The sequence below is a fragment of the Flavobacterium sp. MEB061 genome, assembly GCF_000834715.1.
Taxonomy (GTDB): Bacteria; Bacteroidota; Bacteroidia; order Flavobacteriales; family Flavobacteriaceae; genus Flavobacterium; species Flavobacterium pectinovorum.
Map to the genome: position 1 here is coordinate 57,672 of NZ_JXQR01000057.1, position 57,671 is coordinate 115,342.

The 57,671-nt window shown below is 34.9% G+C and carries 35 protein-coding genes (2 of these 35 cut by a window edge); 7 read left to right on the forward strand and 28 right to left on the reverse strand.

The window, feature by feature from the left end; genetic code table 11:
* The 9 genes from RT99_RS19870 to rhaT all read right to left on the reverse strand — a co-directional run.
* On the reverse strand, positions 1-750 hold the 5' portion of the coding sequence (locus tag RT99_RS19870; RefSeq protein WP_042566496.1) for a carbohydrate kinase. The gene continues 150 nt to the left of window position 1, outside the view; the window shows 750 of its 900 coding nt (coding positions 1-750); the start codon lies at positions 748-750; the stop codon falls past the left edge of the window.
* Positions 751-1,041: 291 nt separating this feature from the next.
* On the reverse strand, positions 1,042-1,581 hold the full coding sequence (locus RT99_RS19875) for a hypothetical protein (RefSeq protein WP_042566497.1): 540 nt from the start codon (positions 1,579-1,581) through the stop codon (positions 1,042-1,044).
* Positions 1,582-1,629: 48 nt separating this feature from the next.
* A complete protein-coding gene (locus tag RT99_RS19880; RefSeq protein ID WP_042566498.1) occupies positions 1,630-2,217 on the reverse strand; it encodes an LUD domain-containing protein in 588 nt (195 codons plus the stop codon).
* Positions 2,207-3,610 carry a lactate utilization protein B gene (locus RT99_RS19885; RefSeq protein ID WP_042566538.1) on the reverse strand — a complete coding sequence of 468 codons (1,404 nt, stop codon included), beginning with the start codon at positions 3,608-3,610 and terminating at the stop codon, positions 2,207-2,209. Before RT99_RS19885 ends, RT99_RS19880 begins: the two co-directional genes overlap by 11 nt.
* A 214-nt stretch (positions 3,611-3,824) precedes the next feature.
* Positions 3,825-4,565 carry a (Fe-S)-binding protein gene (locus tag RT99_RS19890; RefSeq protein WP_042566539.1) on the reverse strand — a complete coding sequence of 247 codons (741 nt, stop codon included), beginning with the start codon at positions 4,563-4,565 and terminating at the stop codon, positions 3,825-3,827.
* A 377-nt stretch (positions 4,566-4,942) separates the two neighbouring features.
* Positions 4,943-6,304 (reverse strand): FGGY-family carbohydrate kinase, encoded by a 1,362-nt coding sequence (locus RT99_RS19900; protein WP_042566500.1) that lies wholly within the window; start codon positions 6,302-6,304, stop codon positions 4,943-4,945.
* 93 nt (positions 6,305-6,397) lie between these two features.
* Entirely contained in the window at positions 6,398-7,672 is a 1,275-nt protein-coding gene (locus RT99_RS19905) for a TIM barrel protein (protein WP_042566501.1), read from the reverse strand.
* 187 nt (positions 7,673-7,859) lie between these two features.
* Complete coding sequence (locus RT99_RS19910) at positions 7,860-10,001, reverse strand: bifunctional rhamnulose-1-phosphate aldolase/short-chain dehydrogenase (protein WP_042566502.1); 2,142 nt, start codon at positions 9,999-10,001, stop codon at positions 7,860-7,862.
* Positions 10,002-10,027: 26 nt separating this feature from the next.
* Positions 10,028-11,077, reverse strand: a complete 1,050-nt coding sequence (gene rhaT / locus RT99_RS19915) for an L-rhamnose/proton symporter RhaT (RefSeq protein WP_042566503.1) — start codon at positions 11,075-11,077, stop codon at positions 10,028-10,030.
* A gap of 372 nt (positions 11,078-11,449) precedes the next feature.
* Here rhaT and RT99_RS19920 point away from each other — a divergent pair, with 372 nt between their 5' ends.
* On the forward strand, positions 11,450-12,490 hold the full coding sequence (locus RT99_RS19920; RefSeq protein WP_042566504.1) for a GntR family transcriptional regulator: 1,041 nt from the start codon (positions 11,450-11,452) through the stop codon (positions 12,488-12,490).
* A 194-nt stretch (positions 12,491-12,684) separates the two neighbouring features.
* On the opposite strand, the gene RT99_RS19925 is transcribed toward RT99_RS19920, so the two are convergent.
* Positions 12,685-14,055: a glycoside hydrolase family 28 protein gene (locus RT99_RS19925; RefSeq protein WP_042566505.1), complete on the reverse strand. Its 1,371-nt coding sequence runs from the start codon at positions 14,053-14,055 to the stop codon at positions 12,685-12,687.
* A 269-nt stretch (positions 14,056-14,324) separates the two neighbouring features.
* Between RT99_RS19925 and RT99_RS19930 the strand changes: the two genes are divergently transcribed.
* Both RT99_RS19930 and RT99_RS19935 read left to right on the forward strand, forming a co-directional pair.
* Positions 14,325-15,656, forward strand: a complete 1,332-nt coding sequence (locus tag RT99_RS19930) for a rhamnogalacturonan acetylesterase (RefSeq protein WP_082036990.1) — start codon at positions 14,325-14,327, stop codon at positions 15,654-15,656.
* Between the two features lie 20 nt (positions 15,657-15,676).
* Positions 15,677-18,532: a glycoside hydrolase family 2 TIM barrel-domain containing protein gene (locus tag RT99_RS19935; RefSeq protein WP_042566506.1), complete on the forward strand. Its 2,856-nt coding sequence runs from the start codon at positions 15,677-15,679 to the stop codon at positions 18,530-18,532.
* Between the two features lie 140 nt (positions 18,533-18,672).
* Here the strand turns inward: RT99_RS19935 and RT99_RS19940 are convergent, their stop codons facing one another.
* The 4 genes from RT99_RS19940 to RT99_RS19955 form a co-directional block, all read right to left on the reverse strand.
* Positions 18,673-20,007, reverse strand: a complete 1,335-nt coding sequence (locus tag RT99_RS19940) for a glycoside hydrolase family 105 protein (protein WP_042566507.1) — start codon at positions 20,005-20,007, stop codon at positions 18,673-18,675.
* A gap of 184 nt (positions 20,008-20,191) precedes the next feature.
* Positions 20,192-20,521 (reverse strand): L-rhamnose mutarotase, encoded by a 330-nt coding sequence (gene rhaM / locus RT99_RS19945; RefSeq protein ID WP_042566508.1) that lies wholly within the window; start codon positions 20,519-20,521, stop codon positions 20,192-20,194.
* 273 nt (positions 20,522-20,794) lie between these two features.
* Positions 20,795-22,738, reverse strand: a complete 1,944-nt coding sequence (locus RT99_RS19950; RefSeq protein ID WP_042566509.1) for a RagB/SusD family nutrient uptake outer membrane protein — start codon at positions 22,736-22,738, stop codon at positions 20,795-20,797.
* Positions 22,739-22,757: 19 nt separating this feature from the next.
* The gene (locus RT99_RS19955) at positions 22,758-25,895 is read right to left on the reverse strand and encodes a TonB-dependent receptor (protein ID WP_042566510.1); all 3,138 of its coding nucleotides are present in this window, start codon (positions 25,893-25,895) and stop codon (positions 22,758-22,760) included.
* A gap of 419 nt (positions 25,896-26,314) precedes the next feature.
* On the opposite strand from RT99_RS19955, the gene RT99_RS19960 reads away from it, so the two are divergent.
* On the forward strand, positions 26,315-27,271 hold the full coding sequence (locus tag RT99_RS19960) for a glycoside hydrolase family 43 protein (RefSeq protein ID WP_082036993.1): 957 nt from the start codon (positions 26,315-26,317) through the stop codon (positions 27,269-27,271).
* 45 nt (positions 27,272-27,316) lie between these two features.
* On the opposite strand, the gene RT99_RS19965 is transcribed toward RT99_RS19960, so the two are convergent.
* From RT99_RS19965 to RT99_RS19975, 3 genes are all read right to left on the reverse strand, one after another.
* Positions 27,317-29,167 carry a rhamnogalacturonan lyase gene (locus RT99_RS19965; RefSeq protein WP_042566542.1) on the reverse strand — a complete coding sequence of 617 codons (1,851 nt, stop codon included), beginning with the start codon at positions 29,165-29,167 and terminating at the stop codon, positions 27,317-27,319.
* A 240-nt stretch (positions 29,168-29,407) separates the two neighbouring features.
* A complete protein-coding gene (locus RT99_RS19970; protein ID WP_042566511.1) occupies positions 29,408-31,531 on the reverse strand; it encodes a hypothetical protein in 2,124 nt (707 codons plus the stop codon).
* A gap of 245 nt (positions 31,532-31,776) precedes the next feature.
* On the reverse strand, positions 31,777-35,196 hold the full coding sequence (locus RT99_RS19975; protein WP_042566512.1) for a DUF4450 domain-containing protein: 3,420 nt from the start codon (positions 35,194-35,196) through the stop codon (positions 31,777-31,779).
* Between the two features lie 350 nt (positions 35,197-35,546).
* Here RT99_RS19975 and RT99_RS19980 point away from each other — a divergent pair, with 350 nt between their 5' ends.
* On the forward strand, positions 35,547-37,025 hold the full coding sequence (locus RT99_RS19980) for a rhamnogalacturonan acetylesterase (protein WP_042566513.1): 1,479 nt from the start codon (positions 35,547-35,549) through the stop codon (positions 37,023-37,025).
* A gap of 121 nt (positions 37,026-37,146) precedes the next feature.
* Here the strand turns inward: RT99_RS19980 and RT99_RS19985 are convergent, their stop codons facing one another.
* The 7 genes from RT99_RS19985 to RT99_RS20015 form a co-directional block, all read right to left on the reverse strand.
* Complete coding sequence (locus tag RT99_RS19985; protein ID WP_042566514.1) at positions 37,147-37,323, reverse strand: histone H1; 177 nt, start codon at positions 37,321-37,323, stop codon at positions 37,147-37,149.
* 287 nt (positions 37,324-37,610) lie between these two features.
* Entirely contained in the window at positions 37,611-38,939 is a 1,329-nt protein-coding gene (locus RT99_RS19990; RefSeq protein WP_042566515.1) for a glycoside hydrolase family 28 protein, read from the reverse strand.
* A gap of 127 nt (positions 38,940-39,066) precedes the next feature.
* The gene (locus RT99_RS19995) at positions 39,067-40,350 is read right to left on the reverse strand and encodes a DUF4861 domain-containing protein (RefSeq protein WP_042566516.1); all 1,284 of its coding nucleotides are present in this window, start codon (positions 40,348-40,350) and stop codon (positions 39,067-39,069) included.
* A gap of 47 nt (positions 40,351-40,397) precedes the next feature.
* Positions 40,398-41,468 (reverse strand): glycoside hydrolase family protein, encoded by a 1,071-nt coding sequence (locus tag RT99_RS20000; RefSeq protein ID WP_052483734.1) that lies wholly within the window; start codon positions 41,466-41,468, stop codon positions 40,398-40,400.
* 107 nt (positions 41,469-41,575) lie between these two features.
* A complete protein-coding gene (locus RT99_RS20005) occupies positions 41,576-43,108 on the reverse strand; it encodes a sialate O-acetylesterase (RefSeq protein ID WP_052483736.1) in 1,533 nt (510 codons plus the stop codon).
* A gap of 169 nt (positions 43,109-43,277) precedes the next feature.
* Entirely contained in the window at positions 43,278-44,813 is a 1,536-nt protein-coding gene (locus tag RT99_RS20010; RefSeq protein ID WP_042566518.1) for a RagB/SusD family nutrient uptake outer membrane protein, read from the reverse strand.
* Between the two features lie 6 nt (positions 44,814-44,819).
* Entirely contained in the window at positions 44,820-47,963 is a 3,144-nt protein-coding gene (locus tag RT99_RS20015; RefSeq protein WP_042566519.1) for a TonB-dependent receptor, read from the reverse strand.
* Positions 47,964-48,322: 359 nt separating this feature from the next.
* Between RT99_RS20015 and RT99_RS20020 the strand changes: the two genes are divergently transcribed.
* On the forward strand, positions 48,323-51,127 hold the full coding sequence (locus RT99_RS20020) for a glycosyl hydrolase (RefSeq protein ID WP_042566520.1): 2,805 nt from the start codon (positions 48,323-48,325) through the stop codon (positions 51,125-51,127).
* An 11-nt stretch (positions 51,128-51,138) separates the two neighbouring features.
* Entirely contained in the window at positions 51,139-52,263 is a 1,125-nt protein-coding gene (locus RT99_RS20025) for a glycoside hydrolase family 88 protein (protein ID WP_042566521.1), read from the forward strand.
* A 103-nt stretch (positions 52,264-52,366) separates the two neighbouring features.
* Here RT99_RS20025 and RT99_RS20030 read toward each other — a convergent pair whose 3' ends face one another.
* From RT99_RS20030 to RT99_RS20045, 4 genes are all read right to left on the reverse strand, one after another.
* The gene (locus RT99_RS20030) at positions 52,367-52,822 is read right to left on the reverse strand and encodes a hypothetical protein (RefSeq protein ID WP_042566522.1); all 456 of its coding nucleotides are present in this window, start codon (positions 52,820-52,822) and stop codon (positions 52,367-52,369) included.
* A gap of 94 nt (positions 52,823-52,916) precedes the next feature.
* Entirely contained in the window at positions 52,917-55,805 is a 2,889-nt protein-coding gene (locus RT99_RS20035) for a YcxB family protein (RefSeq protein ID WP_042566523.1), read from the reverse strand.
* A gap of 823 nt (positions 55,806-56,628) precedes the next feature.
* A complete protein-coding gene (locus tag RT99_RS20040; RefSeq protein WP_042566524.1) occupies positions 56,629-57,372 on the reverse strand; it encodes a rhamnogalacturonan acetylesterase in 744 nt (247 codons plus the stop codon).
* Positions 57,373-57,467: 95 nt separating this feature from the next.
* On the reverse strand, positions 57,468-57,671 hold the end of the coding sequence (locus tag RT99_RS20045) for a glycoside hydrolase family 28 protein (RefSeq protein WP_082036992.1). It continues 1,146 nt past the right edge of the window; only the last 204 of its 1,350 coding nucleotides appear in the window; the start codon falls outside the window, past its right edge — the gene reads right to left on this strand; it ends in the stop codon at positions 57,468-57,470.

Sequence of the window (57,671 nt, forward strand, 5' to 3'; positions counted from 1 at the left end):
CAAAAACGAATCGCCTGCCCCAACTGTATCGGCAACTTTTACCGGATAACCTTCATTTTCATAAAGTTGTCCTTTCCAAAACAATAAAGCGCCATGTTTGCCTCTTGTTACGCAAATTGCTTTTGTGTGGGTAAGTTCTGCAATAAAATGAATATTTTCTTCAAGACTTTCAAAAGGTGATTGTAAAGCTTTGGCAATTTCGAGGATTTCTTCGTCATTAAACTTAATAAAATCTGCCGAAAGCATTAATCTTTCAAGCACTTCATACGTATAATGCGGTTTTCTTAAATTAACGTCAAATACTTTATAAATGTTCATTTGCAGCAAATCTTCCAGCGAATCTCTCGAAACTTTATCACGGCAAACCAAACTTCCATAAATTAAAACATCAGCATTAATAACCAAAGTTTCCGCTTGATTATTCAGTACAATTTTATCCCACGCCGATGGATAATTGATTTCGTAAGTTGCAGAACCTCTTTCGTCTAAAGTTACTTTTACCAATCCAGTTGGGAAAGTTTCAGATTGCATAATGGCGTCTGTCTGAAGTCCTAATTGTTTTACGTGGTTTAGAATTGCTTTTCCGTCTTCATCATTTCCAACACAGCTTATCATCGCGACTTCACAACCTAATGTTTTCATTCTCAAAGCCACATTAAGCGGGGCTCCGCCTATCTTTTTCTTATCTTCAAAAACATCCCAAAGTACTTCTCCGTATGCTACTGCTTTAAGGCTTATATCGTTATTCATTCTTAACTTTTTTAATATTTATATGCAGGTTCAATATTATAAAGTTAAACTTTTATTTTTTGATGAGCTATAGAACGTGGAATATACAAACAAAAATAAGTCACAGCGTGACGTTATATTTATAGAACAGCGTGACGTTATATTTATAGAACAGCGTGACGTTATATTTATAAAAACATAAAATATATATAAGTTACAAAGCTCCATAGGAACGACATATATCGCTCCTATGGAGCTTTCGAAATGGTATATAATTGTTTGGCTATAAATATTATGCTCCGCTGGAGCTTCTTATTGCTTTTGCATTCTATTATTTCTTTTCAAAAAAAATAATAAACTACTTATTTTTTCTCGCCAATCTTTCAATAAAATAATAATTAAAATGGTTTCTATTCCCGAAATTATTCCTAAAAGCATAAACAAACTTTTAGTTCCGTGGGTAGAATTTAAAACTAATTCCATTAAATAAAGAGAAAAAGAGAAAGCCCATAAAAGGTTTAGGAAAGTAGTTGGAATATAGAAATTGCGAAACTTAAAATAATTTAACATCAAAATAAATACTCTTAAAAGCAATATAGCAACTGCTTCATAATTAAAGCCTAGTGACCTAACAAAAACAATAGTTACTATGAATATTAACCATGAAGAATAATTAACTACACTATAATATTTATTGAAGGAATAAAATGATTTTCGAGGATAAGATAAAATGGTATTTAATACAATAGCAGAAAACATCAATATGCTATAATGTTCCCATTTTAATTTTAAAAAAACAGCTAAAACTAATAAAAAAATCGGGCTAAATCTTAATAAGAATTTTATATTCATTAGTTGTTTAGCTTTAATTTTTATTCTTTTTTTATAAAACTACAATTTTTACTCCAATAAAAAAACAATCAATCCCCTCGCCCCATGCGCACCCAAAACCAAAGATTGTTCAATATCTGCCGTTTTTGAAGGTCCGGCGATAAAAGTTCCGAAACCATATTCCTGGTTTCCAATTCTTTCATACGCCTGATGCATTGTTGGGATAATGTCTTTTTTGTTTACGATAATCGCCAGATATTGTGTAATAAAAGGTGCCACACGCTGACCCAAAATATCATCGGTTACCCAAAGTGCGCTATTTTCGGCAACGCCAAAATGTGCTTTAATAATCGTTAATTCAACATTTTGCAACAAATGCGGATCTTCGTTTTTCCAATCTAAAACCGCCACTTCAGAAAGCTCAGGAACTGTGGTTATAATTCGTCTTTCGAGTGCATAATTATGCTGCAAAAAATCAATTATTTCATTATAATTCGTAACTTCAATAAAATCGCCGCCAATGTTTTTTAAAACGGTTTTATAAGTATCCAAAACCTCAAATTGATCAGATCCTAAAACATTTAGATTAGGTAAATCAGCAACTATATTCGGTTGGCTATTTTTTATTTTTTGTAAAATCTGGTCTTTACTGCTCATCTTTTTTCGCTTTAGCTTCTCTCGAATTTTTCTTGTACCATTCTCTAAAAGATTCCTCTGGAACATCTGGCATTTCGCGCTGATCGTACCATTTATTCATTTTATTATTCACCAAAGCGGGAATATTTTTCATTACAAATCTTCCTGATTTTCCTGCAATATTAAAAATCGTCGGGTTTGCCAGAACAGTAGCCATTGTTTTCATTGCTACAGTTTTTGCTGCTGGCGTATGCCCTTCTTTTACCAAAACCTGACGCCATTTGTACAATTGATCGTGAATGTCAATTTTTACCGGACAAACATTGGTACACGAACCACAAAGCGTACTTGCAAAAGGTAAATCTGCGTTTTTGCTCATGTCGAGATTGGGTGCCAAAATAGCGCCAATTGGTCCAGCAACGGCGTTGTGATAACTGTGTCCGCCGCTTCGTCTGTAAACCGGGCAAGTGTTCATACACGCACCACAACGAATACATTTTAATGAGTTTTTAAAATCTTCTCTGCCTAATTGCGTACTTCTTCCGTTGTCGACAATTACGATATGAATTTCTTTTCCGTCTCTAGGTTTTTTAAAATGACTTGAAAAAGTCGTAATTGGCTGTCCTGTTGCGCTTCTTGCCAATAATCTCAGAAAAACGCCTAAATGTTTTCGCTGCGGAATCAATTTCTCAAATCCCATACAGGCAATATGAACATCGGCTAAATGCGCGCCCATATCAGCATTTCCTTCATTGGTGCAAACCACAAATTCGCCGGTTTCTGCAATCGCAAAATTGACTCCGGTTAAAGCTACTTTTCTGGTTAAGAAGGTATTTCTTAACGTTAAACGAGCCGATTCTGTTAAATATTGAGGGTCAAAATTTCCTTTTTCAGTACCTAAATGTTTATGGAAAGTTTCGCTTACATCTTCTTTTTTAAGGTGAATGGCAGGCAAAACAATATGACTTGGCGGTTCTTTTCGAAGCTGAACAATAAATTCTCCTAAATCAGAATCGATTACTTCGATACCTTTTTCGGCCAGATAATCATTCAAATGACATTCTTCTGTAAGCATTGATTTTGATTTCACCATTTGCTTTACATCGTGTTTTGCCATGATAGAATGCACGATTTCATTGTGTTCTTTGGCATCAGCAGCCCAATGCACAATGATTCCGTTTTTTTGAGCATTGGCCTCAAATTCAACTAAATAATCATGAATATTAGAGAGTACATTGTTTTTTATTTGTGAAGCCGTTTCACGAAGCAATTCCCAATCGGGAATATTATGCGCGGCTCTGTCACGTTTTTCACGAACAAACCAAAGTGTTTCATCATGCCAGTTTACGCGTTCTACATCTTTGTTAAAACGTGTTGCGGCTTCACTATGTTCAATTATTTTTTTTGATGACATCTTTTTCTTTTGTTTTTTTACCATTAAGACATTAAGTAATTTAAGCCTAGCTTTATGAACTTAATCTCTTAATGGTAAAAGAAAATTAAGCTTTAATTTTAAAAATCACTTTCCTTGTTTATTTAACCATTAAGACATTAAGTAATTTAAGCCTAGCTTTATGAACTTAATATCTTAATGGTAAAAAGAAAATTAAGCTTAATTTTAAAATCACTTAGTTTTCGAACGAATTTAATATTTCGGCAATATGAATGGTTTTTATGCTGCTTTTTTGTCTTTTTAGAATTCCTTCCAAATGCATTAAACACGACATATCGCCACCTGTAATATAATCAACCTGATGATTTTCATGATCTTTAATTCGGTCTTGTCCCATTTTTACAGAAACAGCTTCTTCGGTCACACAAAATGTTCCGCCAAAACCACAACATTCATCTTTTCTGGATAAAGAAACCAAATCAAGTCCGTTTATTTTGCTTAATAATTGTTCCGGTTTAGAGAAAAATGGCGCGTTTAATTCCGTCATCTGCGAAAGCTTTAATCCACGCTGACCGTGACAGCTTGCATGCATTCCTACTCTAAATGGGAAATTTCCGTTGATATGGTCTACTTTCAAAATATCGGTAATAAATTCCGTTAATTCGAAAACTTTTTTACGCATTTCAGCCGCTAATTCTTCTTGTTTATCATCATGCAAATGTTCTTTTACATGCAAAACACAACTTCCAGACGGACAAACGATATAATCAAAACCAGCAAAATTGGCTATAAAATTGGCATCACAGCCTTTGGTTAAATATTGATATCCGCTGTTTGCCATCGGCTGTCCGCAGCAGGTTTGCCCCATCGGGAAATGAACTTCACAGCCCAATTTCTGCAAAAGCTCATAGGTTGCAATAGCTACTTTTGGGTAAAACTGATCGACATAACACGGTATAAATAATCCGATTTTCATATTCTTTTTCATTATTTTTTAAACACATAAACTATGTGTGTAAATATTTTTTCACGAAGATTTTGCAGATTGAGCAGATTTTTTATTTTAATCTTTTCTTTCAACGGATTAAAATCCGTTGCTACAAAATGAATCGTTCCGCCGGAACTTTTGTAAAGAGCCTTCATATCACTTTGTAGAGTTACTTGCGAAGATTTCTCTCCCGAAGCCTCGGGATCGAAATGACAAACTACCTTCAATAATTATAATAAAAAAAATCTACTCAATCTGCCAAATCTGCGTGAAACAAAATCTTTTAATTCTTTAATCTGTGGCATTTATTCTAACTCAAACCAAACAGATTTTTAATTTTTAATTCTAAATTTTTAATTCCAAATCTAGTGTTTATAAAACTTCAAATCAATCAAATCATTTTGAATTGGTTTTGGATTCCAGTTTTGATGAATTGCCAACGCCGCGCCCAATGCACTTGCCTGCGCCATTGATGCTGCATACACTTCTACATCCGGAAAAGCTTCTGCCAGTAAATTCATGAAAATGGAATTTTTGCTAAAACCTCCGTCTACAAAAATCTTCTTTACAGGACTATTACGAATGACTAAATTAGTTGAAAAAAACTGTTGTTCGACCAAATCAAGCATTAATTGATGATATGCAATATCGTAATTTTTAAAGGTATTTAAATCTCTTTTTTGAAACGGACATTCTTTAAGAATATCAAAATCATATTTTTTCGGATAAACAATTTGAAAATTTAAAGCTCTTAAATTCGAAACTATCTTTTTATCAAAATAAATATCCTTGAAAGAATCAAACGGTACATTGAAATGTTCTGCTAATCTTTTGGCCTGAATTTCATGTTCGTTACCAGAAAAAAGCCGTGCTGCTTTTACCGGTTTTTCGGTGTATTGCATATAACACAAACAATCGTTTTGAAGTTCTTCAAACGTTAAAGGTCTATTATTAAACGGATTTAAAGAAATACTCCAGGTTCCTGTTGATAATAAAACAAAAGGTTCTGTAAAATTAATCGTGTACGGAATAATTGCCGATGAACTATCGTGCAAACCAATACCGACAGCGATACCATTTTCTTTTTTAATAATGTCTTTACCCGGATGAATTGGCGGAAGTTTCTCTTTAATACCTTCATTTTTAAGCCATTTATGATACTTCATCTTTTTAAAATTCCAAAGATTAGTATGGCATCCAATGCTTGTAATATCGGTATAAGCTTCACCGGTTAACAGAAAACTCAAATATTGCGGAAGATGTAAACAATATTGTACTTTTTCAAACAACTCCGGATTTTCTTCTTTTAGCCTGTAAATCTGCATTCCGGAATTCAGGCTTCCTAAAACAGGAGAAGCTGTTTTTACAGCAAAAACTTCTTCTCCTTTATATTTAGTATAAAAATTGTCTTTTAGCTCTTTTGGATAATCTTTCAGATAATTATACAAAGGCGTTAAAACTTCACCTTTGCCATCAATATAAACAAAACTGGCTCCGTAAGTGCTAAAATTTATTGCTTTAAGAGTGTAATTACTGAGTTCTTTAATTTCTGATAATCGATCGAGAATCCAGTTTTTAAGGACTTCAATATCTTCACAGGGAAAACCGTCTTCATCAACTGTTTCCTCAAGATTTACTGACTTTTCCCAAACAATTTTATAGTTTTCATCAAATAAAAATACTTTTTTGTTGGTTTTACCAATATCAAAAATTGCAACTACATTCATTATTTTAATTTTGAGTTATGAATTATAAATTGTGAGTCAAAGAATTATGATTTTGTCCTAGTTAACGAATAACTCATAATTCATAACTTATAATTATAATCCTGTTGCCATTGTTTTTAATCCTCTTTCTCCAATTAGATTTTTTCTAACGGCAAGACTGCGATACAATTCAACCGGGTTTAATGCCGCTCCGGAACGCAAACGGGCTTCGGCAACCAAAGCACGAACATCGGTACGGAAAGCATTTTGCAGAATTTCCTGTGCTTTTACAACATCGTTCTCTTCCTGAGCAATTTCTAATGCTTTTCTATCTACTAAAAGTGCCTGAGCATAAGCAATCATAATCGCTTCTACAGATTGCAATAAATCTTCTAAAGGATCTTTGATATTGTGAGAAGCATCAATCATCCAGCCTAAATCTTTGGCGTGATTCATTCCTCTGGCATCCATTCCTTCAACTAATTCATTGAAAATCAAAAATAATTGGTAAGGTTTTAAAGCTCCCGCTGTTAAATCGTCATCGCCATATTTTGAATCGTTAAAGTGGAAACCGCCTAATTTGTTTTCCATTAATAATAAAGAAACAATTTGCTCGATATTGGCGTTTGGTAAATGATGTCCTAAATCGACCAATGTCTGTGCTTTGTCTCCTAATTTTTTTACGTATGAATAAGATTGTCCCCAATCTGCAACCGTTGTAGAATAAAAATTAGGTTCTGCACATTTGTATTCTAAAAATAATTTCCAGTTGGATGGCAATGCGTCGTAGATTTCTTCTAAACTTTCTAAGGTATTTTGATACGCTTTACGGAAGTTTAATTGTCCCGGAAAAGAAGATCCATCTGCCAACCAAACCGTTAGCGATTCTGATCCTAATTCGATTCCGTGTTTGATAACCTCTATATTATGTGCAATCGCTTGTTTACGAATTGCTTTATTTGTGTTTTGTAAAGAACCGAATTTATAAGTATGTTCCTGATTGGCCTGATCCTGAAAAGTATTCGAGTTCATGGCATCAAACTTTAAATTGTGTTGTCCTGCTAAAGTTTTTATTGCTTTATAATCCTGTGGAATGTCCCAAGGAATATGCAATGAAATAGCTCCAGAAGCTTTGTTTAAAGCATGAAGCAAACCAACATCTTCAATTTTTTCTTCGATCGAACGTGGTTCTCCTCCTCCGGCAAAACGCCCGAATCTTGTTCCTCCGGTTCCCAATGCCCAAGATGGAATTGCAATTTGGAATTCGATTAATTTTTTAATAATCGCTTCTGCATCACCAATTTCTGAAATTGTGAACGCAAATTTATTTTGATGTTTTTTTAATAACTCATCATTATGCGAGTCTATTTTGTTTGATCCAATTAACATATTTTTTCTCTTTAATGGAATTTCAATTGCTAAATATATAAATTGAATTCCTGTTTTACTATACTATTTTGAAGCTAATTTGTTTGTTTAAAATTCTTTTACATTTTAAAAACCTAACGTTCGAAATCATCGAACGCTAGATCACAAAAAACCACTTTTGCTTAAACAAACTTAAAAAAAACTATTTTTATCTATAGAAACCCATTGATACTCCGCCGTCTACATTTAGTGCGTTTCCTGTCGATTTATCCAGTAAACCGCCAACAAAAGCAAAACACGCATTGGCAATATCATCAGGTAATATGATTTCGTTTAATAAAGTGCGTTTGGCATAATACGCCGGTAATTCTTCTACCGTAATACCATACGCTTTTGCACGTCCTTCTGCCCATCCTCCAGACCAAATGTTTGAGTCTGAAATTACTGCATCAGGATTTACCGTATTCACACGGATTTTATCTGCTCCCAATTCTGCTGCCATAAGGCGCGTTAAGTGTGCCTGGGCTGCTTTTGCCGATCCATAACCCGGATTGTTTGGTCCTGCTACAACTGCATTCTTGGAAACAATGTTTACAATATCTCCGCCAAATCCTTGTTTTCTCATTACTTCGATTCCGGCTTTTGAAACTATAAATTGTCCTTTTACCAAAATGTCATACAATCTGTCCCATTCTTCGAGCGTATGTTCTGCAATTGATTTTGAAATACTAATTCCGGCATTGTTTACCACGATATCAACTCCACCAAAAGCAAGACAAGCTTCGTCTAATGCTTTTTCTGTGCTGCTTTCGTTTGTAACATTTAAAAGCGTACTGGAAACTGCATCTTTTCCGAAGGTTTTTATAAAATCTGCTGTAGCTTCACTTAATCTTTCTTCGTTGATATCATTGATGATGACGCACGCACCTTCCTGAGCAAACTTTTTGGCGATAGCTTTTCCTATTCCTCCCGCAGAACCTGTGATAAGGGCAACCCTTCCAGACAATGCTTTTGGTTTTGGCATACGCTGTAATTTAGCTTCTTCCAACAACCAATATTCGATATCAAAAGCTTCCTGATGTGGAAGTGAAGTATATTCTGAAACTGCTTCTGCGCCTTTCATTACGTTCACCGCATTTACATAATATTCTGACGCCAAACGTGCCATCGTTTTATCTTTGGCAAAAGTGAACATTCCAACTCCCGGATATAAAATAACCACAGGATTTGGATCACGCATCGCTGGTGAATTATTTTTTTTGCAGGCATTGTAATAATCCTTGTACATGGCTCTGTACGCTTCAAAAGCAGGCTGTAATTTTGCTTTGATAGCATTTACATCTGATAAATCTTCGTTTGGATCCAATTCCAAAACAAGGGGACTGATTTTGGTTCTTAAAAAGTGATCCGGACAAGAAGTTCCAAGTGGAGCCAGTTTTTCCAAATCATTTGAGTTGATGAATTCCAAAACTCTTGCATCATCCGTATAATGACCAATCATTTGGCGTTCTGATGAGCAGAATCCTCTTAAAATTGGGGCTACTTTTGCTGCTTTTAGTTTACGTTCGTTTTCCGGTAAACTATTTATTTTTTGTCCTCCAAAAACAGGACGTTTTTTTCCGTAGTTGTTCTCAAGATAAGTCGCACATTTCTCGATTACTTCAAGCGTGTTGATGTAACTTTCGTATGATGTGTCTCCCCAGGTAAAAAGTCCGTGAGAACCCAGCATGATTCCTCTTAGTTTTTTTCCTTTTTTTTCTGCTTCTTCCAAACAGCTTCTTAATTGAAGTCCCAAATCAAAACCCGGACGCTGCCAGCCTACCCAGCCGATTTCCCCGTCGAATAATTCTTCGGTGATTTTGGCCCCGTCTTTTGCCGCTGCAATGGCAATAGCTGCATCGGGATGCAAATGGTCGATATGTTTGAAAGGTAAAAATCCGTGTAAAGGTGTGTCGATTGATGGCGCTTTTGAAGCCAGATCAAAAATACAATGATTGAACAATTCTACCATTTCGTCTTCGAATTCAATGCCTCTGTAAACGTTTTCCAAATTACGAAGTCTTTCTAAATACAATGCCGCACAGCCCGATTTGGTCAGAGTTCCGATATCGCCGCCTGAACCTTTGATCCACATTACTTCTGAGTTTTCACCAGTCAAAGGATCTTTGTCAGTAATTTTAACCGAAGTATTTCCTCCTCCGTAATTGGTCAATCGTAAATCGGCCCCAAGTAAATTAGAACGATAAATGAAAAGCGCTACTTCATCCCCTGCCAAGGCCGCTGCTTTGGTTTCATCCCAAAGGTAGCTCACGTGCTTAAAATTCATATTAATGGTATTTTTATTCGACATCTATATTGTTTTTGGTTGTATCTATTTTATAATGAATTTCCAATCCCGACCAAAACTATCGAGAGCATGATCAATCCAATTCCCCATAAAAAAGTATTGAATGTTTTTTTGGAAACTCCTTTCCATTCTTTCAGATAAAATCCCCAGAAATTGGCTGTAAGGATAATCGTTGCCATGTGCAAAATCCATGAACTGGCTCCGTTTCCTAGTTTGCTTTCACCCATTCCGTAGAAGAAAAATTGCAAAAACCACATCGTTCCGGCAAGTGCAGAAAAAAGGATATTTTTAGTAATTGGAGTTGATTTATTAGTATAATCTCCAAAGGTTTTATTCTTGAAATTAAGGTACATACACCAAATAAAATTTGTTGTAAGTCCGCCCCAAAGAAGTACGATATAAGTAACATTATTTTGAAATAAAGGATTACAGCCTGAAACTACAGCCGCTTCTGCCATTGGTTTTCCGGCTTCGATTCCGTAATTGAAAAAAGAGCTTAAAATACCAGATATTACAGCAATGATGAGTCCTTTAGTCAAATTAAAATCTTTGTCTTTATCCTCATGTCCAACCGCAAAATCCTTTTCTTTTAAAATTCCTGCTTTCCCTGAAATGGCAATTCCGATAAGGCAAACCAAAACGCCAAGCAACACGAGCTGTCCGCCAGTACTTTGCAACATATCTGTAAAGGAAATTTTCCCTTCAGTTGGATAAAAATTATAATAAATAGAAGGTACTAAAGCTCCAAAAGCAGAACAGAAACCTAATACAATAGAATTTCCAAGTGACATTCCGAGATAGCGAACGCCTAAACCGTACGTTAATCCACCAATTCCCCAAATCAATCCCATAGAAAAAGTAAAGGCTTTGATTGTAGGCGAAGCTGCAGCAATAATATCAACAAAATTCGGAATCGTTAAATAAGCTGCAATTGGCGGAACGATAAGCCAGGAGAAAAAACCTCCTACGAGCCAGTAGCTTTCCCAAGCCCAATTTTTAACTTTTTTGAATGGCATGTAAAAACTCCCTGAAGAAAAACCTCCGATGGAGTGAAAAATGATTCCTAATAATGATTCCATTTATTAATTTGTTTGTGGTTATTGTGATAGTTAATCTCGTTTGGTAAAATAAGAAAATGTAAAAAACAAAACTATCCTGTACTATCCTTTATATTATATGTTAAAACAGAGAGGTATTGTAAAGAAGAGTCTGATTATATTGAAAAAATAAATTTAAAATTTCTATTTTAGCAATCGATTTCGCAATTATTAAAATGACACTTATTTAATAAATAAAAAATCAGATTAAGAATTAAGTTCCTTAAATTTAATGTCTCCTTTTAATTGAAACACTAACAAAACAAGGTAACAGATTAATTTAAAACTATTTACAAAAAATATAATTTAGAATTGCGTTTTATTAAACGAACGTAATTTGCAATTACAAGCCCCATGATCAAACTTATTAAAATAGATGAAGATTCAAGAGTTCCAAAATACAAACAAATTGTAGACTCGATTCTGCAAAATATTGCCAACGGAAATCTAAAAATAAATCAAAAAATTCCTTCTATAAACAGCTTTAGTGAAGAGTTTTATATGTCGAGAGATACAGTTGAGAAGGCTTATAATATTTTAAAAGAGCGAAAAATCATTTCATCCATTCGTGGAAAAGGTTATTATATTACCCGAACCAAGCTTGAATCTAAGGTAAATATTTTGTTTTTATTTAATAAACTGAGTGCGTACAAAATGAAAACGTACAATTCGTTTATTAATACCGTTGGCGCAAATGCCCATACTGATCTGCATATTTACCATTGCGACGAAACATTATTCCTGAATTTACTGGACAAGTTTGAAGGTGTTTACGATTATTATGTCATTACAACACATTTTAAAACCGATGAATTAAAACACTTAAGTTTTACTGATGAAGTTGTAAAAGCGATTCAAAAAATTCCGCAGGATAAATTGGTTATTATGGATAACATAAAACTAACTACGGAAGGCGAAATTATCAAAATTTATCAGGATTTTGAAAATGATATTTACAATGCCTTAAAAGAAGGTCTTGCCAAAATAACTAAATATAAAAAATTAATTCTGGTTTATCCTGAAAAAGCGGTTTATCCTTATCCGCGCAGAATTTTACACGGTTTCAAAAAGTTTTGTGTCGAACACGAAATCAATTTTGAAATCCTAAGCGAGGTTTATGACGATATGGTGCTTAAAAAAGGCGATTTATTTATTACTATTGAAGAATCTGATCTTGTTAACCTTATGAAACAAATTCGCGATGAAGAATATGTTTTAGGAAAAGATATTGGCGTGATCTCTTATAACGACACGCCACTAAAAGAACTTTTGGGAATTACTGTAATGTCTACCGATTTTAATGTTATGGGAGAAACTGCTGCGCGAATGATTTTGAATAAAGAGAAAGGTTCGGTGAAGGTTCCGTTTAATTTTATTGACAGGAATTCGATTTAATGAATTAATAAAATTCAAAAATATTTCACCATAATATTGTAAACATAGCCAACGGTTTCAACCGTTGGAGCGCAATATGTTCATACAATGTGTATTCCAATTACATGATTGAAATCGTTGAAAAACAATGCGTTTTACAATACGTCTCCCACGGTTAAAACCGTGGGCTATGGTTAAAATATGATACGATAGAATCAATCCTTTCTCTCAAAATTCACAACATTTTCATGAATATCTTTTTCTCCTGAAACATTATCAGCTTTAATATTTTTAAGAAAAACATTCTCAACCGGAAGTTCCTTTTGCCCCAGAATCCTTGAAATAAATTTTACGTTTGTTGCTTTTATATTCTCCAGATATACGTTTTTTATTGGCGTTAATTTTCGTTCGATTGTAGGAACCAGATTTCTCCATTGATACATGACATCGGTTTCAATTCCCAGAATTCCTTCGTCGATTTTACCGCATGTTATGTTACTCATATAAATATTGTTGACATATCCGCCACGGCGTTCGTTGGTTTTGATGAACAGAAGATGATTCAGTTTTGCGCCATCCACGACAGTACAATTATCGATGAAAACATTTTCTATTCCGCCGGAAAGTTCGCTTCCAATGGCTACCAATTGATGTCCGTTTTTAACGATACAATTTCGCATGACAACGTTTTTTGAAGGCGTATTCAATCGCCAGGCATCCTGATTGCTTCCAGATTTTATTGCAATTGCATCATCACCCTGATCAAAAACACAATTTTCAATTAATACATTCTGACTCATTTCAGGATCAACGCCGTCATTGTTATGTCCGTGTGCGTAAACTTTTAGATTTCTCAGGACAACATCTTTAGATAAAAAAGGATGAATCGTCCAAAACGGACTATTGGTAATTGTAACGCCATCCATTACAATATTCTCACAGCGATTGAACTGAATAAACTGAGGTCGAAAATGCGCCGAATCGTTTACCATTTGGCGTTCTTTCAAAGGTTTGTTGTAAGAAGCCAAATAATACAATCGTTTTAAACTTTCCATGTGGCCTTTTGGTCGTTTAAACCATTCTGTCCAGATATCCATTTTTGCCTTTAATTCGCCTTCTCCGGTAATGGCAATATTTTTACATTGGTACGCATAAACCAACGGCGAATAATTATAGCATTCATATCCTTCCCAAGTCGAGGAAACGGCGGGCAAATAATCATTTGGATCTTCTGAGAAAAGTAAAACTGCTCCTTTGTTCAAATGAAGGTTAACATTACTCTTAAAATGGATTTTTTTCGTAATCCATTCGCCTTCAGGAATCACAACAATTCCGCCTCCAGCTTTATTTGCTTTTGTGATTGCTTTATTTATGGCATCAGATATTTTGTCCTTATTTCCTTTTATAGCTCCGAAATCTACAATTGAATATTCCTTGCAATTCGTGAAATCCGGAATTTTAATCGCCGGCATCTCAAAAGGAGCTTTTACAACAACTTCTTTTAGCGTTACGCCTGATTGATTTTTCTTAAATGACAAAAAAATAAGCGAAACTAAAAGAGCAGAAACAAATAGTATTTTCTTCATGATAAGTAATTTTTTAATGGATTTATTCAAAAAATATTCAACAAAATCAAAAGCGCATTCATCTAGTAAAGTAAGAAAATACCAAAAACAAAACCATCCTGCACTATCCTTCTATAATCAATAAAAAATATATTATTTTTTCAAACAATCTATTTCATTTTAACATATTTAATAATTATCACATTCTTAATTTAACATCATAGTACAGGATACTTTATCAAAAATGAACGATTAGATTTGAATAACAAACCCATTAAAATTTTACAAAAGTGGCAAAAATCACAACCTTATTTCTTTGTTTTTTTTCCTGGACTTTTGTCTTTGCTGCGTCTTCGAATGGCAATTTGAATGATACTATTAAAAACAGAAAATCTGTATGGTTTGATTTTGGAACTTCTGTAAAAAACTCAAAAGGAACCATAATCAATACTGCTTTGGTTTACGATCCAAATGTGGGCTATGGCTTTGATTTTAATACGGTTTCAAACATCAAAATGGATCCCAATTCTTTTTCAACAAAAAAAACAACTTACTTTTCTGTGAAACTTCCCGAAGGAAATTATCAAATTGAAGTTGTTATGGGTAATTCAGTAAAAGAATCCAACGCAACCATAAAAGCAGAATCCCGAAGATTAATGCTCAATCAACTTGCTATTCAAAAACAAAAGTCGGTTACAAAGATTTTTAACGTTAACATCAGAACTCCCAAAATAGATGACAATCAAAACATTACATTAAAAGATCGCGAAAAAGACATTTTCGATTGGGATAATAAACTCACGCTTGAATTTTTGGGTGAAGTTTCGATTCAAAGTATAAAAATTACTTTAAAAGATAATTTGACAGTTGTTTATCTCACAGGAGATTCAACGGTTACCGATCAGGATGTTGAGCCGTGGGCTTCGTGGGGACAATTTATTACGAATTATTTTGACACAAATATTGTTATCGCAAATTATGCATATTCAGGTTCTTCTTTAAGTTCTTTTAAAAATTCAAATCGTCTAAAAAAGATCCTTTTACAAATAAAAAAAGGCGATTATTTGTTTGTGGAATTTGGTCATAACGACGAAAAAATAAAAGGCGCAGGAAATGGTGCGTGGGAATCTTATTCTGATTTATTGACTGAATTTGTTCACGCTTCAAAAGAGAAAGGTGCGATTCCGGTTTTGGTAACACCTACACAACGTCGGTTTTTTAATGAAAATGGAACTTTAAAAGAAACGCATGGCGATTTTCCTGCTGCCATGCGAGCTGTGGCTCAAAAAAATAATGTTGCGCTTATTGATATTACAAAATTAACGACTGAACTTTACGAAACCTGGGGCGATGAAGTTTCCAGAAAAGCTTTTGTGCAATACCCAGCCAATACTTTTCCCGGACAGGAAAAAGCGTTGGATGACAATACACACTTTAATAGTTTTGGAGCAAACGAAATTGCGCTTTGCATTATTAAAGGAATTCGCGAACTTGGTATTCCTTTAAAAAAAAATATCAAAAAAGAAATTTCAAATTACAATCCTAAAAAACCAAATTACATTTCAAGCTGGACTTTACCTATGAGTAACCGCTTTGAAATTGCCAAACCAGATGGTAATTAATCATCACATAATCAATTATTATGCTGCTAAAAACTACACTTCAAACTATTGCAATTGCTGCGTTTTTACTTTTTGTAACTCAAAAATCTATCGCACAGCAAACAGATAAAATTTACCTTTCGGGAAAAGATTTTGAGCATCCTGTACAATGGGATTTTTATTGTACGGGTGGAAATAACAGCCAGAAATGGTCTAAAATAAATGTGCCGTCGCAATGGGAATTAGAAGGTTTTGGCGAATATACGTATGGTCGCTGGTACAAAGAACTGAACCAAAAAGAGCCCAGTAAAGAAGAAGGTTTATATAAATATGAATTTGAAATTCCGGCAGATTATAAAGATAAAGATGTCGTGATTGCCTTTGGTGGTGCGATGACGGATACGGAAGTAAAAATCAACGGAAAACTGGCCGGGGCGATTCATCAGGGCGGATTTTATGAATTTAAATATGACATTTCATCTTTATTGAAATTTGGCTCTAAAAATATTTTAGAAGTTCATGTTTGGAAACATTCTGCAAATAAATCAGTTAACGCAGCTGAACGTCGTGCAGATTGGTGGCTTTTTGGAGGAATTTATCGTCCGGTTTGGTTAGAAGTTTCTCCTAAAACTCATATTGAACATATTGCGGTTAATCCGAAAATGGACGGTTCAATTACAGTTGATCTGAATTTGAAAAACATTCCGAAAAACACGGTTTTGGAAGCGACGCTAAAAGGTTTCAATGGAGAAAATTTCGAAACTTTTACTTTTCCGCTTAAAGCGAAAACTATAAGAGAATCTATATCTGCAAAATGGAAAAACATTAAACCGTGGAATCCGGAAAATCCTAATTTATATGATTTACAACTTGTTTTAAAACAAAACCAAACCGTGCTTCATCAATATAATAAACGCATTGGTTTTAGAACTTTAGAATTCAAAAAACAGGACGGAATTTATGTAAACGGAACAAAAATAATAATGAAAGGAATTAACCGTCATTCGTTTTGGCCGGAAGGCGGAAGAAGCACCAGTAAACGAATCAGTGAATTAGACGGGAAATTATTGAAGGATATGAATATGAATGCGGTTCGCGGACATTATCCTCCAGACGAACATTTTCTGGAAGTTTGTGATTCTCTTGGTCTTTTTGTTTTGAATGAATTAGCGGGCTGGCAAAATTCTTATGATACAGAAACGGGAACTAAATTAGTGACGGAAATGGTGACACGAGATGTCAATCATCCGTCGGTCATTATTTGGGATAATGGCAATGAAGGCGGTTGGAATTATGATGTAGATAAAGTTTTTGCAGAAAATGATCCGCAAAAAAGAATTGTAATTCATCCATGGGCCGATTTTAATGGTTGGGACACGCACCACTACCCGACCTATTTGACTGGAATGCATCGTTTTAATGCTGGCGAAAATGTATTTTTTCCAACGGAATTTATGCACGGAACTTACGACAACGGGCACGGAGCGGCTCTGGAAGATTTTTGGAATCGGTATAAAGAAAGTCCGCTTTTTGCCGGAGGATTTATGTGGGCAATGCTCGACGAAGCCGTAAAACGCTCTGACTGGATGGGAGATGTAAAATTTGATTCGAAAGGTTCGCTTGCCGCTGATGGAATTTTGGGACCTCATCGTGAAAGAGAAGGAAGTTATTATACAGTAAAAGAAGTCTGGGCTCCTATTCAGTTTCTGCCAAAACAGGTTACTGAGGATTTTAACGGTTCTTTTTTAATTTCTAATGATTATCTTTTTAGTAATTTGAATTCCTGTAAAATGGAATTTAAGGTTCTAAAATCAGATAATAATGTTCTTTATTCTGATGGAACTTCAAAGGAAATTAGTTCTGGAAAAATTGAAATTCCAAGTATTGATCCGGGGGAAACGCGTAAAATTCAATTTGCTGTTCCGAAAAATTTTGCTGAAGGCGATGTTTTGTCCATCTCTGCTTATGATCAATTCAATAAAGAAATTTATACCTGGACATGGCCCATTCACAAAGCAAAATATTATGCTGCTAAATTTTTAGTTATTGAAAATACAAAAGCTAAAGCAACGGCAACTAAAACAGGAAATGAAATCATTATAAAAGGGAATAATGTAACAGTAACTTTAGATGCTTTGACGGGAGAAATCTCTTCTATAAAAAATAAAACTTCAACAATTTCGCTTACAAATGGCCCTCGTCCAATTGGGATGAAAGCTAAATTAAAAGATATTCAGGTTTCGCAAGAAGGTGAAAAAGCCATTTGTACTGTAAATTACACAGGTGGTTTATCTTCCATTAAATGGATTATGGAACCTGACGGAAGATTCAAAATGGAATTAATTGCCTTGAAAAATGCGTCTGGAGGCGAAGGTTTTGACGGTGCTTTTTTTGAAGATAAAATCAGCGCGTTTGGAATCACGTTTAGTTTTCCTGAAAAAGAAGTTACAGGCATTAAATGGTTTGGAAGAGGCCCTTATCACGTTTGGAAAAACCGAATTAAAGGAACAACGTACGGCATTTGGGAGAAAGCCTATAACAATACCATAACGGGCGAAAGTTTCGAGAATTTGATTTATCCTGAATTTAAAGGGTATCACGCTAATGTTCTGGCGGCTAATTTAAAAGCAGGAACCTCATCGTTTAAATTTTTCAGCGAATCTGATAATTTATTCCTGAGGTTATTTACACCTGATTTACCTAAAAATGGTTTTCAGGGAAGTTATCCGCAACCGCCATTTCCAGATGGTGATATTTCGTTTATGTATGAAATTCCTGCAATGCGGGATTTTAAACCTCTAGAACAACAAGGCCCACAAAGTCAGCCAACTAATATTCGCATTAAAAGTGGTGATGACGGGATTAAAATGAATTTGTGGTTTGATTTTAGAGGATAAGGCTCGACGGTTTTTTGCCACGAAGGCACTAAGGCACAAAGGTTTTTATTTAATTTTTTGTATATAAACTAAAGTTTACAAAAAGTTTTGCGAAAAAAACTTCGCGCCTTAGTGCCTTCGTGGCAAAACCCGCAAAACCCTTAACCTTTAACTTTCACTTGTATAGAACTATCATTAATCTCAAACTGCGTATTCTTCAAAAGCAAAATCATTTCGGCTCCTGCCAATAAAACGGGACCATAGCCATGTGCGGCGTATAAATTTACGGGACGATAGTAATAAAATGCAGGATCAAAACCCATTCCGGTTCCTACGCAGGTTCCTTCTACCTGACCTTTTGCATTTACTTTTGAAGCAACTGCATTCCACGCTAAAACAACGGCGGGCGTGTAAGCCAGTTTGTCGACATAACCGCGATTAATGGCTCTGGCAATGGCATAAGTATATATGGCTGTCGCCGAAGTTTCTAAGTAGGTATCATTTCTATCTAATAATTGATGCCAAAAACCGGTTCCGTCCTGATATTGCAATAAACCTGCAATGTGTTTTTGAAGCTGTGCTAAAACCTGCGGATATCCGGGATGATTTTTCGGTAAAACTTCTAATAATTCTACCATTGTCATCACTGCCCAGCCATTGGCTCTGGCCCAATGAAACTCAGGATGAACCTGCATAGATTCTACCCAGCCATGCATATAAATTCCTTTTTGAGAATTAAACATTCTTTGAGAAAACTGATTGACCTGCTTTACGGCATCATCATAATATTTTACATCGCCTGTATAACTGCCCATTTGCGCAAGCGCTGGCACACTCATAAACATATCATCTAACCAAAGTGTGTTGTCCTGCGGACGGTTTCTGGCGAGTGTTCCGTCTTTTAAGCGAAATTCTTTTTCGCTGATATACTTTATAAAATTATTGATTACTGGATCGACATTAGCATTCATTCCTGCTTTTTTGGCTTTTATAAATGCAGCACACAAAGCACCCGCATCGTCTAAAGCTCTTGGATTTAAAACGGTATGTACGGGAGAATCTTTTATGTTTTCGGTTTTATAATTCTCCACCACATCTGCAATGAGTTTTATGCGTTTATTTGTATAATCTGCATATTGTTTGTTTCCGGTTGCTTCGGCTGCTAAAAGCATTCCTGCGTAGGTTACACCCCATTCGTAACTTGTTAACCGAAATGCTCCGGGTGCAAATTTGATTTTTCCCTTTACTTTTTTAAAATCTTTTATTTCTGCATTATCACTAACATTTATAACTTGTGAAGCTGTGTTTTCTTCGAGAAAAACATAAACCCTATTCAATACATTTTCGATATTATTCTTTTCAGGAATTACATACGGCGTTACATAATCGGGCTGCATTAAATGTAAGGGTGTTGTTACGTCGTTTGTTTGGGCATTTATAGAAAAACATATTCCGAAAGTGAAAAATGTTATTATTTTGGCTGATTTATACCTCATAATTGTAGTTGGTTAAAAACCTGAGTTCGATTATTAATAAATTGACTTCTAGTTTCATTTTTTTGATTATCCTGCAAGGTTTTTTTCAACCTTGTAGGTTTAAATATATTAGCATACCTACAAGGTTGAAAAAAACCTTGCAGGAATTATAACATTATATGTAAAAACCTTTTTTAATGATTATTTAATCTAAATGAAAAACTTCTTTTAATGAAACGGCAACTGGCGAATTATCCGGATTGGTTTCCATTATATCAGCCATATATTCCCACCACCTTTTTACTATTGGATGATTGGGCAAATACTTCTGGTCAAAGTCGGGGCTAATTTTCTGGACTGCAAAAAGTATCAGGCTTTCTTCATCTAAAAAAATACTATAATCCTGAATTCCCGTTTCTGAAAGTAGTTTTGCCAATTCCGGCCAAATTTCGTCATGTCTTTTTTTATATTCTGCTTCAAAACCAGGCTTTAATTTCATTTTAAAAGCATTTCGAATTGTTGCGTTGTTTTGCATATTCTAATGTATTGTGAAGTTATTAAAGCAAACACGAATTTCACTAATTAGCACAAATCTGGATGGTTATCTTAATTTGTTCAATTAATTTCACAAACTAGTAATTCGTGACAATTCGTGAAATTCGTGTTTGAATAGTATTAATTAGAAAATCAACACTAATTTCACTAATTAGCACAAATCTATTTGGTAACTTTGCTTGTGAAATTATTTCTCGAACCATAATTCGTGACAATTCGTGAAATTCGTGTTTGAAATTCGTGTTCAATAAATCTAGTATCCAGGATTCTGCATGGCGTCTTTTTCTGAGGCGGTCAATGGTCTTCCGTTTGTGTAAACTCCATCAAGGAAAGTTTGCGGAATAGGACGCAGATAATGGAAATCCTGAATGTTTGGGTTCGCTTCAATATTGTAGGCTTTAGCTCTGGCTATCAAAGTTTTGGTTCTGCTTAAATCTTCCCAACGGTGAAATTCTCCGCAAAGTTCTCTCGTACGTTCGTTAAGTATCAAACACAACATTCGGTCATAATCACCTGCATATCCTAATTTTGAAATTACAGCCTGATCTTCTAAAGGCAAAGCTCCAATACTGGTAATTGCGAGACTTGTTGCGGCTGTTGAAACAGGAATGTTATTTGACTCATAATAGGAATTTTCAGGAACAAAAGAAATCGGAATTCCTGCCTGACCTGTCGTTGTATAGGCTGCAGAACCATCTGTATAAGCAGCACGATTTTCTCCTGCTTTGTATTGGGCACGAGTTCTTACGGCGTTGATATAAGGTAATGCATCCGAAAATGTAGCCCCGCCTATTTGTGCCAAACGTATTTTTGCTTCTGCTGCCTGCAAATAGGTTTCTGCAGAACGCGCTAAAATAATATCACGCGAGCCTTTAGTGTTACTCAAATCGATTCTGTTTCCATCTAAATGTTTGCTTAAAGACGGAAATCTTACATCGGCCATCAAACCAATATTGTCTGCGGCATAAGCTACATAAACACTCGGAACTGTTTTTCCGGTTTTTACATCAACTATGGCATCAGTATTTTTAGTTTTTGCAAAACGGGTATCTCCGGCATTATTAACGATATACATGATTCCTAAATCACCGTTATTATAATAATTTCCGGATTTGTTGTTGATAATACTTTTGGTCTGGAAACTTTTCCAGAAACGGGAATCGTTTACATGATCGTAAACATCATATACAAAATAAGTTGGCGCTAAACGGCTAAAAGGTCTTCCTCCTGCAAGATTACGTCGCATTTGCGGAAGCTGATCATAGGTAGAAAGAAAATGCAAATGCTGCTGATTTCCTCCTGTCGTTAATGTACTGGCATTAAATTGGGCTGACAAAATTAACTCCGGAAGTTTTTCATTTGCTCCATCTGCAATAGTATAATTCCATAACTCTCCAAAATTTGAAGCCAATGGATGATGTGCAATTACTTCATCTGATAAAGTGACCACTTGTTGTAAATCTGTGAGTTTTGTGGCCGAATTCCAGGTATCATTTATTTCACTGGCACGTGTTAAATAGGCTTTTGCTAAATAATGTGCTGCTGCATCTTTTGTAATTTTTGCCGGAGCGCCTGCATTACTCAATAAATTATAAGCTTGTGTAAAATCTGCAATTACCTGTTCTAAAACTTGTTGCGGGGTTGCTCTGGTAAATTCTAATTCAACTTTAGAACTTGTGGTTAATTTTAAAGGAACACCTCCATATTGATTTACTAATTTTAAATAATTAAAAGCTCTTAAAAAGTAGCCTTCACCTAAAGCTGTTTTTTTAATCGCATCGTTGGTTGATACAATTGCTGTTGCCGATTCAATCAGTTGATTGGCATTCCCTATTCCGATATATAAATTATCCCAATTGGTATTTGCAGCAACTGTATTGGCATTAGAAACGGTTACAAATGCCTTAAATCCTGAAGAATAAGAATTCCAGATCCAATTGGATGGATCTCCTCCCGCATGAAATTCATCTGTTCCTGATTCTGTTGCCGTAAGCGGAATTTCTGTTGCAAATTCTGCAGCAAATACCTGATAATAAGTTCCAATTGCCAAAGCCTGAATTCCGGCTTCGGTTTTATAATATTCCTGAGTATATGCTGTAGTTAATTCTTCGTCAAGAAAATCTTTGTTGCATGAACTGCTTAAAAGTAAAACAGTAACAAGCATCAAACTGATATATTGTTTTTTATAATTTTTCATAATGATTTTTTTAGTTTAATTAGAATTCTACATTTAAACCTAAAGTCACACCTCTGTTTGAAGCTGTTGTCTGCGTATCCAGATCTGTCCATTTAACTTTGGAGAAAATCATTCCCGGATTTGTCGCCTGACAGTATAATTTCATTTTAGAAATTCCCAGTTTTTGTATTAAATCTTTATCAAAATGATAGCCTAAAGAAATGTTTCTCATTTTTAAGAATGCTCCATTTCGATAGCCTAAAACAGGAAAATAAGGGTCTCCTGTTCCGGCAGAATAAATTGGTTTTTGATACTCGGCATTTGTATTATTATCTGTGTAATAATTAATGGCTCTCTGACTGCCTTTTGCGCCTTCGTTTTCTCCTAAAGTATCATACAAGTAACCCATTCGACCGTAAACAAAGAAAGATAATTCAACATTTTTGTACACGAAAGTATTGGTTAAACCCACAATATATTTTGGATCTTTTGAACCGATAATAACGCGATCATTATTAGCATCAATTTTATAATCTCCATTTTGATCAACAGGTCTGGCATTTCCAAATGAAAAAATATTCGAACCTGCTGCGGTATTAAATTTTGCCATTTCTACTGCATCTTCAGGTTTCCATATTCCGTTTGAAGCAAAACCGTAAATTACATTTTGCGATTCCCCAATAAATAAATTGTTATTTATATCATCAAATTTCCCATTTTGAAGCGATACAATTTTACTTTGCTGATACGATCCACTAAAATTAGAACTCCATTCAAAATCTTTTAAAGTTACGTTTACAGTATTCAACGTAAGTTCGACTCCGTTTCCTTCTGTTTCACCAACATTTTGATACGTATCTTTTACACCAAGAGTAGTAGGAACGCTGCTTTTTAATAACAAATCTGTGGTTTTACTGGTGTAATAATCTAAAGCACCTGAAATTCTGTTATTAAACATAGAAAAATCAATTCCGTAATTAAACTGCGAAGTCTGCTCCCAGCCCAATTGCAAATTCCCAAAAGAAGTATTATTTGTAACACCGGATCCGTTTGGATAAACGATTCCTATTAAAGGCGGCTGAGTAGCATAAGCAGGAACTGCAGCATTACCGGTAACACCATACCCTACTCTCATTTTTAATTGATTAAGCCAGGTCGCATTTTCCAGAAATTTTTCTTTGTTGATCACCCACGCTACAGAAGCACTCGGGAAAAAAGCCCATCTTTTGTCTGGAGCTAATTGCGAAGCCCCGTCAAAACGACCAGAAGCTGTTAGCAAATATTTGTCGTCATAACCGTAATTCACTCTTCCCATGTAGGATAACAAACCTGTATCGGTTAAACCGGAAGAATAACCTGCAAGCGTAACATTAGCTGGATTTAAGGCATTCCATTTGTTGGCAGGATTTTTTATATCATTCGCAGACATTGAACTTTGCTCATTGTGATATTCTGTCTGACTCATTAACAAAGTGGCTCCGAAGTTATGATTTCCTACTGCTTTGTTGTAAAAAATCAGATTATCCAGCGTGTACGAAATTGATCTTTCATTGTATAAAGAAGCAAAACTTGTTCCGGAACGAATGGCCGATTTTCCATCTAAATAAACACCATCACGATAAGACGTAATATCGGGACCAAAATTAATTCGGTATTTTAAACCATCCAGTTTAGAGGAAAAAGCACCAAAATCCAACTGTGCATATAAACTACCAAAAGCACGTAATGAAACACGCTGATCCTGAGAATATTTATCTTCATCAACAGGAGTTCTTATTGTAGAATCTCCTCCGGGATTATCGATTCGTACTCCGTTATTGTCATATGGCACCGCGTATGGAAGATTTGTACGGGCTGTAGCATAAATTCCAGTAGTAGTTGTAACGGCAGTTCTACCCACATTTGATTGTCCGTATTCATTAACGCCATAACTTGTGTTAAGACTTACTCCCATCTGAAACCATTTTGTTGGTGTAATGTCAACACTTGCTGTACCACTATAACGCACGTAGCCCTGCCCTTTTAATGTTCCGGTATTATTGAGATATCCAAAAGAACCGTAGGCTTTCATTTTTTCTGTTCCGCCGCTTACGCCAATGGTATGCTGTTGTGTAATTCCGGTTCGGGTTACAAATTTTGTCCAGTCTGTAGTTCCAACTTTTGAGCCATCCCAGGTTGCGGTTAAATTTCCGTCGCTATCTCTCCATCCTTTTTCGATATTGGCCCACGCAGAAGGATCGGCGGAAGCCAGAAAAATTAATTTGTCATTTTCAATTGTTGGTGCATCTCCTTTTGGAAAAGCACCGGGATTGGAATAATACCTTCCCCAACGGCGAAATTCTATATATTCTGCCGAATTCATCATGGGGGCATTTTCATGAATAGTTTCAAACATAATCGAAGTATCATAATTTAAAGTAAATCTTCCGTTTTTACCTTTTTTTGTCGTTACGATAATAACTCCGTTTGCACCACGTGAACCATAAATAGCAGTGGCAGAAGCATCTTTTAAAACATCAATCGTTTCAATATCCGTAGGGTTCAAAAAATCGATTCCACCTGAATTCGGATCCACACTAATTTTCCCTGTACTTGAATCGGTAATTAATCTTGAGTTTAACGGAATCCCATCTACCACATAAAGCGGGGCATTGGATGCGGAAATAGAACGTGCGCCACGAATAGTAACCGTTCCAACCGTACCCGGACGCTCATTTGTCGTAATATCTACTCCGGCTGCTTTTCCTTGCATTGCCTGTACTGCATTTACAACGGGCCTTGAAGCGATTTCTTCAGCTCCTACGCTTACAATAGACCCCGTAAGATCCTTTTTCTTTTTTACACCATAACCAACGACAACAACTTCTTCGAGAGAATTATCCTCTTCCTTAAGGACAACATTGTAAACATTTGAATTTCCAACAGTGATTTCCTGTTTTTTAAAACCAATAAAACTGTAAACAAGAACAGCACCTGATGCAGCACTAATGGAATAACTTCCGTCCATATCTGTACTTACGCCATTCGGGGTTCCTTTAATGAGGACATTAACTCCCGGAACAGGCAATCCGGTTCCGTCTGTAATTGTACCTTTAACTACTTTGTTCTGTGCAAAAGCTGATGCATGAAGGAGTGCAATCAAAGCTATCACCAGCAGAAAACTTAATTTGTTTTTCATAAAAGTTAATTTGGTTAATTAATAGTTAGCTACTCAAATTTATCCAGAAGTAATTTTCTTACCATCCTGTAGTATCCTGTTAGTTTTCAATGTATTACAACATATAATTAAGATTTTTTTAACCAAAATAATCGTCAACTACTTGATTTTCAATAAACAAGAAAGCAAACAAAACAAAATAGTAATATCAAAACAAAATGATATTTTAATTATAGATATGATATTTTTATCTTTAAAAAATTATCAAATAAAAATACGATCGTATAAATTGGTAGTTATTTTGTATTTGTAAAAATTTACACAACAAAACACACGTTGATAATTTAAAAATTAAATAATAATGGTTTTGCAGGATGGGATTTTTATGCATTAATTATACTTTTACTAATGAAGAAAAATACCTTTTAAAATCATTTTTTATGAAGAAATCAAGCGCATTAAAAAATCTAAAAACCATATTATTTTTTATTTGTTTTTGGATGACAATTCCGGTGGAATCTCAGCATAAAACTCCCAACGGATATATATTTACTTATTTTAAAGGAAATGGAGAAGATGGTCTACATTTGGCTTATAGCGATGATGGTTACAAATGGATTGCTTTAAAAAATGACACATCATTTTTGACTCCCGAAGTTGGTAAAGATAAACTGATGCGTGATCCCTGCCTGATTAAAGGTGGCGATGGCTTATATCATATGGTCTGGACGGTGAGCTGGACTGATAAAGGCGTTGGTTACGCTTCTTCTAAAGATTTGATTCATTGGTCGAAACAAGAATTTATTCCTGTAATGTCTCACGAAGAAAAAACCCGAAATACATGGGCGCCGGAGATTACTTATGATGAAAAATCGAAAACTTATATGATATATTGGGCATCAACAATTGATGGAAAATTTCCCGAAACAAAATCAGAAGAAGAAAAAGGATACAACCACCGAATTTATTATACAACAACTAAAGATTTTAAAAAGTATTCTAAAACAAAATTGCTTTACGAACCCGGATTTAATGTGATCGATGCCACAATTGTAAAACAAGATCAGGAATTTATAATGTTTTTAAAAGATGAAACCCGAAATCCGGTACAGAAGAATATAAAAATTGCACGAAGTAAAAACCTAACGGGACCTTACAGCAAAGCAAGTAAACCTATTACAGGAAATTATTGGGCAGAAGGACCAACAGCAATTAAAATTGATAACAACTGGATTGTTTATTTTGACAAGTATACTTTGAAGAAATACGGTGCTGTAAAAGAAGCTTCAAATGGCTGGGAAGATATTTCGGAACAAATTAGTTTTCCCAAAGGAACACGTCACGGAACTGTTATTAAAGTTTCTACCGATGAAATTAATACTTTGAAAAAACAGTAAATAATTTAAAAAAGCGTTCCGATTTAAATACGGAACGCTTTTCTTTTATTTCTTAACAGGCATTAAAACAATATTAGGTTTTGGTACAGGTTTCATGTCTTTTCCCATATAAAAACTCGTATGCGGCGGTTGGTTGTAACCAACGTTTTGCCAGGCAATACTTAATCTGTATTGCGGATCATGCATTAAAGTATATTGCCTGATTTCGGTTGGAATTGTGGTCGAATAAATTCGTAATTCTTTATTGTCTTCAGATCTTAAAATTAATTCTTCCCGCCAATCACCCAAAATATCTGCAGAAAGTGCCGGAGTCGATTTTGTACCGTTATTTGAAGCTGCTCCCGTTGCTGTAAATAATCTGCCAACATTGTATTTATCAATATAATTAGCATTCAAAAGTTCTCTTGAAGAATCGCCATCCCAATAAATTAAAAAATTAGTTGATGTTGGCGCTTTTCCAATCGGCTTGCCTTTTATATCATGCAAATCTGGAGATCCAGACCACCAGCATTGCGCTCCTTTTCGGGTTGGATCAATATTATCGGCAACACCACGGCCGACATCTTCGTTTGGAGAATCTGTAAATAAAACTTTGCCATCTGCAGCAGCAAACAAAGTAACTCCCGGGCCTGTTGTTCCGTTTTCAATTTCATGAATCCCAAATGCTTCCAAACCCGGAATATCGGGATCAAGATCAGAAACATGTAACGCATCACCGTGTCTAAAACCAGTGGTGTACAAACCTTTTCCATCGTCATCAACGCACATTGCGCCATAGATTATTTCATCTTTTGCGTCGTTATCAACATCAGCAACCGTAAGTCCGTGATTTCCCATTCCGGAATACGGATTCTCGGCATCTTTACTATCAAAAACCCATCTCGAAGTGAGTTTGTTATTTTTAAAATCCCAGGCTGCCAAAACCGTTCTTCCATAATAACCTCTACACATCACAACGCTCGGATGAATTCCGTCTAAGTACGCAACACAAGCTGTAAAACGATCAATTCTGTTTCCTTTGGTATCATTTCCTCCGCTGCCTCCTCTTCCGCCCCAACCTGCGAGATCGCCTCTTTCTGCGATGTAATCAACCGTTGTAATCAGTTTTCCATTTCTTCCATTAAAAACCGAAAGATATTCGGGACCTTTTAGAATTTTTCCATAAGTTGGCGATTTCTCATCCCGATCAACCCAATCTTTTGATGCATCGCCTACTACATTATTTACACTGTCTGTTGTTCCGTCGGCAGTTTTGCAAACCAATTCAGAAATCCCGTCACCATCCAAGTCATACACCATAAACTGTGTATAATGTGCGCCTTCGCGGATATTTTTCCCTAAATTTATTTGCCATAAAAATTTCCCATCCAAAGTATAAGCCTGAAATATAGGCGGATCTGTAATTCCGGTATGCGAATTATCATGCGCTTTTCCTGTCATGTGTACAATCAAATCGTAACGTCCATCACCATCTAAATCTCCCACCGAAAGATCATTTGGTATATAACCTTCAACAGGTTTTAAAACAATTGACAAATACTCTTTATCCTGACTTTCGGCTGGAATTGTAAAACTTCCTTTTGCATCCGTTTCTTTTCCTTTTAAAACCGTTTTTACAAACCAGGTATTTTCTTCCTTAGGATTTACTTTCGTATCAATAAAATTTGTCGCTCCAAGAATTGGTTTTTCATTCAGTTTTATTGCTTTTTTTGTTCCGCTTTTACGGTATAAATTAAAAGCCAAATCATCAGGATCTGTTCCTAAAACGCGCCAGCCTATAAAAAACTGATTATTGTTTTTTACTGCGATTATACCACGGTCAAGGTTTTCCATTTGTCTTTGGGCAAAAATAGAACTGGATGAAAGTAATAACAAGAGTAGAATTGTATTTTTCATAATTAGTTTTTTTTTTGTTGGATTGTAATGGCACGCGGATGACGCGGGTTTAGGCAGATTGTCGCTGATTTTTTTTATTTTTTTTCGCTGTATTGTCATTTCGACAGAGGAGAAATCACATAACGTAACCACACAGTTCGTCGCTCTCTGGATGCGATTTCTCGTTCCTCGAAATGACAAAACAATAAAAAATCCGCGTTAACCCGTTTAAACCCGCGTCATCCGTGTGCCATTTCTCAATCAAAACATTTTCTTAAATCCCTCACTTTTTACTTTCCAGGTCCCATCTTTCGGGAAACCGGGATTTTCTTCAGTCGATGCATCCCAACCGGCGCACATCATAGCGACAGCTGTCAATAATCCGCCGTTTCCGGGAAGGTATAATGTTAGTCTTTCTGCCTGATAATTATGTCCGTTTTTTAAATACGTATTTGTTGTTACGTTCATAAAAAGGGCATCAATCGCTTTTTCCGGCATTTGCAAACGAGCGGCAGACATTGCTGTCATCGGGAAATCCCAACCCCAGGTTTTGTCCCACGACCATGTTTTCCAAACCAGATCAAACGTATTTTTCATGATTTTTTTATCTAATAGAGAGGTTTCAGGAAGCATTCCGAAAGTTCCCAATACCGATGGATGATCGGTTTTGAATTCCGGATTTGTGTATGAATCTGTCGCACTTTCTGTAGCCAGATAAATATGATCTGAAACGGGTAATTTTGATAATTTAGCCAAAACGGTTTCCCATTTTTCAGGTACTTTCTGATTTAGTTTTTTCTTCCATGCGATTGCTGTTTTTAAGGCCCAATTCCAATATGCCAATTCATATGTTGGATTAAAAATTTCCATCGCCTTAAAGCGTTCTTGAGCAGGAATTACACCCGGTCCCAAAACATAGCGATCATTTTTAGCATCATAATTAGCAAACGAAGCCATAAAATCTGCCGTAGCAAAAACGCGTTCGCTATACAAATTCAATGTTTTATTTGTTGGATTTGCCCTGTATATTAATTCGGCATAAGTAATAAAATGCGGCTGTTGCCAAATTAAAAATGAACCTACAGACGACGGACTTTCATTTCCATCAGGATCTGTCATCTTTTGCCATCTTGCACCTTCAAAGCCTTGTCTTTTGGCTATGTTTTTTGCTTTATCAAAAACCTTTTGATACCATGGCAGGCTTTTTTCTAATAGTTCCGGTCTGTTCCAAAGTGCAAAATGAACGCCATGCCACCAATGCATCTCCAAATGCGGTTTTCCGTACCAACTGTTATACGTTAATCCTGTTTCCTGTGGCGGAACTTTTCCTGTGCATTGCACTTTAGTCAAATATTGAGACAGAATAACCCGTCTTTCTAATTCAGATGCACGCTTATCTGTACTTCCCGAAAAATCTACTGCTGCTCCACTTTTCCAGAATTGTTCCCAGCCTTTTATACTGCTGTTTTCAATTTCTGCGAAAGTAGAATTTGCTGCTTTTTTTTCTGCTAAAGCAAAAAGACAGCTCAATTCTAAAACATTCGTATTCGAAGCTTCAACTACAAAATAATGATCTGAGGTTTTTTTAATTTGCGCATTTCCTTTCCACATCAAATTTACATGATAAGAAATACTGTCCATTATGTGCGTTACAACAGCTTCATTTTTAGACTTTTCTACAAGAGTACTTTTATAATCTTGTTTTCCTTCCCATTGTGTTCCCATATCTGCCCAATCTCCGGTTGGAAACGGAATTCTTAAGCTAATTTTCAATCGTTTTTGCTGCAATAAATCTGATTTTACTTTTACGCCAATTGCATCTTTTTCCTGATGAGAAGCTGTTAAAACTGTTACCGGAATGCCTTCTACTTCAAAATAACTTTCGATTTCTCCCGTCCATAAATTCAGTTTTTGTGCAATTGATTTGATATCTTCCGGTTTTGCCTGACTTCCGTCTTTTTTAGTAATTTCAAAACCTAAATTTCCTAATTGCAGTAAATGCGGATTTTGACGAAACCAATTCACTGCTTCGACTCTTCTCACCGGTTCTTTTATTTGAACGGTATATGAAATGTCTCTTCCGTATTGTTTATAATCTCTTAAAGTCTCTGAAAATTTATAATTATTGGTGTTTTTATAACTGTCCCAACCCCATTCTGACTGCGTTCCTAACGGGATTCCGTTTTGATATTTTTTAGGGAAAGTCTGCAAGCCTGTAGCGTCTACAGTAAAAGCAAAAGCGCCATTACCTACAGTTAACGAAGCCAAAGTATCGATAGCGGTAATTTGCACGTTATGTCTTGTTACTACTGCTTTTCTGTCTATTTTTTGTGCAAACATCGAAGCAGAAAATAGAAATAAAGTAATTAATTGATATTTTTTCATTTGAATATAGGGTTAGTTTTGATAGTTTCAGGTTCTGATTTGCGGCAGCTTTGTCAAAGTTTTAAACTTTGACAAAGCTTTGACATGCATTATCTAATTAATAATTTATATATCGTCCCTCTGGGACTTTAATTCCTATGGGTAAAATGTTTCTATAAATATATTGCTCCTCTGGAGCTTTTTTTTATCACTATCTAAGCTTTGTCAAAGTTAGCCACGGATTATCTAATTATCTCATTGACACATTATCTAATTAAAGTAACACTCATCAAACCAATCACAACATCATTTGCGATAGTTCTCAAAGTCAAACTTTTTAATGTTTTATTTTTATCCAAAGGCAAATCCAAAATTGTTCCTGCACCACCATCAACTCCATAATTTGAGAAACCTTTTATGGTTTTAAAATTTTTAAAATCTCTTGTAATTTCTCCTGTTTTTAAATAAACTCTTGGCGGTTTTGGCGCATCAGTTGTAAACGCCAATCCGTCGATAAAATAATCCTGCTCTATTGGCCACCAATTTTCAGGATTCTTCAACAACAAAACATCCGAAGTTCCATCGGTATAATTGACTTTTATTTCACCATTTACAATTCGGCTTTGCATTGGGTTTGTCGTTCCTGCCATCATAAAATAAGCGTGAGAAGCTTTTCCGTCAAGCGGAATAGCAATACTTTCGGGAAAATTATCCCACATCGAAGTGAAGATTATATTTTTTTGATTTTCATCAGAAGGCGTTTGAAACGGAATTCCGTTTGGAGTTGTGATTTGTCCCTTTGCTTTTGCTTTTTCGCGCAATCCCTTGTCATCAATTTTTACCAAAACATTTGGATAACACCAATTTCCGATTCCTTGTTTTGGAAGTTGAAGCGTTACTGTTTTCGGTCTTGGTGAAAGATATTCGTAATTAAAAATATCGGTTACTTTTGAATTGAAAAAGGATGAAAGAGAAATTGTTTCTGCACGTACCGATTTATCCAAAGGTTTATCCCAATCTGTGACTTTTTCATTTGATTGTTCTTTTGCTTTTATGTTTAAGTGTATCGGTTCCCACCAAAAGAATTCTCCCTGTTTCAATTTTACAAAAAATATCTTATTTCCCTCTCCGTTTACAGTCGCATGAAGCATTTTTTCTTTATTCGAAATTTCTCCCAAAACAGATTGCGGATCATAAACAGAAAGGATTTGAGATTTAAAAACCAGCATATCCAGATTTTCTCCTGAAGTGTAAAATGTTTTAGGACGCATTTGCTCTATCGTTCCTCCGCGCCAGGTAACAACAATATCATGAACTTTAGCGTACGCTGTTTCTATACTGATTTTTGGATTTCCAATACTTTGAGAAATAGCTCTATAACTTGCTATTTTACCATTTACCATAACACTTTGAATGTTTTCGAAAGGAGCGTTTACAACCAAACACAAATTCATTTGTGTTCCTAAACGATTCTCAATATGATACGTTTCTTTCTTATTTTCTCTTTTGAAAGAAAAAGTAATATCCGGAATTTCTAAAGAAACTTCGTTCCATTTTGAAGGAAAACCGGGTTTAATGGTTAAAACTCCTTTCAGGGCATCAGGCTGAATTCCGTAAAGTCCTTCGACTAAAGTTCGCGACGCCATGCCAATTGGGTCTGCAAAATCGCGATATAATTCTCCACGTATTGCGTCCTGATACAACAGCTGCTCAAAACCTCCCGGGGATGCGCCCAAATACATACTTTCGATCAAAACACTTTCCCACATTTTGTAAGCTTCTTCACTTTTTCCGCCTTGCCAAAAAGCCAATGAAGTATGCAATTGTTCGGCCAGAGCCACATTATTAATCGACCAGGTATAAGGCTGCCAATTGGTTGTACTTATTACGTACAAATCTTTTTTATCCAATCCTTCTACTGAAATTGGAATATGCGGAATTTGTTTATCGACATAATTCAGCATTTGATAACTTTCAAAAGGATTTGATAATTCTGAATCTATCGTATGATAAATGCTCCAGATTCCGGGAACATCGTGTAATAATCTGTTTCCGAGAGCGTCTTTATATTCGGCAAAAATTCCTTTTTTGGGAATCCAAAGCTGATCGTTTGTGGCTTTTAAAATTTTGTCGGCTTCATTAGAAAATGGCTTTGTATCTGCGTTTACAATTTTGGCAACCTCAGCAACGGTTTTATTCGCATAATAATTATATGCCGAAGAATGAATCACGCCTCCACCACTGTATTGCAGTGCATCGCTTGCCCAAATAGTTGCGTATGCATCGTAAAGTCCGTCATTATCGGGATCAAAATTTCGTTTTTCCCAGTTCAAATGTCTTTGAATTGTGGGCCACATTTCTTTCATAAAAGCAACGTCGCCCGTCCATTTAAAATGGCGCAACATCTGATCTATAAAAACCAGATTCATATCATAATGATGCGCCAAAGTATTTTTATTTGGGTTTCGGCTAATATAACCGCTGCTAAACATCGAAGTTCCGATTTCTTCTTTTTGGCGTGCTAAATTCTTTTCTGTATCAAAAACAACCGGACCACTTTCTGGCGATAAAACCTGCGAGTTGCTGTAACTTGTAAAATGTGTTTTTGCCCTGTCATGCCATCCCAAAGGATCTGCAGTATAAGCACCACGCCAGGCATTTAGGTACATTCGCCATGCAATGGCACCATGAAGATATGCAGGACTTTCCCAAATTCCGTCGGCTGCAATTGAAAGCGCTGAGCCTAGTGTATTAATATATGGATCAGGAGTTTCGACTTTAACTCTATTTGCTAAAGTCTGTGTTTCCTTAACTGATTTTTCGTAAAGTTCTGCTATTGTTTTTTGGCTAAAATTATCTTTTGAATCTTCTGATAAAAATAAAAAATATTGTGCTTTTTCATCAATTGAGTTTCTTTTTCCTGCAATAACCGGCAACGATTCTGCATTAGAATTAAACAATTCCAAAGGAGAATTTTGACTGTTTGCATTGGCTAAATGCATTTGATATTCAGGAAAAAATCCGGTTATATTTTTATTATTTCCCGTTTTTTGTTTGTTGCTTTCTGAACCATATTCCAACAAAAATGAATCTTTTTTTAAAGTGTATTTATTGTTGGTGCAATATTCCGGTTTTAAATAAAAAACAGATTCAGGATCTGCGCCAATATCACCGTCACGGCTGGATTTTTTGCCTGTTGCGCCGCCAAATACCCAAATTAAATTGGTACTTTTTGACACGTTTTTACCGTAGACTTTTACGATAAAACCCTCTTTTTCTTTTAAAGCAACGACATCAATAAACAATTTTCCGGATCCTAAAACCGGATCCTGAATTTGATATTGCATTATTCCCAAAACATATCTTGTTTCAATTTTTGAAGCTTCGGTAATCCATTTATTCTCTTTTCCGTTTACTAAACCAAACTTTAAATTTCCGCCCATTCCGGGCATGTACATTGCTAATTCCGGCAAATCTCCTGTTTCTACCCTAAATCCTGTATTTGAGCCATACAATGCTCTATTGAATTTTCGTGTACCATTTTTAAGCACAAAACTATTTCCGTCCGGAACATAGTGTATTTTTCGGGACGTTTGTTTTTCCTGACTAAAAGATAGCGTTGAACATAATAAAAATATGCAAATCAAAATTGGAGTGTAATGTATTTTAGTAATGGTAAGCTTCATGCACGATTGGGTGTTACTTATAATTAATCATCAACTAAATCCTAAATATTTGACAATTCAATTGCAATTTCTTTGTTTTTTTATGTTTTACCATCCTGTACCTACCTGATTTTTACAATTTAATAATTTATAATTCGATAATATTTTAACATCATAGCACAGGATAGTATATAAAAATGGAATAGTTAGTTTTGAAATAGTTTCAGGTTTCAGGTTTCAGGTTTCAGGTTTCAGGTTTCAGGTTTCAGGTTTCAGGTTTCAGGTTTACTTAGCTTTTTCAAAGTTTTAAACTTTGAAAAAGCTAGAGCTTCACATTATCTAATTATCTAATTGACAAATTATCTTCATTCATGAAATCGATTAAAATTCTTTCCGTCTTTTCTCTCGCTTTATTACTTTTTAGTTTCATAGAAAATCAAAACTCCAAACCAACTGTTTTTATGGTCGGCGATTCTACAGTAAAAAATGGCAAGGGCGACGGAACTGGCGGACTTTGGGGCTGGGGAGATTATATTGGTCAGTTTTTAGACACTACAAAAGTTAGCGTAGAAAACCATGCCTTGGGTGGAACAAGCAGCAGAACTTTTCAGGATAAAGGTTTATGGACACCAGTTTTAAACAAATTAAAAAAAGGCGATTATGTTTTGATTCAGTTTGGACATAATGACGGCGGACCAATAAATGATAGTCTTCGCGCACGCGGAACGATCAAAGGCATTGGAAATGAAATGCAGGAAATTGATAATATCCTGACCAAAAAACACGAAACCGTGCATACTTACGGCTGGTATATTCAGAAAATAGTTAGCGAAGCAAAATCAAAAGGAGCGATTCCGATAATTTGTTCGCCAATTCCAAGAAACGATTGGAAAAACGGTAAAGTTCCACGCAACAATACTTCATACGGATTATGGGCAAAACAAATTGCCGAGAAAGAAAAAGTCACTTTTATTGATTTGAATAATAAAATGGCTTTGGAAATGGAAAAAATGGGTGAAGTAAAAGTAACAGGAACTTATTTCTATAAAAAAGATCATACGCATACCTCGGCAAAAGGTGCTGTACTTTCGGCTTCTATTATTATTAATGGATTAAGGGAAAGTAAAAATTCCCTGAAAAATTATATTTTGAAAGATCCAAAAATTGTTTTTCCTCCAAAGAAAAAAGTATTCTTAATTGGAGATTCTACCATGGCAAATAATAACGATGAAAATGCTGTAGGCTGGGGCGTCACTTTTCCTACATTTTGCGATACCACCAAAATTGAAGTTATTAATAAAGCACGAGGCGGAAGAAGCACAAGAACTTTTGATCACGAAGGCCTTTGGAATGAGGTTAAAAACCAATTACAGCCCGGAAATTTTGTCTTAATTCAGTTTGGTCATAATGATGCGGGAGCTGTTGATAAGGAAAAATTCAGAGGTTCTTTAAAAGGAAATGGAAATGAAACTCAGGAAGTTGTTCTGCCGGACGGATCAAAAGAAATTGTTCATACTTTTGGCTGGTACATGGAGAAATTTATTCGCGAAGCCAAAGAAAAAGGTGCGGTTGTAATTGTATTAAGTCAAACTCCAAGAAACGAATGGCCCAACGATAAAGTTGAAAGACGAACAGAAACTTATGGAAAATGGTCGAAAGAAGCGGCTGATAAGGAAGGTGTTCTTTATATCGATTTAAATGAAATTGTAGCATTAAAATACGAAGCTTTAGGAAAAGAAAAAGTAAAAGCCTTTTTTCCAAAAGATCACACTCACACTGGTTTTGAAGGTGCCAAATTAAATGCCCAAACCGTTGCAGAAAGCATTAAAAAGTTAGGTTATGAATTATGAGTTATGAATTATTTTATCACTAAACTAAAAACTCATAATTCATAACTAATAACTCATAATTAAAAAAGAAAACCTCGTTTAATTGCTTAAACGAGGTTTTATCTTTTTAGTTCAAAAAAGATTATTTTTTTGATTCTTCGATAGAAACTTTTCTGAATTCTTTTAAAAGTTTTTCAATTTCTAAAGTTGCTTTACGAGCTCTAGGTCCAGCAGCTTTAACTCCTTTTTCAGTTAATGATTCAGCCTCTGCTTTGAATGTGTCGATTTCGGCGTTGATTTTTACTAATAGATCTTTCATGCTTATACTTGTTAAATTAAGGCGCAAAAATAAAAGTTTGCTTGAAAGATAACGCAACTTTAGTGTTAAAATTATCACTCATTTTATCCCGAAAGTTAATATTTGATTAACTGATCTTCTTCATCATTCATTATCAATTCATTACGAAAATAACTTTTTTTAAGAAAATTTCATCTTATCGCTTAGTAATCACCGTATAATGGCAATTTTCAGACATTTTTTATAGTACAAATTATGCTCAAAAGTCAATACAACGGTAAACTCTTACAACTATCTGCTTCTGCAAACTAATCGACCAATTGTTTGTTTACATAGACGTTTTTAAATATTACACCGCTTATTAAACTTTTGTCGATACTTGTTTTAACGGTTTCAATGTTTAAGTTTTCGAAGGTAAAATTGGATAAACGGACATTCGGATCATTTTCAACTCCGTAAAAAGTCTCACACTTTAAATCTATATTTTTTAAGGTGATATTGTCTCCGTAAGAAAGCGGAATATCTTTTCGTCCTTTTAAATCAAAAAATTGTTTCCATGCAAAAACGGCCAAACCTGTTTTTGTTTCTCCTTTAATATCTTCAACTCTTATGTACTCATAGCGCTGTGGTGTATCCGGACGCATTTTAAGCCATAACATTCTTGATGCGCCATCTATTTTACAATTGCGCATAATTACATTTCTGTTGTGAATTGATTCGCTTCCGTTTGTTAAAGAAGAATGACAGAATCCAAAATTACAGTCTTCTATGATTATATTCGCATTTGGTCCGTTATTTTTATCCTGATCTGCATACGGTCCTTTTCCTCCTTTTAAGGCAATAGCATCATCATTTACAGACAGATAACAGCCTTTTACTAAAAAATTAGTGCAAATATCAATATCGATCGCATCGGTACTTGGTGCTTTTAGGCCAATATGCGGTGAAAATATATACAAATCGAGCATTTTTACATTATTGCATTTGTAAAAATGATTTGTCCAAAAACCTGAATTAATGAGTTTTACATCTTGTAATTGTACATTGTTTGAATTCCATATAAAAACTAATCTTGGTCTTGAAACTTCAAGATTAGTACATTTTGGGTTTTCTTTTCGTCTTTGCCAGAATGCTTCCCAATATTTTTTACCGTTTCCGTTGATGGTTCCTTTTCCAGAAATCGAAAAATTATCAACTCCGTAAGCGTTTACCAAAGCTGGAAAATAATCCAGATTTTGCCCTTCCATTCTCGATGGCATTATCGGAAAATCAGCAATATTATCTGAGCCTTTTAAAACTCCTCCTTCTGAAACGTACAAAGCTGTTTTTGGTTTAAAAAATAAAGCTCCGCTTAAATAAACTCCTTTTGGAATCACAATTACGCCTCCGCCATTTGCAGCTGCTTTGTCAATTACTTTTTGAATTGCTGTGGTTTGAATTTTGGTACTGTCTTTACTTACGCCAAAATCTGTGATGGCGTATTGCTTGCCTAAATCTTTTAGCTGCAGCTTGGTATAATCTTTAAACCAATTTGAAATTGTTGTTCCGTCCGGGAATTTATCGTTTGCGTAATTTTGGGATAATGACACTTGTGTGAAAGCGAAAATGCCAATTATAGAGATTAGGATTTTTTTCATTTTTTGGTTAGTGTTAGTTTAGTTGTTTTTTGCCTATGCGAAGAACGAAGCAATGACATACTTTGTGATTATTTATCTTTGTCAAAGTTTAAAACTTTGACAAAGATTTGCGTAATGTTATCGAATATTACTTTACCTCAACTTTAATTTTCGCTGACAATTGCTTCGCCAAATCTGTAACGTAGCTGGTAAAATAAGCTGAATCTTTAAAGTTTTTATCTGCACTTAATTCCCATCCGGCGATTGGGTAATAACTAATTTGCTGATTGTTTTTTACGTTTAATTTTATTAGATAGGAATCTGTTAATTGTCCGCTTTTTGGTGCTTCGATATATCCTTTATAAACATCTTTCGGAATAATTATGGCTGTTCCTAAAATCCATTGGCGATCGTAGGTTAGTTTATCATGCTGTATAAAACACACAAAATCTCCTGAATCAATTACTTGCAATGGGTTTTTATTGTTTAGGTTAGAAAGTGTTATTAGCAACGTTTCGTTTCCTTTTAAACCATCTAAAGAAACAGTGTTTTTATAACCATACATTCCCGGCCATATCGAAGAAGTTTCTTGTGCGTCGTAATTATTTCCGTCTATTTTCCAGTTCTGGTAATTATAGCCCAAAAGGGAGTTTACCGGACCTTCGCTCACGATTTTGAAAGTCGTTTTTTCGATATTGTTTACAGTGTCATTGGCGATAATTCCGAGTCTGTTGATTTTATCCTCTTTTAATAAAGCAAAACCACCTAATCCTGCCGAATTTCCAACGGGAAAAATATCTCTTCCCCAATCGTACATCACGTGATAATTGTCTTCAACGGCACCTTTGCTGTTTATACCAACATCTTCCTGAGTAATTCCCGGCAATTTTTTCCCGAAAACGTCTTTAGAATTTCTTCCGTCTAAATAATGCCTAAAGCCTACTTTGTCGTTTTCCCAGGTTGGTCCGTCGGTTTGGTATTTTTGATATCCTAATTTTTTATGTACCTGATTTGCCATCAAAACTTCTTGTGTATCTGGATGAACCGGCATGTCTTTCCCTTCTCTTTTTCCAAAACGAACACTTGTTTTTATAAGGAATTTAGGATCTGTTTTCGACCATTTTAGTTCTAGGGTTTTGCTTTCGTTTGGAGAAAAATCAGCAACTAAAAATAATTCATCCCATTTTCCATCTCCATCCAGATCATTTACCTGCGCCGGAATTGTATCTTTTTTATAAATCAAAATTGGATATTGGCTTGCTGCATCTTTAATAGAAAGCTGATTTCTTTTGATTGAAATTGCTTTCTGAGACAATTCAATTTTTGAAGAATTCTTTAAAACAATTTTGTTTCCGGTTGCTTTTTGCTGTGCATTACTACTTGCAAAAATTACTATGGTTATTACCAGGGATAGATAGAATTTACTTTTCATTTTTTTGTTTGTTTATGCTGTTTGTTTGTGGTAACAATTTAGTCATTTTATACTATTTTAAAAATAAAAGCCGAAGCTGTTTCGTATTTTCCACCTTGTGAAGCGGTAAATAAATAGGTTGCTTTTCCATTTTGAAACAATAATTGCGGACGTTCCACACGGCCGTATCGGTTTAAATGTTTTGGTGCTTCGGGTTGTTTTATATATTTATCTAATGGCTGATAGGCTATTGAAGGATCGCTCCAGTGGATGCCATCATCAGAATCCATATAAAGTCCGTGATCGATGCCAAAAACGCCCATATCCCTGGCTAACATTTTAAATTTCTTGTTTTCATACCATACAAAAGCATCTTCGCATTGCTGGTTATTTCCTAGTTTAGAAAAATCAATTAGTGGATTATGTTGATACTTAACATAAGGTCCTTCTAAAGATTTTGAAATTGCCAACCCGTATTTTCTGTTTCCCTTGATTTCAAATTTTGGATGCACATAATTTTCTGTATCCAATGATTTATAATACAGCCAATATTCACCGTTTGGATGTTTTAAAAAAGATGGGTTTGTGGTTAAAAGATCGTCCCATTCTCCTTTTCCTCCCGGTAACAATAAAGGTTTATCTGGTCTTTTCCACGGGCCGTAAAGTGAATCTGAAGTTGCTAAACCAATGCGTTTGGTATCCATTTTTCCGTTAGAATTTCCCATAAAAAATAAGGCGTATTTTCCATCCACAAAATGAATACTTGGATTATGACAGGTTGTGGCATCCCAAAATCCTTCCCCACGCGGTGCCAAAATGGTGCTTATATATTCGTACGGTCCTTCGGGTTTATCGGCAACGGCATGCGCAATTTCTGAGCTATTGATCCAGCCGCTCATTCCTTTTGATTTTTTCCACCTTGAAAAAAATACATGGATTTTTCCATCCGGACCTTCTATCGGGCTGTTGCACCAAACATAATAATCTTCAAATTCGAGTGCACGACCAACTGGCCGAAGTCTTTTTTCAAAATCTGAAAGTTTTGGATCTTCCGAAAAAATATTGCTTCTGACGGGAAATGGCAAACATAAAGCCATTAACGCGAGGGAATTTCCGATTATAAATTTTCTTCTGTTCATTTTTAGATTTCAGATTTTAGACTTTAGATTTTAGGTTTATTACGCTGATTTGACAGATTAAGCAGATTTATATTAATCTTTTTAATCCTTTAATCTGTGGCTATATTTTATTTCTTCTCAACATTATTAACCCAATCATCTGTTCTGAAAGGCGATGCGGGCAGGTTTTCATTATTGAATAAATTTGGTTCGGGAACTGCTTTCCATGCAAAACGAACGGCTGCTGGATTTTTTACTTTTGATGAAGAAACTACAATTGTTTTTCCCTCAATTTTGGCGTCGGCGGGATAAAAAATTTGATCTTCTCCGGCGATTTCAAATTCTTTTAAAGTTTCGCCTTCTTTCTTCAAACCTGAATCGGCATAATCAAAAAACAACTGCACTTTTTGTTTCTTGATTTTCATATGATTGTAAATTGGTCCTGAATACACCAATTTAGCTTCGTTGTAGGTTTTGGCCCGAGCCAATAAAGCAAGGCGATGCCCAACGGTTTGTTTGTCTATTGGGTGAATGTTGTTTGCGTCACCAACGTCTGTGGTAACAGCCATTCCGCTATTTGGTATCGTTTTTAAAGAAAATAATTGTGCTTCGCGAATGTCGGGAGTTTGTCCTTTATGAGGTGTAATTTGTACATAATAAAAAGGGAAATCTCCTTGTTTCCAATCGTCTCGCCAGTTTTTTACCATTGCCGGAAAAAGTGTTCGGTATAAATTTGCCTGACCGGAATTGCTTTCGCCCTGATACCAAATTACACCTTTCATTGTATAATTAATTAAAGGGTATAACATCGCATTATAAAGCACATAAGAAGTTTTATTGGCTTCTTTTTTTGGCTTTTTTAATTCCAGTTTCGGAGCATTTGCAGCACTTGCTATTTGTTGGTTTATAGAAGCTAAATAATAAGCTTCGAGTTTTTCCTGATACAATTTTTCATTTTTAGCATCTTGCTGTAATATCGGCAAAAAGGAAATGTCTTTTTCCAACACATTTTGAGACGTCCAGGCTTCTGCTTTTGTTCCTCCCCATGAAGTGGAAATTAATCCTATTGGAACGTTTAGTTTTTGATACAATTCTCTTCCGAAGAAATAAGCCACTGCAGAAAATGTATTGATGCTTTCGGGCGAACATTGTTTCCATGAGCCAACTACCTCATCAAGAGGTTTTGGTGAGGCATTGATTAAAACCGTAAATAATCTGATATTGGGGAATGAGGCATTTTTAACTTCTTCCTGATAATTTTTAACTCCGGTTTTCCAGGTTCCTTCTTCTTTTCCCACGGGAAAATACATATTTGATTGTCCGGAACAGATCCAGACTTCGCCAATTAAAATATTATTAAGTACAATTTTGTTATTTGCGTTTATGGTAATTGTGTATCCTTTTTGGCTTCCACCTGGTGTATCAACGGTTACTTTCCATTTTCCATCGGCGTTTGCTGCCGTTTCTATTGCCGCATCTGACCATCCTAACTGAATGTTTATTTTTTCGTTTGGAGACGCCCATCCCCATAAATTAACTTTTGCATTTTGCTGCAAAACCATATTATCACTTACTAAAGAAGGTAGTTTGACCTGAGCTGTAAGGGAAAATTTCGCACTAAAAATCAATAAAAATAAAAGAAGCTTTTTTAAGTAAATCATCGGCATTGCGTTATTAAATCCTGAACTTTAAATTTAAAATAATTAAACACAAAAAGCATCCTGTGCTTTCCTGTTTATTTAGCATTAGAAAAATGCAAAAAAGCTGTCAAAAGAGACAGCTTTTTTCAAAAAAAACAAAATATAAAAAAAAATTGGGGGCAAAGTTTTTTTAGTCGTAACCTATATTCTGGTCATAAAGTCCCGGAACGGCAAGTATTTCAGATAACGGAATTGGGTAGATTAAAGCATTATTATCTATTGTTCTTATTTTTCCATCTGTATCTTCAACTGCTTTCCAGGCGTTCATGATTTCTACTGCTTTTCCTGATCTGATTAAATCGAACCATCTGTTTCCTTCAGAGAAAAATTCTTTTCTTCTTTCTGCAAACAATTCATCTAAGGTAATATTTGCAGCATTTGCCGTTACACCTGCTCTTGTTCTAACCTGATTTACAATGGCATCAACATCGGCCTGCGAGCCTCCGCCACCGTGAAGCGTACATTCGGCCATCATCATTAATACATCTGTATAGCGAATTACCATAAAGTCTACACCCCAGTCTTCACGACCGTTTCCATATCTTGTTGGATCAATATATTTTTTGAAAACCGGTAGTGTGTAACTTCCTTTATATGTTCCTGAAGCTACTGTATAACTTGTTGCTATACCAAAAGTTTTTCTTTTATCGTTTGCTGCAAACATGTTTAAGAACTCGGTAGAAATTTCTTTGGCTTCTAATGATCCCTGTGCTGATAAATTGAAAGAAGCAAAATAAGGTTCATAGCCTAGTTCGACCATGAAATTACCTCCTACACTAAGCGGTAAACTTTGAGTGTACGGAATAGTTAAAACATTTTCTTTGTTTGCATTTCCTTCTACTTTAAAAATAGCATCATAATCTGCTCCAAAAACGTATAAACCACTTGTTTTTATATCATTTAATTGCTGATAGGCTTTATCCCATTCGTTTAAGCCTAGTGTAGCGCCATCAATTCCGTAGGTTGGACTTGAGCGTGTCATGTAAACAAGGCCTAATAATGCTTTTGCTCCGTATTTAGAAACTCTTCCGTAGTTTGCAGCATCGTATGACGGAGGAAGATCAGGAATAGCCTGTTCAAGATCTGAGATTATAAAATCATAAACTTCTGTTACCGGAGTTCTTGGTATTTTGGCAGCTTCGGGAGCTGTCAATGTTCTTTCGATTAAAGGAACACGACCAAACCATCTGATTAAATCAAAATAACAAAATGCTCTTAGAAAACGGGCTTCGGCAGCCATTGCTGTTTTATCTGCAGGATTTGTAAAAATCTGATCTCCTTTTTCTGCAATTTTTTCAAGCAACTGATTTGCTTTATTTATCGCATTATAATTGCTTGTATACGCTTCTTTTATGTATGAATTTGAACTAATGTTGGTGTAAAAACTATTAATTCCTTCCCACTCTCTTGATGCGGTTGTAGTGGCATATAAATTATCGGATCTGGTTTCGCTTAAATTTAAAACCCTGTTGGCATAACCATAAGTTCCGGCACCATGAAAAGCTACAGAATAAGTTGCATTTCTGGCCTGTACGAAATCGCCCGGAGTAGCATAAAAATTCTCTATTGTTCCTTGAGACAAAGGCAACTGAGTCAATTCATCATTGCAAGAGGTAAAGGCAAATAATGCCAAAGCACTTGCAGCTAAATAAATATATTTTTTCATTTTCTTTTAATTAAAATTAATGTTAAGACCTAAAACAAGTGACTTTGCAAGAGGTGCTCCTCCATAATCTACCGGTACAGAAAAATCACTATTTGAACTTGCAGATGTATTTACGGCTTCCGGGTTGAAACCAACTTTGTATTTGTTCCAGTTGAACCAGTTTTCTGCGGTAATATAAAGTCTTGCATTGTCAATTCTGCTAAGGCTTTTTACAGCTTCTCTTAAGTTAAAACCTATTGAAATACTTCTGATACTTACATAATCTGATTTATACATCCAGTCAGAGTTTGCCTGATATCCAAATGAAGTTCTCCAGTTTCCTCTTACGGCCGGGTCAACGTCTAAAGAATTTTCTACAGATCCCATTCCGGTACGGTCAATGGCTCTTCCTGTCAATCCATAAACTGATCCTCCATTTTGTCCTTGTACCAAAATATTTAAATCAACATCTTTATATTTAAAAGTATTGGTGATTCCCCAAGTGTATTTTGGTGTTGGATTACCTAAATCTACACGATCTTCTGAGTTGATTTTTTTATCTCCGTTCTGGTCAATATATCTCGGATCTCCAAGAACTAGTTTGTTTCCTCCAATTGTAGTTCCGCCTCCATCAATATCAGCCTGCGTTACTACACCATTTTGCTGTAATCCGAAAATGGTATACATTGGTTTACCAACTTCTAATTTTATAAACGGAACTCCTCCATCAAACGAATTACTGATTTCAATTTTAGACTGATCCGGACCTAAAGCCAGGACTTTATTTTCGTTATGACTTATGTTTGCAGATGTTCTCCATTCGAAATTATTTGTTTTTACGTTTAAAGAGTTTATCTCAAATTCCCATCCCTGATTTTGGACTTCTCCAACATTGGTTAAATAACTTGTAAATCCGGTTGCTCCAACAATTGGAACTCTTAAAAGCAATTCGCTGTTGTTTTTTCTATATACTTCGAAAGTTCCTGAAAGTCTGTTTTTTATAAATCCGAAATCTATACCTGCATCAACGCTTCGTGATTCTTCCCAGTGTAAAGAAGGATTAGCAATAGATGATGCACCCTGACCAATTGCAGCTGCTCCGCCAATTGAATAATTATACGAGGCAAGAGTAGCATATGAAGCATAACTTCCAATATTATTACTTCCGTTAATACCTGTACTGGCTCTTAATTTCAAATCACTAAGCCAATCAACATCTTTCAAAAATTCTTCTTGTTTTACCCTCCAACCCAATGAAAGAGAAGGAAATACTCCCCATTGTCTGTCTGATCCAAATTTTGAAGAACCATCACGTCTGATACTGGCAGAAATCAGGTATTTTTCTTTGTAGTTGTATTGTAATCTGGCAAAATAAGAAAGCAATGTACTTTTTTCTGCATTTGTAGAACCTAATGATCCTGTTGGCAATGTTTCTACAGTAGAACTGTTGTAAAGTGCTCCTGATGACAAAGTAGATCTCATGATTTCATACGAGCTGAAAGACTGTCCTAAAAGCAAATTAAAATTATGATTTCCGATAGACTGATCGTAGTTTAAAGTATTTTCATTTACTAAATTTTGTCTTCTGTACGTATTGTAGGCTCCTCTAATACTTGCCTGAACATCGTTTGGTGTATAACTTTCATTGGTATTATCTGAGTTGTCAAAATTGATTGTGCTTTTAAACGTAAATCCTTTTGCAAATTGATAACTGGCATAAGTAGAAATCAAGGTTCTGTACATAGAGTTTTTTCCTGTTCTTGCCAACGCATTTAGCATATTGGTTGTACTGCTTCCCCAGGCATATCTTGTGGTGTATTTTTCTCCGGCAGCATTTGATGCACTTTCAAAAACAGGAGTCGCAGTAAGGGCTTTAAACAATGTATTGTCTTTACCTTCAACACCCGGATCATTTTTTACAGAATATGAAGGTGCTATATTGATTCCCATTTTAAAAGTATCTGATAGCTTAACATCAACGTTTGCTCTGGCAGAAAATAAAGTATAATCAGTACCTACGATATATCCTGTATTTTTTTGATAATTGGCAGATACGTAATAATTTACGGCTTCTGTCGCTCCCGAAACAGATAATTGATAGTTGCTAAATTCTCCTGTGCGGAAAACTTTATCCTGCCAATCGATATAATCTAACCCAGGATGTCCCGGCATATCCCATCTGTCATCATACAAATAGGTGAAGTATCTTGAATTTGCAGTTGTAAGCGGAGCGGTTGGGTTTACTGCATTATAAGCTGCAATACGCTGCGCCGTGTTTTGACTCGCTGATGCACCTGCAATACCAGAACCAACCCATTGTGAATCGATCATGGTTTTGGCTCTGCCAATCCATTCTTCTGACGATAACATATCTACTCTGTTGGCTTCTTTATTAACCCCTCCGTAAGTGTTAAACGTAAATTTTGGTTTTCCTATTTTACCTCTTTTTGTGGTAATTAATACAACTCCGTTTGAGGCTCTTGATCCGTAGATTGCTGCTGCTGCGGCATCTTTTAATACTTCGATCGAAGCCACATCATTTGGGTTCATATTATCGAGCGGACTACCACTTGAAAAACCTCCGTTGCTGTTTGATCCCTCGGTATAAATTGGAAATCCATCTACCACATACAGCGGTTCGTTTCCTGCCGTGATAGAACCTGCTCCACGAATTTCGATACTAAAAGGCTGTCCCGGCAAACCTGTAGTTTGCTTAACACGAACTCCGGCTACCTGCCCTACTAATCCCTGATCGATTCTTGAAATAGGCCTTTCGGTAAAATTCTCTGTTTTAATACCCGAAATCGCTCCGGTTGTTAATTTTTTCTTTTGAGTTCCGTATCCAATAACTACAACTTCATTTAAATTTGAACTTTCAGTATCTAAAACAATGTTGTAAGTATTTGAAGGTCCAATTTTTACTTCTTTGGTTACAAAACCTATGAAAGAAAAAACCAGCGTTTCTCCTTCTGAAACCTTAACACTGTATTTACCATCAAAATCGGTACTGGCCGCTCTTTTTGTACCTTTTACAAATACATTGGCTCCCGGTACCGAGAGTTTGGACGGATCTGTAACTGTTCCTGTAACCACTTTTTCTTGCGCATAACCCACAGAATGGAATAATCCAAACAGGGCTATAATCAGCAATAGATTAAAATTATTTTTCATAAAAAGTTTAATTTGGTTAATTAATTAGTTTAACCAAATTTATTTAGAAGGGAATCGCACAGCATCCTGTAGTATCCTGCTAACTATCAATATCTTATATTTTTATTTGTATTTTATTTAACAAAAAAGCAATATAAGTAACTGATTTACAATACGAAAAATATAAATATCATATTAAAAATTTTATGCATTTATTTTTTTTAAATCCGTATTGAAATTCGTATAAATATAAATTATGATAAAAATATTAGCCAATTTTAAGATTATTTCATATTTCAAACAGGACGCTACAGGATGGCAATTTCAAGAAGGACTTTTACTTTTACTTTATTGGATAATCATCTTTTGAATCTTAAATAATGAGACTAATCAAAACCTATTTTTTTATATTTTTTTGCTTCGTATTGAGTTTTCATTCTTTTGCACAGAAAAAGTCTGAATCTCCCTGGCCAAATTCCAGCAATATCAATCAGCCATGGGCACGTTGGTGGTGGATGGGAAGTGCGGTTGATAAGCCAAATTTGAAGAAAAGTCTTTTAGATTTTCATAATGCCGGAATTGGTGGTGTAGAAATAACTCCCATTTATGGCGTAAAAGGAGAAGAAAATAATTTTATAGATTATCTGTCTCCAAAATGGTTAGAAATGCTGGATTATACCATTCAGATTTCAGACAGTCTTCATATGCAGGTAGATATGGTTTTAGGAACCGGCTGGCCTTATGGCGGATCTCATGTTACACTGCAAAATGCCGCAACTAAACTAATTATCGAAAAATATCAGCTTAAAAAAAATGAAACTATTGACAAGAATATAGCACTCGAAAACACAAAAGAAAAAATACCTACCGAGCTTTTGTATGTTGTCGCTTATGGAAATGACGGAAGTTATGTAAACTTAACAGATTTGTTAAAAGATAAAAATTCAAAAGTAAACGACAAAGGAATTGAAGGAAATCCTGTTTCGCTGCAGAATCCGCTAAAACCAAATAAATTAAAATGGAAAGCTGTTAAAACAGATTATACAATATATGCTGTTTTTAGCGGTAAAACCGGTCAACAGGTTAAAAGAGCGGCTCCAGGAGGAAGCGGTTATACCTTAGATCATTATTCTGAGGAAGCTTTAAACGCTTATGTTGTTCCTTTTAATACAGCTTTTAAAGGTCGTGAAGGAAAAATAAGAGCTATTTTTAATGATAGTTATGAAGTTTACGGAACCGATTTTACTCCGAAATTCTTTGAGGAATTTAAAACTTTAAGAGGTTATGATTTAAAACAACAAATGCCTCTTTTACTAAACGAAACCGATAACGAAATTGGTAACCGAATAAGAAGTGATTACAAACAAACGATTGCCGATTTATTACTCAATAAATTTGACAAACCATGGACAGCATGGGCAAATTCCAAAAACTTTAAAACAAAACTGCAGGCGCACGGTTCTCCCGGAAACCTGATCGATTTGTACGCTTCGGCAGATATTCCTGAATGTGAAACTTTTGGTTCTATGCCTTTTGATATTCCGGGTTTTAGACGCGAGAAAGATGACATCCGCGAAGGCGATGCTGATCCGGTCATGCTAAAATTCTCTTCATCGGCGGCACATATTTCAGGAAAAAATCTGGTTTCGTCTGAGACTTTTACATGGTTGAGAGAACATTTTAAAACGGCTTTGTCACAATGCAAACCAGAAGCGGAAGATTTGATGCTAAACGGCGTGAATCATATTTTTCTACACGGTTCTACTTATTCGCCAACAAGAGCTGCATGGCCGGGCTGGCAATTTTATGCTTCGGTAAATTTTAATGCCAATAATAGTATTTGGGAAGATGCTCCTGCCCTTTTTTCTTACATTTCGAATTGTCAATCGTTATTGCAACAGGGAAAACCAGATAATGAAATTTTGCTTTACTGGCCTATTTTTGATGTTTGGGATAAATACCAAAAAGGCAATTTATTTTTTCAATTTAAAATACATTCGTTATCAGAATGGTTATATGGAACATCTTTTTATGATACTACAAAAAGCCTTTTGAAAAAAGGATATGGAGTTGATTTTATATCGGATAACTTTATTAATGAAGCAAAGGTTATTGAAGGAAAGATCAGTTTGCCGGGTGGAACTTTTAAGTCATTAATTATTCCGTCCTGTAAAAAAATGCCACTTGCCACTTTACAAAAATTAATAGCCTTAAAAAAACAAGGTGCAATTATTATTTTTGAAGGATTACCGGAATCTGTTCCCGGATTTAATGATTATAAAAAACAGGAACAAGAACTTCAAAATCTTTTAAAAAAGAATAATGAATTTGTAAAACCGGTTTCGGATATTTTTATTGCTTTAGAAAATGCAAAAATACAGCCGGAAACACTTGTAAATTCTGGTTTAAAATTCATAAGAAGAGATGTTGACGGAGAAAAAATCTATTATTTGGTAAACCATACTCCTAAAACAGTTGATGAATTTATTCCGTTACAAATTGGAAATAAAGAAGTTATTATTCTGGATCCATTAACGAAAGAAGCTGGAAATACAATTGTAAAAAAATCCAATACGAATACTTTAGTAAAAATTAAAATTGAACCGGGACAATCTTATTTTTTAAAAACAGAAAATACGGCTTCTCAAAAAAAATGGAATTATTATAAACCTGTAACTGAAGCTATTTCTTTAAAAGGAAACTGGAAAATTAACTTTGACAAAGGCGGACCAAAATTACCAACAAGCGCAACAATTTCAACTCTGGAATCCTGGACAAAATTAAGTCCGGATGCTGAAGCTTTTTCGGGATCTGCAACTTACTCTTTGGAATTTGAAAATCCGAATAATAAAATAGAAAACTGGAGTTTGAATTTAGGAGATGTGCGCGAAAGTGCAAAAGTCTGGCTTAATGATGAATTTATCGGAACCGCATGGTCTGTTCCTTACAAGCTGAATATCAAAAATTTAAAATCCGGAAAAAACATTTTAAAAATACAGGTCACCAATCTTTCTGCCAACAGAATCAGGGATAAAGAACTAAAAGGCGAAGAATGGAAGATTTTTTACGAAATAAATATGGTTGATAAGGATTATAAAAAATTTGACGCCACAAAATGGAATCCAATGCCTTCGGGATTATTGGGGTCGGTTACGATTACGCCATTAAAACTACAAACTAATTAACCGAATATAAGATGAAAAAATTACTTTTAAGCTTTACGATATGCTTTTTGTATACCAATATAATAAGTGCACAACAGCCATTTGATAAAAAATTAGTACTAAAACAAATGATTTTGGCGAATGATTATTTTATGCAAAAATGGCCTGAAACCGGTAAAACTATCATTACCAACAAAGAACGCCCAAGTAACATCTGGACACGCGGTGTTTATTATGAAGGATTAATGGCATTGCATGAAATTTTTCCTAAAGATGCTTATTATGATTATGCTTATTCGTGGGCTGAATTTCATAAATGGGGATTTAATGGCGGAAACACGACTCGCAATGCTGATAATTATTGCGCTGCACAAACCTATATCGATTTATATAATTTAGAACCTGATACTAAAAAATTAAAAAATACAATTGCAAATACAAATATGCTTTTGAACACTCCACAATTAGACGATTGGTCGTGGATTGATGCGATACAGATGGGAATGCCTGTTTTTGCCAAAATGGGTGTTTTAGAAAAAGACAATCGCTATTTCGAAAAAATGTATCAAATGTATATGTACACCCGAAATAATCATGGCGATCACGGTTTGTTTAATGTAAAAGATGGTTTGTGGTGGCGTGATGCCGATTTTGATCCCCCATATAAAGAACCAAACGGCGAAGATTGTTATTGGAGCCGTGGCAATGGCTGGGTAATTGCAGCTTTGGCAAAAGTATTAACCATAATTCCTGAAAACGCGCCACACAGAGAACAATATGTAAAAGATTTAAAATTGATGGCTGCAGCATTGATTCCTATTCAAAGACCTGATGGATTCTGGAATGTAAGTTTGCATGATCCAACAAATTACGGGGGCAAAGAATTATCAGGAACAGCATTATTTGTTTATGGAATAACTTATGGCATTAACAACGGAATTTTGAAAAAGGAAACTTATTTACCTATTATTCAAAAAGCATGGAATGCCATGACTACGGAAGGTTTACAGCCAAACGGTTTTCTGGCATATTTACAATCCACAGGAAAAGAACCAAAAGATGGTCAGCCGGTAACTAATGATAAAATTCCGGATTTTGAAGATTATGGATTGGGATGTTTTTTACTCGCCGGTTCAGAAATTTATAAAATGAAATAAAAAAGTTTCATTAATTCAAAAAGCCCATTCCTTTCGGTTTGGGCATTTTTTTAGTCTTACAACTTTAGTTGCTTTTGCTTATTATTTAAGAGTAGGTAATAAATTAACCGGCATTCGCTATTACTAATTTTTTAATCGAAGTATAAGATTGATTTTTCTGTGCATAAAAATTAGAAAAACCAGATTCAGACACTTGTTGTTTAAAACCTAATGTGCTTTTAAAACTAGATTTTAAATCGTTCATGATTTCATTTCTGGTCTTTGAACCGTCTAATAGAAGCAAATCATTAAAATCTTCTAAGAAAATTAAATCTGTGTATAATTTTTTATTAAAAATACATACTAAGATATTGATTCCTTTTTTGTAAAATTTAAAAAATTCGATCAATTCAAACTTATTGTAAATGACAAGAACTATCCTGTCGAAATTTATTATTTGATCTTCTGTATGGTCTAAGGCCGTACTATCAGTAAATTCAAACTCATTACTAAATTTTCGCTTAAACATTTTCATGAAAACTTTTTTGTTGTCACATACTAAAATATTCTTCTTTCCCATCTTTATATTTTTTATTATTCTTCAATAATAAAACTGAATTAATAAGGTCTTCCGGTTTGGTTATTTAGTTTCAAATAAAATAAATAAGCAATTATTACATTTTTGTAATCTCAATTACATTACGTTCTACAAATGCAATTAATTCATTTATATTTCTGCCGTTATTAAATTTATTCGAAATGGATATGATATGATGATCATCATCTTTTACATATAAAAAGAAAAAATCTTTGGTCAGAACAGCTCTTTCTATCTGGCTCCATTTATGTGCAAAAGCTCCTGTACCTGTTGTCGATATTATTCCGTTTACATTAGATGTTAAAGTATTGCCTGCCAAGTTTATATCATTTGTAGTTCCTGCTGCGATTGCAGAAGTCAAATCTATTGCATTACTTACAACACCATTAATAGTTGAAGTTATGGTATTGCCTGATGTATCTAAAATATTTGTATTAATAATCGGAACTGCTGTTCCCGTTATTCCATTTACTATGGTGCTTAAATCATTTGCAAAACTCGTATTAGAGACCGTTGTCGCCGAATTAATAGCGTTAGGAGTCAATAATGTTCCTCCATCTGTTCCAACTGTCAATATATTATCTGCATCATTACTTCTTAAAATAGCGGTCTGGCTATCTGCATTTTCATTAGTATAAGTAATGATCCCTGTAATGGGATCTTGTAACATATTGGTCGTTGTTTCTCCTTCATTAATAACAGAAGTTAAATCTATTGTATTACTGGCAATTCCGTTTATAGTTGCAGTTAAAGAATTACCAGATGCAGTCAAAACATTGGTATTAATTATCGGAATTGCTGTTCCTATTACTCCATTTACAGTGGTACTTAAATCATTTCCGGAACTTGTGTTAGAAACTGTTGTAGCTGAAGTAATTGCAGAAGGAGTCAATAATGCTCCACCATCTGTTCCAACTGTTATAATATTTGCTGCATCTGTACTTCTAACTTGTGAAATAAAAGCTGTCCCAGCTTCATTATTATAAGTGATCGCTCCTGATGTCAGATTTTGAGATAAGGTAGTAACGGTTTCCTGATCTTGTATAACATTAGTTAGTTCCGTTACAAAAGTAGGATCATTTAATATCGTCGATGCATTGCTTATAACATCATCAATAACATCAATTGTTGATGTAATATTATCCTCATTGGTATAAACATACTGCCCGTTGTTTAGAGGATTTTTATCTAAAGTAGTAAGGGTTTCGCTTGCTTTAATAATTGAGGTAATATCAATAACCTGCGTAGTTCCCGTATTGTCAACATAACTAAACTGATTGGTCGTCGAATCAAAAGTCACATTTCCTTCTGTATTATTTGAAATTTGCTCCAAAATATTCGTTACCGTCGGATCATTAAAAATAGACGATGCATTGGTGATAACATCCCCAACAACATCAATGTTCACATCTGTCCCTATTTCATTTTTATACGTATAAGATCCTGCTCCGTTATTGGTAAGGGTGGTCAGGGTTTCGCTTGCTTTAATGATTGTGGTAATGTCTACAACCTGGGTAGTTCCCGTATTATCAACATAACTAAACTGATTGGTCGTAGAATCAAAAGTCACATTCCCTTCTGTATTATTTGAAATTTGCTCCAGAATATTCGTTACCGCCGGATCATTAAAAATGGAAGATGCATTGGTGATAACATCCCCAACAACATCAATGTTGACATCTGTCCCTATTTCATTTTTATACGTATAAGATCCTGCCCCATTATTGGTAAGGGTCGTCAGGGTTTCGCTTGCTTTAATGATTGTGGTAATATCAACAACTTGTGTAGTCCCAGTATTGTCAACATAACTAAACTGATTGGTGGTCGAATCAAAAGTCACATTCCCTTCCGTATTGTTTGAAATTTGCTCCAGAATATTGGTGACCGCAGGATCATTAAAAATGAACGATGCATTGCTGATAACATCCCCGACAACATCAATGTTGACATCTGTCCCTATTTCATTTTTATACGTATAAGAACCTGCTCCGTTATTTGTAAGGGTGGTCAGGGTTTCGCTTGCTTTAATGATTGAGGTAATATCAACAACTTGCGTAGTTCCCGTATTGTCAACATAACTAAACTGATTGGTCGTCGAATCAAAAGTTACATTTCCTTCTGTATTATTTGAAATTTGTTCGAGAATATTGGTGACCGCAGGATCATTAAAAATAGATGATGCGTTGGTGATAACATCCCCGATAATATCAATATTGACATCTGTTCCTATTTCATTTTTATAAGTATAAGAACCTGCTCCGTTATTGGTAAGGGTCGTCAGGGTTTCGCTTGCTTTAATGATTGTGGTAATATCAACAACTTGTGTAGTCCCAGTATTGTCAACATAACTAAACTGATTGGTGGTCGAATCAAAAGTCACATTCCCCTCTGTATTGTTTGAAATTTGCTCCAGAATATTGGTGACCGCAGGATCATTAAAAATAGATGATGCATTGGTAATAACATCCCCCACAACATCAATGTTCACATCTGTCCCTATTTCATTTTTATAAGTATAAGAACCTGCTCCGTTGTTGGTAAGGGTCGTCAGGGTTTCGCTTGCTTTTATGATCGAGGTAATATCGATAACCTGCGTAGTTCCCGTATTGTCAACATAACTAAATTGTTGATTAGTGGGATTATAAACAACCGTACCCGGACTTATAGTGATTTCATTTGAGATTACAACTCTATTCCATTTATTGTCATACCAATAGTAATATCCCGGTTTTATATCTGAAATAGTAGCCGTATTAAATACTAATAAGCTATTTACATTGCCAGTTACAATTGTAGTCGTATCAGTTGAACCTGTTAAGCTAATTCTGGGAATCAACAAACCTTTATCATTTGCTACAATCTCTAATTGACTAGACGCATTAGGCATTGGTGTTCCAATACCAACCTGAGAATAAGCTGTATAACTACATAAAATTAATATAACGGAGAGTAATTTATTCTTCATGAGATTCAATTATTAGGGTTATCAAACAATTTTATTACACAGAAAAAAGTTGGCAGAAAATGATACAGATGCTGATAGTTGATGCTTTACATAAAGCATCTTTAAAGCTCATCTTTGAATAAGATGTTAAACGGCGGTAATAATTTAAAAAACAAAAAAAAATCGTCGCAAATACGAAAAGACAACATGTTACTAAAATAACACATCTTAAAAATCTTAGAAAAATACAAGTGGGGAAATTGTATCTCTAATCGATATTCAATTTAATGGCGTAGATAAAATTAAGGGAGTTAAGGCCTGGGCAGGAATGAAACCATTCTTGAAGTTCAGAATTAACTTACTTTAATCATTAGTAAGTGTAAAAATAATAAATTTTAAAATACTAACAATCAAATATTTAAGTTTTTATTCATAAATAAAAACTTATAATTAATTTATTGTTCTTTTTAGTTTTCATAATCATTTTAAAGAAATGATTTAATTATAGAAAAATAAATACACATAGTCATCTTAACATGAGCAATAAGAAACAAAAAAGGAGAAGACTAAGTCTTCTCCCTTAAAAAATTTAAAATATTATTTTTTTAATATTTTAAATAAAAAAATAAACTAACCACCAAAAAAAATGAGAGCCCAAGTTCTCTCATTTTTCGAAAATTACTAAAATATTTGAAAACCCGTCAATATTTAGAAGTGCAAATATCCAAATAATTTCAAATTGCTACTAGACCTAAAAATTATTGCTATAATAAATTAAGACATTCTTTTTGTTTGTTTTAAGCATAACGTCTTCAATTTAAAACTAAAAATTAAGGTTACAAAATTATTTAATTCCTGTTTTTAGTTTTTCCAAAGATGAATCTTGTATTGTTTTAATTTGATCTACAACAATTTGAGCAATTTTCGTCGCACCTAATAAAGAAAGATGTGTATCATCGGCCTTATCCTTATCATAATAAGCCTTTTCGCCAGCTTTAAAATGTAAATGCAATTGTTTTGATTTTTCAGGACCATAAGACTGCTCCAATAATTCGGTAAGATACTCCAAATCAATAAAAGGCACTTTATATTCCTGTGCTATTAATCTGGTTTCCAAAGGATATTCTCCATGTGTGGGCACTAAAACTCCTTTTTCATTAAAATTACGTCTGGTGATAGAAGTCAGCAATATCGGAATGGCTCCTTTTTCTCTGCTCTCTTTTACAAACTTAATCAAATTGTATCTGTAGCTCGTATGCGGATTTGTAAACCTTGTAGAATCTTCTATTTTTTCATCATTATGTCCAAATTCTATAAAAACATAATCTCCTTTTTTTAATTTTTTATAAATCGAATCCCAGCGTTTTTCATTGATAAAACTTTTAGTACTTCTGCCATTTACAGCTTTATTTTCGATAACAATATTATCTTTAAAAAAAGGCTGTAAAACCTGCGCCCATCCATGCTCCGGATTACGATCCGGATCTTTTTTGTTTGCCATTGTAGAATCTCCAATGGTATAAACAGTTGTTTTTTGCGCAAAACAAATAGTAGATATTAAACAGATTATTATTAATTTATATTTCATTGTTTTGTATTATTTGAATATTAGACACTTTTAAGTAAGTCAATAAAAACCTCTGCAACTTTGAACCTTTGCCCCTTTGAACCTCAAAAAAAAAACTATTTCGCTGCAGAAGGAACAGTAGCTCTCTTGCCAATAAAAACATCGGTCATTAAAACATTTTCAGCATTTTCATTTGAAATGGCGTTTTTAGCCGATTTAATTTCAATATTTTTCAAAGATATATTTCGGATTTTTTTCTCCGGAAATCCCTGAATTACAATTCCGGATTCTGATGCTTTATTACACTTAATATTCGAAAA

Coding starts and splice junctions, on each gene's coding strand:
- RT99_RS19875 (WP_042566497.1), bottom strand. CDS start 1,581: ATGAATATAAAATTCTTATTAAGATTTAGCCCGATTTTTTTATTAGTT.
- RT99_RS19880 (WP_042566498.1), bottom strand. CDS start 2,217: ATGAGCAGTAAAGACCAGATTTTACAAAAAATAAAAAATAGCCAACCG.
- RT99_RS19885 (WP_042566538.1), bottom strand. CDS start 3,610: ATGTCATCAAAAAAAATAATTGAACATAGTGAAGCCGCAACACGTTTT.
- RT99_RS19890 (WP_042566539.1), bottom strand. CDS start 4,565: ATGAAAATCGGATTATTTATACCGTGTTATGTCGATCAGTTTTACCCA.
- RT99_RS19900 (WP_042566500.1), bottom strand. CDS start 6,304: ATGAATGTAGTTGCAATTTTTGATATTGGTAAAACCAACAAAAAAGTA.
- RT99_RS19905 (WP_042566501.1), bottom strand. CDS start 7,672: ATGTTAATTGGATCAAACAAAATAGACTCGCATAATGATGAGTTATTA.
- RT99_RS19910 (WP_042566502.1), bottom strand. CDS start 10,001: ATGTCGAATAAAAATACCATTAATATGAATTTTAAGCACGTGAGCTAC.
- rhaT (WP_042566503.1), bottom strand. CDS start 11,077: ATGGAATCATTATTAGGAATCATTTTTCACTCCATCGGAGGTTTTTCT.
- RT99_RS19920 (WP_042566504.1), top strand. CDS start 11,450: ATGATCAAACTTATTAAAATAGATGAAGATTCAAGAGTTCCAAAATAC.
- RT99_RS19925 (WP_042566505.1), bottom strand. CDS start 14,055: ATGAAGAAAATACTATTTGTTTCTGCTCTTTTAGTTTCGCTTATTTTT.
- RT99_RS19935 (WP_042566506.1), top strand. CDS start 15,677: ATGCTGCTAAAAACTACACTTCAAACTATTGCAATTGCTGCGTTTTTA.
- RT99_RS19940 (WP_042566507.1), bottom strand. CDS start 20,007: ATGAGGTATAAATCAGCCAAAATAATAACATTTTTCACTTTCGGAATA.
- rhaM (WP_042566508.1), bottom strand. CDS start 20,521: ATGCAAAACAACGCAACAATTCGAAATGCTTTTAAAATGAAATTAAAG.
- RT99_RS19950 (WP_042566509.1), bottom strand. CDS start 22,738: ATGAAAAATTATAAAAAACAATATATCAGTTTGATGCTTGTTACTGTT.
- RT99_RS19955 (WP_042566510.1), bottom strand. CDS start 25,895: ATGAAAAACAAATTAAGTTTTCTGCTGGTGATAGCTTTGATTGCACTC.
- RT99_RS19960 (WP_082036993.1), top strand. CDS start 26,315: ATGAAGAAATCAAGCGCATTAAAAAATCTAAAAACCATATTATTTTTT.
- RT99_RS19965 (WP_042566542.1), bottom strand. CDS start 29,167: ATGAAAAATACAATTCTACTCTTGTTATTACTTTCATCCAGTTCTATT.
- RT99_RS19970 (WP_042566511.1), bottom strand. CDS start 31,531: ATGAAAAAATATCAATTAATTACTTTATTTCTATTTTCTGCTTCGATG.
- RT99_RS19975 (WP_042566512.1), bottom strand. CDS start 35,196: ATGAAGCTTACCATTACTAAAATACATTACACTCCAATTTTGATTTGC.
- RT99_RS19980 (WP_042566513.1), top strand. CDS start 35,547: ATGAAATCGATTAAAATTCTTTCCGTCTTTTCTCTCGCTTTATTACTT.
- RT99_RS19985 (WP_042566514.1), bottom strand. CDS start 37,323: ATGAAAGATCTATTAGTAAAAATCAACGCCGAAATCGACACATTCAAA.
- RT99_RS19990 (WP_042566515.1), bottom strand. CDS start 38,939: ATGAAAAAAATCCTAATCTCTATAATTGGCATTTTCGCTTTCACACAA.
- RT99_RS19995 (WP_042566516.1), bottom strand. CDS start 40,350: ATGAAAAGTAAATTCTATCTATCCCTGGTAATAACCATAGTAATTTTT.
- RT99_RS20000 (WP_052483734.1), bottom strand. CDS start 41,468: ATGAACAGAAGAAAATTTATAATCGGAAATTCCCTCGCGTTAATGGCT.
- RT99_RS20005 (WP_052483736.1), bottom strand. CDS start 43,108: ATGATTTACTTAAAAAAGCTTCTTTTATTTTTATTGATTTTTAGTGCG.
- RT99_RS20010 (WP_042566518.1), bottom strand. CDS start 44,813: ATGAAAAAATATATTTATTTAGCTGCAAGTGCTTTGGCATTATTTGCC.
- RT99_RS20015 (WP_042566519.1), bottom strand. CDS start 47,963: ATGAAAAATAATTTTAATCTATTGCTGATTATAGCCCTGTTTGGATTA.
- RT99_RS20020 (WP_042566520.1), top strand. CDS start 48,323: ATGAGACTAATCAAAACCTATTTTTTTATATTTTTTTGCTTCGTATTG.
- RT99_RS20025 (WP_042566521.1), top strand. CDS start 51,139: ATGAAAAAATTACTTTTAAGCTTTACGATATGCTTTTTGTATACCAAT.
- RT99_RS20030 (WP_042566522.1), bottom strand. CDS start 52,822: ATGGGAAAGAAGAATATTTTAGTATGTGACAACAAAAAAGTTTTCATG.
- RT99_RS20035 (WP_042566523.1), bottom strand. CDS start 55,805: ATGAAGAATAAATTACTCTCCGTTATATTAATTTTATGTAGTTATACA.
- RT99_RS20040 (WP_042566524.1), bottom strand. CDS start 57,372: ATGAAATATAAATTAATAATAATCTGTTTAATATCTACTATTTGTTTT.